The sequence below is a fragment of the Mesorhizobium sp. WSM4820 genome, assembly GCF_055811075.1.
This window is the reverse complement of sequence record NZ_JBVVQN010000026.1, coordinates 55,280-96,112: the sequence shown is the minus strand read 5'-3', so window position 1 is coordinate 96,112 and position 40,833 is coordinate 55,280. Positions and strand designations below refer to the sequence as shown.

Genomic DNA, 40,833 nt, shown 5'->3' with positions numbered 1-40,833 from the left:
GCACGGTGGACTGCTCGGCGTTTGGGTACAGCCGTGTCGCTGAGGGGCGGGCTTTCAGGGAGTTGAATGTGATCTGAGGCTGGCGGACAGAAGGGGTGCTGTCCCTCGGCACCAAAAGGTTCCGCACCGCAAGGCCAGCCGTCAGCGCTCGCGGCCAAACCAGAACGCGTCCGCCATCCGCGTCATGCCGATCCGTTCGTAGAAGCCGACGGCGTCGAGCACGGAGATCAGTGACATGGCGACGGATGGCCCGAGCTGCCGCCGCGCTTCGTCGAGCAGGCCCTTGCCGATGCCGAGCCCTTGCGCCGATTTGCAGACGGCGAGTTCGGAAATATAGCACACCCACGAGAAGTCGGTGATGCCTCGGGCGAGGCCGATCAGCGGCTTGCCAGGCACATCGAGGCGCGCCGTCAACACCAGATCTGCATTGGCAAGCATCGCCTTCAGACGGACGTCGTCATCGATGGGCCGAGTGACGCCGAGGCCGGATTCCACCAGCACGCGGCGGAACTCGGCTGCGTCGAGGTTCGGTTCGCTGGCGTAGAGTACTTTGGGACGTGTTGTCATGCCGGCCAAGGTGCACCATCGGGCGGCAACTTTGAAGCGGTCCGTGCTCTAGGACCAAAGCTTGCGAAAACAGCCGGCTTTTATTTGCCTGCAGCTTTGTGTAAACCGGGCGCCAATACATCCCCGCAGCGAAAAGAAGACGGGCAAGACCTATGGAAAAATTCACCAAGCTCACCGGCGTTGCCGCGCCGATGCCGATCGTCAATGTCGACACCGACATGATCATTCCCAAGGATTATCTCAAGACGATCAAGCGCACCGGGCTTGGCAGCGGGCTGTTTGCCGAAATGCGCTACACGGACGACGGCTCGGAAAACCCCGACTTCGTGCTCAACAAGCCGGCCTACCGCAAGGCGCAGATCTTGGTCGCCGGCGACAATTTCGGCTGCGGCTCGTCGCGCGAGCATGCGCCGTGGGCGCTGCTCGACTTCGGCATACGCTGCGTCATCTCGACCTCGTTCGCCGACATTTTCTACAACAACTGCTTCAAGAACGGCATCCTGCCGATCACCGTCAGCCCGGAGGATCTGGAGAAGCTGATGGACGACGCATCGCGCGGCTCCAACGCAACCCTGTCGATCGACCTCGAAGCCAAGGAAATCCGCGGACCGGACGGCGGCGTGGTCAAGTTCGACCTCGACGACTTCAAGCGGCACTGCCTCTTGAACGGGCTCGACGATATCGGCCTGACCATGGAGAAGGCCGACGCCATCGCCTCGTTCGAGAAGAAGAACGCCGAGCTGCGGCCCTGGGCCTGAACGGTAGGATGACCCCGGCCGGGACAGGCCGGGTTCGTGGCGGCTGCACGGAGGGACAGGCATGACACGTTCGCTGCTTGCCGGCGCCTGGGCGCTGGCGTGGATTCTGATGCCGGTGGCTGGCGCGCATGCACAGACCGACACGGTGCTCGTGCCGGCTGACGATGCGTCCGGCGGGGCCGCCGACCTGGGCGCGTCGAGCAATGCGGCCCTGGCCGAGGATGACGGCCAAGCACCGGTCCCGTTCGAGAATGGGCAGCTGACCATCACCCAGCAGGAAGACTATGGCGAGAAGGTGCTGGCCTATGACGGCAAGCAGCTGGCGCGCAATTACGATGTCTTCTTCGACAGGATTGTCGAGGTCGGCGGCGTCACGGTGGCGCTGGTCGATGTCGGCGACGGCGGCAATCAATGCGGTCCGGCCAAGGTGATCGTGTGGAAGCCGGAAGGCGGCACGATCCAGACGACCACCGTCGAGCAGGATGAATGCGGCGCACCGCCGGCCGCGCTATCCGACGGCGCCATCTATTTCGTGCCTAATCTCTTGCCGGGCGAATCGAAGCCGGCGCTGCAATGGTCGCCGACCGGCGGGTTGTCGACCTTGGGCAACCTCGCCTACATGCCGGAGCCGGGTACCGGCTGGAAAGATGTCGACCCGGCGAAATACGACAGCATCGTCGATGCCTTCCATAACGAGGCCGTCTACAGGCAAGCCGCGTCGCTGCTCGGCAAGGAGATGCCCGACATGGCGACCAGCCTGCTGGTCGGCGGCGGCACCGAGAAAACCACCTCGGGCGTCTTCCACGCCAGCGGCTGCATGCCGCATGATTGCGGCGGCGACGACGGCTTCATGGCGATCGATCCGGCCAACCACAAGCTCTATTTCGCCCGCCGCGGCGACAAGCCCGAGCCGGATGCGTGGCCGGCGGTGAACACGTGGCCGGCCGAGGTCAGGGAAGCGATGGACAAGGCGCTCGGTTCGCCGAATTAGCTTCTCTGCTTCATGCCTTCGTTCCCGAGGCGGGGCCGAGCGGCGGCAGTCGTAACCTCAGACCATCGACAAAAAAGCCCGGCGCATGGCCGGGCTTTCCGTCGAATAGAGACTTCTATCACTCGCCGTCGATCGCCGTGGCGATGCGGGCGATGGCCTGTTGATAGTTGCTCGCGTCATTCCAGCCGGCAATTGCACCGAGATTCGCCTGTGCGCTGGCACCCGCCTGCCAACCATGAGCCTTGAGGAAGTTGGCGGTGGAAGCCAACGCAGTGGCCTTGTCGCGCAGATTTCCGCTGCCGACCCCGTATTTCAAGACATTTCCGGGCAGGAACTGCGTATGGCCAATCTCGCCATGCATGGCGCCGACCGACGAGGCGCTCAACGCGCCGCGATCAACCAGTTTCAGGGCTGCAACAGCATGCGGGTAGAAGAACTCCGGGCGGCGGCAATCATAGGCGAGCGTTACAATGGCAGAGACCGTATTCTGCTTGCCCAAGAAGGAACCGAAGCCGGTCTCCATCCCCCAGATGGCGAGCAACACACCCGGCGTCACGCCGTAGGTCCGTTCGATCTTGTCGAACAGCGCCGCGTTCGACTTCTTCAGTGAACGGCCCTTGGAAATGATCGTGGACGCGCCACGGCGCTTCATGAAAGCATCCACCGAGCCACCGAAAGCCTTGTGGATAGCGCGGTCGGCGGCGATCGTCCTTTTTGCGTAGGTCGCACTAGCCAGAGCGGCCAGACCCTTCGAGCCTACACCGCTGGCCCTTGCTTCCTGCGCGAACTCCGCCTTCCACGCTTCGAAGCCCGCGCCCGTTTTGCCGCATTGGGCGGCCTGTGCCGCTGTTGCCGCCGCAAGCATCATCGATGCCGCCGCTGCGAAAATCTTTGCTTTGGCAAAAAATGCCATGTTGCTCTCCTGGTTGCCTGAATCTTGTCCCGAATACGAATTTGCCAGCGAAACGCCCGCTTGTCACCGTTGGAGCGACGTGCGTCCGCTTGGATGCAGTACGCTCCAGCACTTTACAATCTGCGCATCGTGCTTTCCGAGAATCGGAACCGACTTTCGGGGCCGATGCGCTAAGAACTCGTTTACGCATCCTCGCCGCAGCGCTGGCGAATGCCGGACAACTTGCTTACGATCAAGTAATTATTGTGGCGGGGGGCTAGAATATTCATGGAAGACGTTGACGTCGTGGTCATCGGCGCCGGCTCGGCGAGACTTTCCGCCGCCAAGACCCTGCGTGCGGCCGGCCTTTCCTTCAAGCTGGTCGAAGCGATGAACCGTATCGGCGGCCGCGCCTGGACCAGCGACCAGCATTTCGGCGTTCCTTTCGACATCGGCTGCGCCTGGCTGCACGCGGCCAACCGCAATCCCTACTTTCCCGAGGCGCAAGCCGCCCGCTGGACGCTTCACCATCACGACATGAATATCGATCATCTCTACTATCGCGACCGAAAGGCGAGCGAGGACGAAGAGGCCGCGATGAAGGCGGCCGATATCAGGCTGTTTGAGCTGCTGGCGGCGCATGAGGTCAAGGTTGGTGACGACGACCGGCTTTCGGCGTTGCTCGCCAGGGGCCATGCGCCGCGCGCCGCCGCCACCTTCGCCGGGCCGATGGACTTCGGCGCCGACGAGGACGAGATATCGATCCGCGACTTTCAGGCTGCCGCCGATCTCGATCCGAACTACTTCACCAAGGAGGGGTTCGGCGCGCTGGTCGCCCATTTCGGCGCCGACGTGCCGGTCGAGCTGTCGACGCCGGTGCGGAAAATCCTCTGGGACGTGCCCGCCGTCGCTTGCGTCACCGATCGCGGCACCATTCGCGCCAAGGCGGCCATCGTCACCGCCTCGCCGGCGGTGCTTGCCTTCGAGGAGATCGAATTCGCGCCGGCGCTGCCGGACAGGCATTTCGCTGCCTTCTTCGACCTGCCGATGGGCATGCTGACCAAGCTGCCGGTCGAAATCACAGGCACAAGGCTCGGGCTGGCGCCGTTCGACAACCTGCTGATCGAGCGGCTGGCCAGGCACGACATCTACTTCCTTTGCTTTCCCTTCGACCTCGACCTGATGGTCGGCTTCGTCGGCGGCGATTTCGCCTGGGAGATGTCGGCGGCGGGCGAGGCGGCAGGCGTCGACTTCGTCGTCGACCGGCTGTGCGCCATCTTCGGCGGCGACGTCAGAAAACATGTCGGGCGCGCCATGATGACCAATTGGGGCGGCGAGCGGTTCGTGCGCGGCGCCTATGCGGCGGCCCGACCCGGCCGTTCCCAGGCGCGCGCCACGCTGATGCAGCCAGTGGCGGAAAAAATCTTCTTCGCCGGCGAGCATCTGGCCGGTCCGTTGATGCAGACCTGCGGCGGCGCCAGGCTGTCGGGCGAGGCGGTGGCGAGAACGGTCGCCGCCCAGCTTGCGGCAAAATAGCAACGGCAGGAACGCCGGCCGCCGACAGGCGTTTGGGCGATATGCCGCTGCGCACTATATCCGGGCCTGATGATTTGAGACTTGGTGATTTGAGATCTGGTGATTCGAGATCGGTATGAAGCTCTTCGATTGCCCGCATTGCGGCCACCGCCTCTATTTCGAGAACGCCCAGTGCCTGAACTGTGCCAGCCCCGTGCTTTACGATGCCGGGCATGCGCGCTTCGTGCTGTCTGGCGCCGGCGGCGTTTTCCAGTGCACCAATGCCGACGAGTGCGCCTGCAACTGGATGGCGGAACCTGGCCATGCCTTCTGCCGCGCCTGCGCGCTGAACCAGCTGATCCCGGACCTTTCGGTCGATGGCAACCGCCGTCGCTGGATCCGCGTCGAAGCGGCAAAGAAGCGGGCCATCTATTCGCTGCTCGCCGCCGGACTGCCGGTCGCACCCAAGCAGAACGCCGGCGACGAGGCTGGCCTCGCCTTCGACTTTCTCGCCGATCCGATCGGCGGTCCGGGTGGCGCGCGCATCCTGACCGGCCATGACAACGGCCTGATCACACTCAATGTCGCCGAGGCGGATTCGGCCGAGCGCGAAAGACGGCGCGTCGAGATGGGTGAGAACTATCGCACTTTGCTCGGCCATTTCCGCCATGAGCTCGGCCACTATTACTGGGACCGCCTGATCCGCGACGACCCGCAACGGCTTGCCGCCTTCCGCACCTTGTTCGGCGACGAGCGCGCCGACTACGAGCAGGCGCTGAAGACCTACCATGCCAATGGCGCGCCGCCCGACTGGCAGCAGGACCACATTTCCGCCTATGCCGCCTCCCATCCCTGGGAGGACTGGGCCGAGACATGGGCGCACCATCTGCACATCGCCGATACGCTGGAGATGGTGCATGCGCTGAATTTCCCGCTCGGCCGGCTGGATACCGTGGAGGCCAACGACCTGTCGCGGGGCGACACCGGCGGCGAGCTCCAGCCGGCGCCGTCGGAACCTGCCGCCGTTCCCGAACCGTTCGAAAAGATCCTGGCCCGCTGGCTGGTGCTGTCGGAAGCGTCCAACTCGATCAACCGCTGCATGGGCCTGCCGGACCTCTATCCCTTCGTCATCTCGGAGCTGACGGCACAGAAGCTGGCCTTCGTCCATGAACTCCTGACCGGTGTCGTGAAAGAAACCGGAACAAAACGTGAGCCGGCCGAGGCGTTTTAGCCGGAACGCATGAGGTCCTGTTTCGTTTTCGTTCGCGAGGGACCATCAACACGGAGCGAAACCATGAAGCGCATACTGTTTCCTGCTGTCGCCGGAGCGCTCGTCGCCATGTCCGGCACAGCCTTGGCCGATACCGCCGTTTCGGCGGTCGCCGATCTCAACATTCGCGCCGGCCCCGGGCCGCAATACCCGGTGATCGGCGTGCTCGCCGCCGGCCAGTCGGCAACGCTCGATGGCTGCATCCAAAACAGCAAATGGTGCACCATAGCCGAGGCCAATGGCCAAGGCTGGATCTATTCCGACTATGTGACGGCCGATTTCGGCGGCAACGAGGTCGTTCTGACCCGGCGCCCGGCCGACGCAGACATTACCATCGTCGAAGCCCCCGCCGATGTCGACGATCCCGACATCTATACCGGAGCGATCGTCGCTGGCGAGCCGATCGAGCCGATCAGGCGGCCGCCGGCCGAAGTCCGCACCTACATCGAGACCAACCGGGTCGACCCGGTTTATCTCGAGGGCGAGGTGGTTACCGGCGCGACCTTGCCCGATACCGTCGAGTTGCGCGAGATTCCGGACTATGACTACCGCTATGTCTATGTGAACGGTCAGCCGGCACTGGTCGACCCCGGCACCCGACGCATCATGTACGTCGAGCGCTGACGGTGCCGAACAGGGCAATCGCCTTGGACGAATGACGGAACTGTCGAAGTTGGCGCCGCCCCTCATCGCCCTGCCGGGCTAGTGACGGGGAGAAGCGGTCTCTTCTGCAATGCTGGCGATTAGCGAAATCGTTGGGAGAGCAGCCCTCTCCCCGTTCACGGGGAGAGGATGCCGGCAGGCAGGTGAGGGGCGGCGCCAACGCCGATTGCCGTGATGATTGCGCGGCACGACCCGATCGAATAGATCATGCGACCCGAAGCACCAGCCTGTGAGCCCGCGTGATAGACCCTGCCGCCTTCGAGCGCTATCGGCATACTCCCAACGCCAAGACGACCCTGCCGCGGCTCCTGCTCGGAACGGCGATCGTTGTCCTGTTCTGGGTCGCGACGACCGTCGCCGTGCTGTTCGGCGGCGCCTATTTGTTCGTCGTCTGGCAAGCATCGTCCGGCGCCCCGATGGAAGGAGGGGCGGTGCAGAATTTCATGGCCTCGTCCACCGGGATCCTCGCCGCGCTCGCCTCCTTTGCCGGAATCTGGCTCGGCCTGTGGGCTGCCATGCGCTGGGTCCATCGCGAGCCGCTGGTGGCGCTGATCGGCACCAGCCGCCGCGTTTCGCGCTCGGGATTTTTTAGGGGATTGGCCGCGGTGCTGGTCACATCGCTGCTCTCCGAGATACTGCTCTATCTCTTGCAGCCCGACATTGCGCGCGGTGCGATCGCCCTGTCGTCCTGGCTGCTGTTCCTGATCCCGATCGCCGCGCTGACCCTGCTGCAGACCTCGTCCGAAGAGGTGCTGTTTCGCGGCTATCTCCTCAGGGGCCTGGCCAACCGCTTTCAAAACCCCTTCATCTGGGCGCTGCTGCCAGGACTTCTGTTCACTGCGATGCATTGGAACCCAGGCTCGACGACCGCCATCAACGCCTGCGTGCTGGCCTCGATCGCCGCTTTTGCGCTGCTCCTGACGCTTGTGGTCTATGCCACGGGCAATCTCGGCGCGGCCTTCGGCGCCCACCTCGGCAACAATCTGACCGGGTTCCTGCTGATTTCGCACCAGCAAAGCTACAATTCCTTCGCCCTGTTCAACGCCAAGCCGCTCGAAGGCCCCGGCTGGACGACGCTTGATGCCGTCCTCATCGCGGCGATCGGCATCGTCTGCAGCCTGTTGACCGTTCTGCTGCTGCTGCACCCGCGCTCGCCGCTGAAGGTCGAGCCGGATTTTTCGCACCCCGGCGGCCCAAGCTGATGCGCATCACGCTGGTGGTGCTGCCATAAACCAAACCGGCCCGGTTCAGCGTATTCGGCCCCGCACCTTGACTCCGCGGCCGATTTCCTGTCTACAGCCCGCGAATTCCGCGACGAGTATCCCTCCGAGCAAGCCGACCGGGACGCCGAAGCCTGTTTGAGGCGACGTGCTGTAAATCGATCCTGGAGGCCAACATCCGGCAGCGCTGTGCGCCCCCGGGTGCTTTTTGGCTTTGGGCTTTTGCCTGGACAGCTTGGGTTGGATACTGGGCGCGAACGCATTACCTCTCGGGCATCATCCGGGTGCCAGGGAAAAGGAAGAAGAATGTTTGAATCGCTACAGGAACGTCTTGGTTCGATCCTGAACGGCCTCACCGGCCGCGGCGCCCTGTCCGAGGCCGATGTCTCGGCGGCGCTGCGCGAGGTGCGCCGTGCGCTGCTTGAGGCCGACGTTGCGCTGGAAGTGGTGCGTTCCTTCACCGACAAGGTGCGCGAGAAGGCCGTCGGCGCCGCCGTGCTGAAGTCGATCAAGCCCGGGCAGATGGTCGTCAAGATCGTCCATGACGAGCTGGTCGGGATGCTGGGCGCCGAGAGCGTCGCCATCGACCTCAATGCACCGGCTCCAGTCGTCATCATGATGGTCGGCCTGCAGGGTTCCGGAAAGACCACGACATCGGCCAAGATCGCCAAGCGCCTCACCGAGCGTCAGAACAAGAAGGTCCTGATGGCCTCGCTCGACACGCGGCGTCCCGCCGCGCAGGAGCAGCTCCGTCAGCTCGGCGAGCAGGTCAAGGTCGCCACGCTGCCGATCGTCGAGGGCCAGACGCCGGTCGACATCGCCCGCCGCGCCGTGCAGGCGGCAAAGCTCGGCGGCCATGACGTCGTCATCCTCGACACCGCCGGCCGCACCCATATAGACGAGCCGCTGATGGTCGAGATGGCCGACATCAAGAAGGTCTCGTCGCCGCACGAAATCCTTTTGGTCGCCGATTCGCTGACGGGCCAAGATGCCGTCAATCTGGCAAAAAGCTTCGATGGGCGCGTCGGCATCACCGGCCTGGTGCTGACCCGTATGGATGGCGACGGCCGTGGTGGTGCGGCACTTTCCATGCGCGCCGTCACCGGCAAGCCGATCAAGCTGATCGGCACCGGCGAGAAAATGGACGGGCTGGAGGAATTCCATCCCAAGCGCATCGCCGACCGCATTCTCGGCATGGGCGACATCATCAGCCTCGTCGAAAAGGCTGCCGAAAACATCGACGCCGAGCAGGCGGCGGCGATGGCCAAGAAGATGCAGTCGGGCAAGTTCGACCTGAACGATCTTGCCGGCCAGCTTCAGCAGATGTCGAAAATGGGCGGCATGGGCGGCATCATGGGCATGATGCCGGGCATGGGCAAGATGAAGGATCAGATGGCTGCCGCCGGTCTCGACGACAAGATGTTCGGCCGCCAGCTCGCCATCATCTCGTCGATGACCAAGGCCGAGCGCGCCAACCCCGATATTCTGAAGCACTCGCGCAAGAAGCGCATCGCCGCAGGCTCTGGCACCGATGCGGCCGAGATCAACAAGCTCCTGAAGATGCACCGCGGCATGGCCGACATGATGAAAGCGATGGGCGGCAAGGGCAAAGGCGGTGGCCTGATGCGTGGCATGATGGGCGGTCTGGCCCAGAAGATGGGACTCGGCGGCATGATGCCAGGGGGCATGGGTGGCCCGGGCGGCATGATGGGCGGCGGCATGCCGGACCTGTCCAAGATGGACCCCAAGCAGCTCGAAGCCTTGCAGAAGCAAGCACAGGCAGCCGGTCTCGGCGGCATGAAGGGTCTTCCCGGTGGCCTCCCAGGTGGCGGTGGTCTGCCTGGGCTGCCCGGCGGCATGAAGCTTCCTGGTTTGCCAGGATCCGGCGGCGGTCTGCCAATGCTCGGCAAGAACGCCCCTGGCAAGAAGAAGTGAGGGCGCGATGAACGAAGAGAAGGACATGGCCGACGCACGCGCGGCGCTGGTCGACTACCGCGCCTCGATCGACAACATCGACGCAGCGCTCATCCACATGCTGGCCGAGCGTTTCCGCTGCACCAAGGCGGTCGGCGAGCTGAAGGCATCGCATGGCCTGCCGCCGGCCGATCCGGCGCGCGAGCAGCAGCAGATCGCCCGCCTTCGCCAACTGGCGAAGGACGCCCATCTCGACCCGGATTTCGCAGAGAAATTCCTGAACTTCGTCGTCCGCGAAGTGATCCGCCATCACGAGCATATCGCCGCATCCAACGGCGGAACGAAAACCGGCTGAGGACCAGCCGTAAACCCGAAATCAGCGTTTTAGGAGAAAAGAAATGCCATTGAAAATCCGACTGGCCCGTGCGGGCTCGAAAAAGCGTCCCTATTACCACGTCGTCGTCGCCGACGCCCGTTCGCCGCGCGACGGCCGTTTCATCGAGTCGCTCGGCTCGTGGAACCCGCTGCTGCCCAAGGACGGCGAGCGGGTCAAGGTCGACGCCGACCGCGTCAAGCATTGGCTCTCGCACGGCGCCCAGCCGACCGACCGCGTGCTGCGCTTCCTCGACGAGGCAGGCATCGCCAAGCGCGAGGCCCGCTCCAATCCCAAGAAGGCCGAACCCGGCAAGAAGGCGCAGGAACGCGCCGCACTTCTGAAGAAGGCGCAGGACGATGCAGCCGCCGCGGTTGCCGCTGCGGCAGCCGCGCCGGCCGAGGCGGAAGCCGCGACCGCCGAATAATCCGCTTTTTATCGCTTACGGAACGGCGGGCGCTTTGCCCGCCGTTTCATTTCGTCGGAGCTATGACGCGGCCCGATCAATAGCCTGCCGGGCAGCGGGCGATGTAGACGCCTCCATAGCGATCGCGATAGCGGCACCGGCCGGGTTCGGTCGCACGACCGATCAGTGCGCCGGCGACGGCGCCGACAGCACCACCAACAACAGCTCCCTCCACCGGGTCATTTGCAACGGCAGCGCCGACAGCAGCGCCTCCCAGGCCACCGACCGCGGCGCCCTGTTCTGTCCGGGAACAGGCTGCGAGCGTGGTTGCCAATATGATCAGGACCACCAATTTCTTCATCGTCGCTCCTCCCAAATGGGGTTTTCCGTCCTCGCCCCACATCGTCTAACTCGCAACCGGGCGATTTGATCCACGGACAAGGAAGAAGGGTGGCGGCGCCCTCTCTGGCGGCGCGACCGCCATCGAACGGCTTTGATGTCGCCGCTACCGGCTGAACGGGATCAGCGAGCGCACCCGGGGATTGCGCAGGAAAAGGCCGCCCCACAGAATGAGGCCGAGATAGACGCCGAACAATGTGTGCGAGAACAGCGGGCTGCCAAGCCGCGCGTGGGTCGCGATGGCGCCGCCGAGATAGGCGGTGAGCAGGACGGCGCCGAGCACCGAGGTGCGCGGCGCCGCATAGAGCGCGGTCGAGACCAGCCCGACGATGCCGAGCATGCGCGAGACATCGGGATCGGCCGGCCAGCCGAGTTGCACCATGGTCTGGGTGACGACATCGAGCGGCGGCAGCTTGATGACGCCGTCGAAGGTCATGAACAGCACGATGAGGGCGCTGAGCCCGCGGCCGGTCCACAGCGCGCTCGGCGTGACGGATGCTGTTTGAGACATGGTCATTGGTCCTCCGGTTGTTTCGAGCCCTCTTGGCGAGGGTCGAACCAAGGACGCGGCGTGAGGCGGCGATCCGACACGCTTATGATTTTTCCAGCGCACGGTGCTTCGGTGAGCGCGGGAACAAACCCTAGGAAAAATAGTATTTTTCGGCCGGGATCATTTTCGGCGGCGCCTCGCCGAGCGCCTCGAACACCGAGATTTCACAGACGCGGCACAGCCCGTCGAGGGCGAGGTCGTTGGCCTCGGTGCCGAACGGGTCCTCGAGTTCCTCCGAAAGCGCGTCGAGGCCGAAAAAGGTGTAGGCGATCAGCGCCGTGAACAGCGGCGTCGCCCAACCGGCAGTCGAGGCCAGCCCAAACGGAAGCAGCAGGCAGAAGATATAGGCGGTGCGCTGCAACAGCAGCGTGTAGGCAAACGGAAGCGGTGTTCCCATGATGCGCTCGCAGCCGGCCTGCGCTGCGGCGATTTGCGACAGGCGCTCGTCGAGAATGCGGTAGCCCATGACATCGATTGCGCCGGCCCTGTACAACGCGGCGGCTCGCTCGCCCATCCGCCGCAGCATGGCGTCCGGCGGGTTGGCCAGCTTGGCAGCACTTTCGGCCGCTTCATCGATGAACGCGCGTGCGTCGGTCGTGGCATCGACCCGCCGAAGCAGGCCGCGCAGGAAGTGACAGAAGGCGATCGCCTCCATCAGCAGCCCGCGCAGTTCGACCCGATCCTCGATCAACCCGGTGCTGGCGCGCGCCAGATTGCGAATGTCGAACACAAGCTGGCCCCACAGCTTGCGCGCCTCCCACCAGCGGTCATAGGCGGCATTGTTACGGAAGCCGAGATAGATCGACAGCGCCACACCGAGCAAGGCGAGCGGCGCGGGCCCGGCATTGCCGAGGTCAAGCTGCAGGGCCCTGACCGCCAGCACCACCAGTGCGCCATAAATGCCGAAGCCGAAGATCTGCGGCAGGATGCGCGGCACCACCGAGCCGCGCATGATGAAGAACAGATGCAAAAATCCCGGGCGCGGGCGAACGATCATCGAAACCCCTTTCACGGACCGGAAATGATCCTGATCGGTTCCATTGTGCGACGCAATACACGCACAAGCCCAGCCGCCAGCGACATGGCCGATGTCGTCTTGCCGGTTTGAGGGCAGAGCAGGGCCAGGTGATGCCGGCCCGACGCGAACTAACTGAGGCGCCGGTGCCGCCCCTCATCCGCCTGCCGGAACCCCGGCCCTTCGCTGTCGCTACGGGCGTTCGTCGTTCGGAAAGCCAAGCAATTGGCTTTCCGTCCGCTTCGCGGACCACTTCTCACCCCCGTGAACGGGGAGAAGGGAGCTAACGGCCGAAGGCCAAGCCCGCGACTGCGGGCCGCCGGTCGTCCGGCGCCCCCGCGGAGGGCCCGCCGCGGCAGCGGCGATACGGCCCGTGAGCGAGAAGTTACGCCGCCTTCTTCTTCGGTTGGATCAGCCCGCGCTCGATCAGCAATTCGGCGATCTGCACCGCGTTGAGTGCCGCGCCCTTGCGCAGATTGTCGGAGACGATCCACATCGACAGGCCGTTGTCGACGGTCGAATCCTCGCGGATGCGCGAGATGAAGGTCGCGTCCTCGCCGGCCGAGTCCAGCGGCGTGATGTAGCCGCCGTCCTCGCGCTTGTCGAGAACCTGGCAGCCCGGTGCTTCGCGCAGGATCTCACGTGCTTCCTCGGCGGTGATCGGCTTTTCGAACTCGATGTTGACCGCTTCGGAATGGCCGATGAACACCGGCACGCGCACGCAGGTCGCCGTCAGCTTGATCTTGGGATCGAGCATCTTCTTGGTCTCGGCGACCATCTTCCATTCTTCCTTGGTGAAGCCGTCGTCGAGGAAGACGTCGATGTGCGGGATGACGTTGAAGGCGATGCGCTTGGTGAACTTCTTGACGTCGACCTGGTCGGCGACGAATACCGCGCGGGTCTGCGTGAACAGTTCGTCCATGCCTTCCTTGCCGGCGCCGGACACCGATTGATAGGTGGCGACGACGACACGCTTGATGGTGGCGAGGTCATGCAGCGGCTTCAGCGCCACGACCAGCTGCGCCGTCGAGCAGTTCGGGTTGGCGATGATGTTCTTGCGCGTGAACAGCGAAATCGCGTCCGGGTTCACTTCCGGCACGATCAGCGGCACGTCCTGGTCATAGCGGAAGGCCGACGAATTATCGATGACGACGCAGCCCTGCTTGCCGATCTTCGGCGACCATTCCTTCGAAACGTTGCCGCCGGCCGACATGATGCAGATGTCGGTATCGGAAAAATCATATTGGTCGAGCGCCCTGACCTTCAGCGTGCGATCGCCGAACGACACTTCCGTGCCCTGGCTGCGCCGCGAGGCCAGCGCTACCACCTCGCTCACCGGAAAGCCGCGCTCGTCCAGTATGTTGAGCATTTCCCGACCCACATTGCCCGTGGCGCCGACGATTGCAACCTTGAAACTCATCGAAATCTCCTGTCCTCTCCGCTCGGTTTCTTTGGAGAAAACCCGCCGGCCGATGCGGGTTTCAACCCCCGGGCCGGACCCGGGAGAGGGTGGTTAGGCCAAGGGAATCAGACCGTTTTTGTGGTCGTTTTACCGGTTATTTTGGCCAAGAACGTGGTTTTGCTGGAACGAGCAGACGCGCCGAGACGCCCGGCCCAATGGTTCGCATTGCGGCCGGGAACGTCGAAGGCAAGAAGCGCCATCAAAAGGCCGCGCATCGAAACTACCCCATTCGGTGCCGGCTTTTACGCGGTTTGCGTAAAGAGTCAATCGCGACGCGGCGAGGCGCTTGCCCTGTACAATGGCGGCGGCGCGAAGTACGAACGATTGGATCGTTTGGCTCGTGGCGCTCCTGGCGCTCGCCGACGGATGACCCATTGCCGGGCATAAAAGAATCCGAATTCCGAAAGAGTGAAATGTCCAATTTCGAAGCACTTGTCCCCGCGCTGGCAAAGGCGCTGGAAAAACGCGGCTATGTCGAGCTGACGCCGGTGCAGAAGGCGGTACTTGAGCTCGGGCAGGCCGATGCGCTGGTTTCCGCCCAGACCGGCTCCGGCAAGACCGTCGCCTTCGGGCTGGCTCTGGCGCCGACCCTTCTCGACGGCGCCGAGCGCTTTTCCCATGCCGCAGCACCGCTGGCGCTGGCCGTGGCACCGACGCGGGAGCTCGCTTTGCAGGTGACGCGCGAGCTCGAATGGCTCTACGAACTGACCGGCGCAGCGATAGCGTCCTGCGTCGGCGGCATGGACATGCGCACCGAGCGCCGTATGCTGGAGCGCGGCGCCCATATCGTCGTCGGCACGCCCGGCCGGCTGCGCGACCACATCACCCGCAATTCGCTCGACATGTCCGAGCTGAAGGCAGTGGTGCTCGACGAGGCCGACGAGATGCTCGATCTCGGCTTTCGCGAGGATCTGGAATTCATCCTCGACGCCGCGCCGGCCGAGCGCCGCACCTTGATGTTTTCGGCCACCGTGCCGCGCTCCATCGCCACGCTGGCCAAGGGCTATCAGCGCGATGCGGTGCGCATCTCGGCTGCCGGCGAGGAGAAGCAGCATCTCGACATTGAATACCGGGCGCTGAGCGTGGCCCAGGCCGACCGGGAAAATGCCATCATCAACGTGCTGCGCTATTACGAGGCGAAGAACGCACTGGTGTTCTGCAACACGCGCGCCGCCGTCAATCACCTGACCGCGCGCTTCAACAACCGCAACTTTTCCGTCGTCGCGCTTTCGGGCGAGCTGAGCCAGAACGAGCGCAGCCACGCGCTGCAGGCGATGCGCGACGGCCGCGCAAAAGTCTGCATCGCCACCGACGTGGCAGCGCGCGGCATCGACCTGCCCAACCTCGAACTGGTGATCCACGCCGACCTGCCGACCAATCCGGAGACGCTTCTGCACCGAAGCGGGCGGACGGGACGGGCGGGACGCAAGGGTGTCAGCGCGCTGATCGTGCCCAACAATGCTCGCAGGCGCACCGAACGGCTGCTGCAAAGCGCTGGCCTTGCGGCGACATGGGCAAGCCCGCCTTCGGCCGACGATGTCCTGCGCCGCGACGACGAGCGCATCCTCGCCGACCCGGTTTTCAGCGAGCCTGTGACGGATGATGAACGCGGCTTCATCAATGCGCTTCTTGAGCAGCATGGCCCCGATCAGGTGGCCGCCGCCTTCGTGCGTCTGTGCCGTTCCAGCCGTTCGGCGCCCGAGGATCTTTTAGAAGTCGCTCCGTTCACGCCGTCGGGCGACAGGCCCTCTGGCGACAGATCTGCCCGTCGCGACGAGGCGCCAAGCCGCCGCGACGATTTCGGCGACAGCGTCTGGTTCTCGCTGTCGGTGGGACGCAGGCAGAATGCCGAGCCGCGCTGGCTGATCCCGATGCTGTGCCGGACCGGCGGCATCTCCAAGCGCGAGATCGGCGCCATCAAGATGCAGCCGGAGGAAACTTTCGTGCAGATCGCGGCGGATTGGGCCGATCGGTTCCTCCAGGCGATCGGCCCGGATCGCAAGCTGCAGAACAACATCGCGGTGAAGCGGCTGGACGGCACGCCCGACCTGTCGCGGGCCGGCTATCAGGAGCCACGGCCGGACAAGAAGCCGCACCGCGGCAAGCGGACGTTCGACCAGAACGCGCCCAAATTCGAGAAGCGCGCACCGTCAGCCGATCAGCGCCCCGCCGCATTCGAGGCAAAGCCCTGGGCCGGGAAGGCAGGCAAGCCGAAATTCGACAAGGCCGGACCCGCCAAGAGCAAGAAAGCGAAGAAGCGGCCGGCTTAGCGATTTGCTGGCATCGTTGGCTTGTCATGGCCTGCAAGGGCTGGCCCGCGCCAAGGCAATCGATTCAGACTTCGACGATTGGTCGTCTCCAACACGAGTGGCGCGCTATCTTTTGTCTGGAGCGATGCTCCCGCGCACGCACCCCTTGCGATCTGCCGCAACTTTGAACAGTCTGGCCAGCGGGACGAGGGGCAGGACATGCGCGGCGAAGTGCTTCACTATGACGAGGACCAGGGTTTTGGTTTCATCTCCGGGGCCGACGGCAACCGCTACACGTTCGCGCGCGAGGATCTGCGCCGAGAGGCGACGATAGGCAGGGGCACGGCCATCGAGTTCCAGCCGGCTGGCGGACGGGCACGCGAGGTTTTTTCGATCCGTGTCCAGGCTGCCAGTCCGACGGACGCAACCGTGGCCCCGTCTCAGGCCGGCAATGCGCCCGTGGTGCCGCAACATTTCGGCCGTTTCGCTGAAAATGCTCCCGCCACCGACATTTGGAGCTACTTCCGGCGGGGCCTTACTGAAAATTACTTCAATTTCTCCGGCCGTGCCCGCCGCAAGGAATATTGGGGCTATTGCCTGTTCTGGACGATCGCGCTGATCGTGGTCGTCGGCGTCGGCCTCTTCATCGACGACGCGATGGGCCATCTTGACGAATTGCCGGCAGTGACGGTCGGTCTTTGCGGCGCGTTTGTGCTGGCGACAATCCCGCCTTGGATCGGACTGAACGTGCGTCGCCTGCACGACATCGGCCTGACCGGCTGGCTTTTTCTGGCGGTGCTCATCCCGACCATCGGCTGGCTGATCATCCTGGTCTTCGCGCTGATCCCGACGCAGGCCCGTGAAAACCAGTGGGGCCCGGTGCCGGCGGGGGTCAGGGCCTAGCTGGTCGACACAGCGATTTTGAGGGGCTGGAAGCCGGGCGGACGTCGATCGCCAGCAGGCTTAGCCCAGGAACCTGGCGATGATCGCGTCGCCCATCTCAACGGTGCCGACCTCGGTCATGCCAGGGGAAAGAATATCCCTGGTGCGCAAGCCCTGGTCGAGCACGGCGGCGATGGCGCTTTCCAGGCGATCGGCCTCAGCCACCATGCCGAAGGAATAGCGCATGGACATGGCGAAGGAGGCGATCATGGCGATCGGGTTGGCGATGCCCTTGCCCGCGATGTCGGGCGCCGAACCGTGCACCGGTTCGTAGAGCGCCTTGCGCTTTTTCGTCTTGGCATCCGGCGCGCCGAGCGACGCCGACGGCAGCATGCCGATCGAGCCGGTCAGCATGGCGGCGATGTCGGACAGCATGTCGCCGAACAGGTTGTCGGTGACGATGACGTCGAATTGTTTCGGCCAGCGCACCAGCTGCATACCGCCGGCATCGGCCAGCATGTGGTCGAGCTTGACGTCGCCATATCTGGCCTTGTGCGTCTGCGTGACGACCTCGTTCCACAGCACGCCCGACTTCATCACATTGCGCTTTTCCATCGAGGTGACGTGGTTCTTGCGCGTGCGTGCCAGCTCGAAGGCGACGCCCGAGATGCGCTCGATCTCGAAGGTGTCGTAGACCTGGGTGTCGATGCCGCGCTTCTGGCCGTTGCCGAGATCGATGATCTGCTTCGGCTCGCCGAAATAGACGCCGCCGGTGAGCTCGCGAACGATCAGAATGTCGAGCCCTTCGACCACCTCCTGCTTGAGCGAGGAGGATGCCGCCAGCGCCGGATAGCAGATGGCCGGCCTGAGATTGGCGAACAGCTCCATGTCCTTGCGCAGCCGCAGCAGTCCGGCTTCCGGGCGCACCTCATAAGGCACCGCATCCCATTTCGGCCCGCCGACGGCGCCGAACAGCACCGCGTCGGCGGCCATCGCCTTGGCCATGTCGGCATCGGAAATCGCCGCGCCATGCGCGTCATAGGCGCAGCCGCCGACCAGCCCCTCATCGGTGACAAAACCGCTGTCGAGCTTGTCGTTCATGGCGGCGATCAGCTTCTTCACTTCGGCCATCGTCTCGGGGCCGATGCCGTCGCCGGCGAGCAGGAGAAGATTTTTCGAAGCCATCCGGAACCGTCCTAATTGTGGCGCATGAAATCGGAATCGATTTCGCAAAGCATCATGCGCAGAAACAAAATTCTACAGCGTCCCTTTTCGCGGCCAAAGGACGCGCGGCGCTGTCGTGAGCCGCGGCCTTGCTAAACGCCAAGAGGCTCACGCGCAAGCGTTTGGTTCAGAGCATGTTTGTCGATGAACGCGCCTCGACAAGGTCGCGCAAGCTCCTGCGCCGCCATCGAACTCAGCGCTTCAGTGCCGTCACTTCGATCTCGATCTTCATTTCCGGCTTGTTGAGCTGACAGACGATCATCGTTGCCGCCGGCCTGATGTCGCCAAACACCTCGCCCAGGAGCGGAAAGACGATGTCGACGAAAGCCGCGTCGGTGATGTAGTAATGCGCCCGCACCACATCGGCCATCTCAAAACCGCCATCCTGCAACGCCTTGGCAATCGTCGCCAGGCAATTGCGCGTCTGCGCCTCGACCGTCTCCGGCATTGTCATGGTCGCATAGTCGTAGCCGGTCGTTCCGGAAACGAAACACCAGTCGCCCTGCACCACGGCGCGCGAATAGCCGGCGGCCTTCTCGAAGGGCGAGCCGGTGGAGATCAGTTTCCGCATGGTTCCCTCGCATATTCTTCAGGCGATATTGAGCTGAAGAGGTGCCTTCCGGCTATGGGCCAGGCGGGGGGGATCGACAGTGCAAAACCGTTATAGGCAGGCATGTCGGCCCTGCGTTCGATCGCAGCGAGGTCGAGCGAGGCGGGCTCGAACTCCTCAAGGCAAAAGCTCGACCCATTCTGGATTGGTCTTCTCGATCAGTCGGTCTTCCATTGGCGCAGTGGTGGATACAAGCGCCGTTCTGAGCCGCAGCATTCTACGGCTGAAGTCACGGAATGGATCCCAGGGTCTGCGCTCCGCTTCGCGTCGCTCCGCCCTAGGATGACGAAGGCGTTGGCCTGTGGCAAATCGCCAACGTTGAGATTGGCGGCTGGGGGCAGGCCGGCCACCAATGATCACCTACTGTCCCCTGAGGTTCAGCCAAAAGAGCCAAAGCCCTCCGTGCAGAGAAAATGGTTAGCTCTTTCGGCTCCGCGCCGCCAGCGTCCTCAGCCTCAGCGCGTTGAGGCGGATAAAACCTTCGGCGTCCTTCTGGTCGTAGGCGCCGCGGTCATCCTCGAAGGTGACCAGCGCGTCGGAATAGAGCGTCTTGTTCGACTTGCGGCCAGTGACGATGACGTTGCCCTTGTAAAGTTTCAGCCGCACCGTGCCTTCGACGTCTTCCTGGCTCTTGTCGATCATCGCCTGCAGCATCAGCCGCTCGGGCGCGAACCAGAAGCCGTTGTAGATCAGCTCGGCGTAGCGCGGCATGAACTCGTCCTTGAGGTGGGCGGCGCCACGGTCGAGCGTGATCGATTCGATCGCCCGGTGGGCTGATATCAGGATGGTGCCGCCGGGGGTCTCGTAGACGCCGCGTGATTTCATGCCAACGAAACGGTTCTCGACAAGATCGAGCCGGCCGATGCCGTTGTCGCGGCCGAGATCGTTGAGCGCCGCCAGCATCGTCGCCGGCGACAGTTTTTTGCCGTCGAGCGCGATCGGATCGCCCTTCAGGAATTCGATTTCGATCTCGGTGACCTTGTCCGGCGCGTCCATCGGCGAGATGGTGCGCTGGTGGACGAATTCCGGCGGCTCGCTCCACGGGTCTTCCAGCACTTTGCCTTCGGAGGACGAATGCAGAAGATTGGCGTCGACCGAAAACGGCGCGTCGCCCTTCTTGTCCTTTGGCACCGGGATCTGGTGCTGCTCGGCGAAGTTGATCAGGTCGGTGCGCGACTTGAACGACCAGTCGCGCCATGGCGCGATGACCTTGATGTCGGGATTGAGCGCATAGGCCGAAAGCTCGAAACGGACCTGATCGTTGCCCTTGCCGGTGGCGCCATGCGCAATCGCATCGGCGCCGGTTTCTTTTGCGATCTCGACCAGGTGCTTGGAGATCAGCGGCCGGGCGATCGAGGTGCCGAGCAAATAGGTGCCTTCATAGACGGCGTTGGCGCGGAACATCGGGAAGACAAAGTCGGAGACGAACTCCTCGCGCACGTCGACGATGCGGATATCCTTAATGCCCATCATCTCGGCCTTGCGCCGCGCCGGCTCCAGCTCGCCGCCCTGGCCGAGATCGGCGGTGAAGGTGACCACCTCGGCGCCAAGCTCGGTCTGCAGCCATTTCAGGATGATGGAGGTGTCGAGGCCGCCGGAATAGGCGAGCACGACCTTCTTGACGGCTTTTGCTTTCGACATTTGGCTGTTCCGCGACAGAGGTTCTCGTCGGGCGAGGTATCACGGCCTTTCCGGGCTGCGCAAGGGACGAACAGTGTTCCGGAGGGCAATCGTTCCTTCCGGGCGTTTGCACCGCCCCTCACCTGCCTGCCGGCATCCTCTCCCTGTATAGTGACGGGGAGAGGAGGCGGCTTCATCGGTTTCGCCAAACTCTAACGCTGCAAGAATGGCGCTGAGGCTGCGGCCAGCCCTTTCTCCCCGTCACAATACGGGGAGAAATGCCCGGCAGGGCAATGAGGGGCGGCGCCGACATTTGACGATTGGCTTCACGAGTTGGGCGCGATTGTTTGTCGGAGTCTCGCTATACCAGACGCCGTGCTTGCGAGAAGCTGGCGCGGGCTTGGCACCTGCGCTATAGGCTGCGCTTTCTTTATCCAGGGGCCCGCAGATGTCCTTCATTCCCGACACCACCACGCTGATCCAGTTCGCCATCGCCACCGTGATCCTGGCGATCACGCCAGGCCCCGACATGACGCTGTTCGTGTCGCGCACGCTGAGCCATGGCCGCGCCACCGGCTTTGCCTCGATGGCCGGCGCGCTGTTCGGCACGCTGATCCACACCACGCTGGTGGTGGTCGGCATCTCGGCGCTGATCGTCGCCTCGCCGATGTCTTTCCTGGCCCTGAAGATCTTTGGCGCCGGCTATCTCGTCTTCCTGGCGTGGCAGGCGATCACCAAGGGTTCGGCGTTTTCGCCCGAGAAGCAGAGCGGGCCGGAGATTTCGCTGTTTCGTGCGTGGGCGGCAGGGCTCGGCGTCAATCTGCTCAACCCGAAGATCATCCTGTTCTTCATGACCTTCCTGCCGCAGTTCGTCTCGGCGCATGATCCGAACTCGCCCGGAAAACTGTTCTTCCTCGGCGCGATGTTCGTCGTTTTGTCGATCCCGGTAACAGCGCCGATGGTCTTTGCGGCAGAAAAGTTCTCGAGCGCGATGAAAGCCAGCCCGCGGGTAACGCGCGTCGTCGACTATCTGTTCGCCGGGGTGTTTTCGGCCTTCGCGCTCAAGATCCTGACCGCCCAGGCGAAGTAGACCTATTCTTGCTTGACCATGATCGTTTCCGAAAACCGGTCTCCACTTTTCGGGATCATGGTCCGATCTGCCGCCAGCTTCCGGCCGAGCGCCCGGCGCTCAGCCAGTAGAAAATGCCGCCGACCATGCCGCTGCCGATCACGGCAGCGACGACGCGCGGGTCGGTGATCTCGAAATTGGCGTCGGCGGTCTGGTGGGCGAAGCCGAGGAAGACCGCCGCGACCACTGCGCCCGCCAGCGCATAGAACAGCCAGTCGCGCCGTCCGAGGATTTCCGAGACGAGAATCGCCACCGTTGCCGGCATAAAGGCGAAATAGGCGACGAACAACGCAACGAAGGGGATTGAAAAATACAGCGAGGCCGTCGCCGCCGGCTGCACATGCTCCGGCGTATAGCCCAGCGACGCCAGGAACATGACGTTGAGGAAAGCGCTGGCCGCCAGCGCGGCAACGCCATAACCGATCAGGATGATGGCGAAGCGGATGAAGTAGGCGACAAGGCGGGTCACGCCTCGCCGTGCCCCGCGATCATCATTGCTTCCAGCGCGAGCCGATCGACCTTGCGCATGCGCTCGGATTCCGACTTGAGCTGGCCGCAGGCGGCGAGGATATCGCGGCCGCGCGGCGTGCGGATCGGCGAGGCATAGCCGGCATTGTTGATGTAGTCGGCGAATTTCTCGATCGTCTCCCAGTCCGAGCACTGGTAGTTGGTGCCCGGCCACGGATTGAACGGGATCAGATTGATCTTGGCCGGAATGCCTTTGAGCAGCTTGATCAGTCCCTTGGCGTCCTCGATCGAATCGTTGACGTCCTTCAGCATCACATATTCGAAGGTGATGCGGCGGGCGTTCGACAGGCCGGGATAGGCGCGGCAGGCGGCGATCAGCTCTTTCAAGGGATATTTTTTGTTGATCGGCACCAAAAGGTCGCGCAGATCGTCATTGGTGGCGTGCAGCGAGATCGCCAGCATGACACCGATCTCGTCGCCGGTGCGGAAGATCTCCGGCACGACGCCGGAAGTCGACAGCGTGATGCGTCTCTTCGACAGGGAAAGCCCGTCGCCGTCGGACGCGATCAGCAGCGCCTTCTTCACCGCCTCGAAATTGTAGAGCGGCTCGCCCATGCCCATCATGACGATGTTGGACACTTTCCGGCCCTCGGCCGGAACGACGGCGCCATCGGGCGTGTCGCGGTCGGGGAAATCGCCGAGCCGGTCGCGGGCGGTCAGAAGCTGGGCGAGGATTTCCTCCGCGGTCAGGTTGCGCACCAGCTTCTGCGTGCCGGTGTGGCAAAAGGAGCAGGTCAGCGTGCAACCGACCTGCGAGGAGATGCAGAGCGTGCCGCGGCCTTCTTCGGGAATGTAGACGGTCTCGATCTCGACCGGCCGGCCGGCGCCGCGCGGCGGAAAGCGAAACAGCCATTTGCGCGTGCCGTCGGAGGAAATCTGCTCCTCGACGATCTCGGGCCTGGCGACGGTAAAATGCTTGCCGAGCTCGGCGCGCAGATCCTTGGAGATGTTGAACATACCGGCAAAGTCGGAGACGCCGCGCACATACATCCAGTGCCAGAGCTGCTGGGCGCGCATCCTGGCCTGGCGCTCCGGCACGATGCCTGATGCAACGAGCGCAGCGCCAAGCTCGGCGCGGGTCAGGCCGATCAGCGACGGATTTTCCGCCGGCGCGGCGCGGGCGCGCAACGCGTCACGGGCGCCTTCAGTGGTAAGGTCGAATGAGAGGGTCATTGTTGCGCCAATATAAGCGATTTACGGCCGATTACAGCATCGTGCCCGAAATGAAGCGCGGCGCATAGCACAGCTTGACGGCGGAGTCATGCAGGCGGCGGTTTCCTTCTCCCCTTGTGGGAGAAGGTGGATCGGCGCGTAGCGCCGAGCCGGATGAGGGGTGCTGGAAGGAATGAGACGTTGGTGTTCCCTGGAACACCCCTCATCCGTCGCCTTCGGCGACACCTTCTCCCACAAGGGGAGAAGGGAAGACCGCACCTAATTATTGGCTATTTGCACCTGGCGATGGACGACAGCGCCGCCGAAATGCCTTTCAGCGAAAAGACGTAGGTGGTGGTGTTGCCGCGGCCGGACTTCGCCTGCACCTTCATGTCGCTGCCGGTTTTCATCGCGGCGATCAGCACCGGCTCCTCGGCGGCGTTTTCGACCCAGGCCGACTTGCCGCGGGTGAACATCGAAAAGCTCTTGCCGTCGATGGTAACGGTGGCCTTGGAGTTTTCCTGGAAATTGTAGCCGGCGATGAATTGCGGCTCGTAAGACACTTGCTGTCCCGGCCGCTGGCTGACGAAGAAGAACATGTCGCCATGGTCAAGCGTCGGCGGCTGCTTGTCGGTCGGCACGGTCAACACATAGCAAACCTTGCCGCCCGACGCCTGGTAGCTGTAGGTGCCCCAGGCATTGTGCTGGCCGATCTTGGTTGCCGACTGCGCCAGAGCCGGCGCTGTCATGGCCACCAGTGCCAGGCTCGAAATTGTAGCAATCAATCCGCGCATCGCTTTTCCCATATATGGTGCGGAGGCAGGCCGGCTCGGCGTCCTGCCCGTCGCTTCATTTTGATTTAATCTGGGTTACCAAACGGTGAAGTTCCCTCAGGAAAAGGACATCCACCCCAGGAAACCGCCGCCATCCTTGCGCCCGTCGCTCGAAAGCGGCAGTTGCAACGTCCCTTTCGCGACTTGGATGCCACGAAAGCGGCAAGAGTTTGACTTTTCTGCCTTATCGCCGGCTCAGCCGTTGTCGGCAATCGCCTGTTTGGCGGCGAGCCGATGCGCTGACGTGATGTGGGCTTTGACGGTGGTGATCGCGGCGGTCAGCACGGCGATGTCGTCGGTAAAGCCCAGTCCGAGGACGAAGTCGGGGATGACGTCAGCCGGCAGCACGAAATAGCCCAGCGCCGCCACCAGGATGCCCTTGGCGCGCAGCGGCGTGTTCTTGTCCATGGCGCAGTAGTAGGCGGCGACCAGTTCCTCCATGAACGGGATCTGCCGGGCAGCCCGCTTGGCCGTGCGCCAGAATTTCTCGCGCACTTCGCTCTCGTCGCCCGGCTTGCCGCCAAAGCCGAAGAAATCAAAACCTGATTTTTGCGCCATCAGTCTCTCCTAACGAGGCTGCGCATGGCGTTCCACGCGCGCCTGCCAGCGGAAAATGTGGTGAAAGCGCCAGTCCACTACAAGAGCTCGGCCGTTCTGCGGTCTGAAAATCAGGCTACGGCGTCGACAGTTCTCCAACGACCTGACCGAAATAGCGGCTCATCGTCCTGGCCAGTTCGAAGTCGAGCGCGGTCAGGCCGCCGGCATCATGGGTGTTCAGCGTCACGTTCACCGTGTTGTAGACGTTCGACCAGTCGGGGTGATGGTCGATCTTCTCCGCCGCCAGGGCGACGCGGGTCATGAAGGCGAAGGCTTCGGAAAAATCGCTGAATGTGAAGCTGCGCGCGATCGAGCCGCCATCCTCGGCCAGCGACCAGCCGTCGAGCCCGGCCAGCGCCTCGGCGGCCGCCTCCCTGCCCAGTTTCTCTCTCGCCATGGTCGCTTCCCGTGCTATCTGGATTTGCAGTCTTCAGCATAGTGCCGGATCGATGAGCGCCAAGCCGATAAAATCCATTCTCTTCGTCTGTCTCGGCAATATCTGCCGCTCGCCACTGGCGGAGGGCGTGTTGCGCGCCGTCCTGGCAGAGCGCGGCCTCGATCGGGATATCCTGCTCGATTCGGCCGGGACCAGCGACTGGGAAGCCGGTTCGGCACCCGACCCGCGCTCGATCTCGATCGCCAAGCGGCACGGCGTCGATATTTCCGGACAGACGGCGCGCAAGCTGGCGCCGGACGATTTTTCGCGTTTCGACCTCATTCTCGCCATGGACCGATCGAATCTCCGGGATCTTAAAGCGCTGGTGCCTGCCGCCATGCGCGACCGTGTCCATCTGTTCCTCGAGTTCGCCGAGGGAAAGGTGGGCGACGTGCCGGACCCCTATCATCAGGGGCCGGAGGCGTTTGCCTCGGTCTACCGCATGATCCGCGAAGCGTCGGAGGCGCTGGCGACGCGGCTCGATGCACGGCTGTCGGCGCCCGACAGCGGCCAGGCCTCCTCGACGATGTAGGGTCCGCCGCCGACCGAATCGCGCGACGACATCAGGACGAAGCGGCCGACACGGAAGGGCAGCGTCGAAAAATTGCCGCGCGCCGAAAGATACTGGGCGACGTCGAGCGGGCTCGAATTGCGCAACCTGGCCAGCGTCACATGCGGCATGAATTTGCGCGGGTCGGCGGGGATGCCGAGGCGCTGGCAGATGCGCTCGATCTCGGCTTGCAGCGCCGCAAGATCGGGCGAGAAGGAGACGCCGGCCCACACCGCGTGCGGTTTTTTCTGGCCGAAGGCGCCGACGCCGGACAGTGTCAGCGCGAAGGATGGGCGGTGGACACGGTCGAGCGCGTTGGCGATCTCGTCGGCGACATGGCCCTCGACATCGCCAATGAAGCGCAGCGTCATATGGTAGTTCTCGACGTCGATCCAACGGGCCCCGGGCAGGCCGCCCCGGAGCAGGGACAGCGAAAGGGCGGCATCACGCGGTATTTCGAGGGCGGTGAAAAGACGCGGCATGGCAAGCCTCCTGTCCTCGAATCGAACTCTGCCCCTAGCGAATCATCGAAAATCGAGCGGGGCAAGCGGTTTGTTGGTTGCACCTGGCCTAAAATCAAATCGTGCGGGGAATGCGTGGCATCATCGAAATCCGGTCCCTTCAAGAGTCGCCCTTAACCACGGCAATGGCTTTCTCGACATCCGGCAGTATGCGCTCGACCATGCGGTCGACGCCCTTGGCATTTGGTGCAGACCGTCCTCAAGTTGCATAGCTGGTTCGCCAGCGACGCCGTCGAGAAAGAATGGATAGAGCGTGACGCCGTGTTTTTCCGCCAGTTTCGGGAAGATCGCGTCAAAGCCGTTCTGGTAGTCGGCGCCGAGATTGGGGGCGGCGCGCATGCCGGCCAGCAGCACGGCGATGTTGCGCTGCTTCAGCTTCGCCAGCATGGCGTCGAGATTTTTTTGGGTGATATCGGGAGAAACGCCGCGCAGCATGTCGTTGGCACCGAGTTCGAGAATGACAAGCTGCGTGCCGTCCGGCACCGACCAGTCGAGCCGCGACAGGCCGCCACTCGACGTATCGCCGGATACGCCGGCATTGGCGACGGTCACATCGTGGCCCTTGGCGCGGAGTGCTGCCTCAAGTTTCCGGGTGAAGCCTTCGTCCGGTCCGAGGCCAAATCCTGCCATCAGGCTGTCGCCGAAACCGACGATCGTGAACGGCTCGGCGCGCGCCGAAGAAATGGCGCCGCAAATTCCGAGGAAAAGGACGAAGGCTGCGGCAAGTCGGTGTTTGAAAGCCATGCGGCAGGGCCCCATATGACCGAGAACATTATACTGGCGGTAGGCGGAATTCTGCCCTCCCTTTCCCATATAGGACGATTTTATTTTGACAGAAGCCGTCATCGCGCTGAAAAACGTATCGCTGACGCTCGGCGAAGGAGCGTCTTCCGTCCATGTGCTAAAGGGCGTCAGCCTCGACGTGGCAAATGGCGAGGCAACCGGCATCGTCGGTCCGTCGGGCTCGGGAAAGTCGACGCTGCTGATGGTTTTGGCAGGCTTGGAAAGGGTCGATTCGGGTACGGTACGGATTGCCGGCGAATTGCTGAACGGAAAGAGCGAAGATCAGATCGCATCGTTTCGCGGGCGAAACATCGGCATCGTCTTCCAGTCTTTCCACCTCATTCCCAACATGACGGCGCTCGAAAATGTCGCAGTGCCGCTGGAACTAGCCGGCCATGCCGATCCGTTCGGGGTGGCGGCACGGGAGCTCGAGTCGGTAGGCTTGAGCGACCGCGTCACTCACTATCCCGGCGAATTGTCCGGCGGCGAACAGCAGCGTGTGGCGATCGCCCGGGCGCTGGCGCCTTCGCCGCGCATCCTGATCGCCGACGAGCCAACCGGCAACCTGGACCAGGCGACGGGACGGCAGGTCGCCGATCTGCTGTTCGCCAAAGCGGCCGAGCGCGGCATGACGCTGGTGCTGGTCACCCACGATCCGGCGCTCGCCGCACGCTGCTCCCGGCAGGTGTCGATGCGGTCGGGCCGGATCGAGGATGCGCCAGAACCAGTTCCAAAGCCTGGCAAGGTGCCGGCCTGATGCCGCTGTCGCGCACGCTGAAGCTCGCCTTCCGCTTCTCGCTGCGCGAGATGCGCGGCGGGCTGTCCGGCTTCCTGATCTTCCTTGCCTGCATTGCGCTTGGCGTCGCGGCGATCGGCGGTGTCAATTCGGTGGCCCGGGCGATTACCGCCGGTGTCGCCAACGAAGGCCAGTCGCTGCTCGGCGGCGATCTTCGTTTCCAGCTCAATCAGCGCGCCGCGACGCAAGCCGAGCACGTCTTTCTTGACGGGCTGGGCACGGTCTCGCACAGCGCCAACATGCGCTCGATGGCGCGGCTCGAGGACGGCTCCGACCAGGCGCTGGTCGAAGCCAAGGCGGTCGACGGCGCTTATCCGCTCTATGGTGCGCTGCAGATCGAGCCGGCGCTGTCGAAGCAGGAATTGTTCGGCGAGAAACCCGGTGTTTTCGGCGCCGCCGCACCCGACCTTTTGTTCGAGCGGCTGAACCTTCGGATCGGCGACCGGCTGAAGCTGGGCAGCGCCACCTTCGAACTGCGCGCCCGGCTCGTCAACGAGCCGGACGCGGTATCCGACGGCTTCGGCTTTGCGCCGCGGCTGATGATCTCGACGGACGGGCTTGCCGCTTCCGGTTTGATCCAGCCCGGCAGCCTGGTCGAGAACGCCTACAAGGTGCGCCTGCCCGGCGGCACCGGCGAGACGCGCATAAAAGCCATTCAGGATCAGGCGGCGGAGGAGTTTCCCGAGTCCGGCTGGTCGATCCGCACGCGCAGCAATGCAGCGCCGGCGTTGTCCGCCAATATCGAACGGTTTTCGCAGTTCCTGACGCTGGTCGGGCTGACGGCGCTGGTGGTCGGCGGCGTCGGCGTGGCCAATGCGGTGCGCGCCTATCTCGACGGCAAGCGCGGCGTCATTGCCACCTTCAAGAGCCTGGGAGCTTCGGGCGGTTTCGTTTTTGCCGTCTACCTGGTGCAGATCCTGATGATCGCCGTGCTTGGCATCACGCTCGGCGTCGTGCTTGGCGCGCTGATGCCGTTCGCGGCGAGCGCGGCGCTGCAGTCGATCATTCCGGTGCCGGCGGAGGGCGGATTCTATCCCGGCGCGCTCGGCATGGCGGCGCTGTTCGGGCTGCTGGTGACGCTGGCTTTCGCCTTGCTGCCGCTCGGCCGGGCGCGCGACGTGCCGGCGACGGCGCTGTTTCGCGAAATGGGTTTTGAGGGCCGCGGCTTTCCGCGCCCGCTCTACACGGCGGCGGCGCTCGGCATCGCGCTGCTGCTGGCGGCGCTGGCCATTCTGTTTTCCGGCGACCGCTACATCGCCTCGATCTTCGTCGGCGCCACCATTTTTGCTTTTTTGGTGCTGCGCCTTGTCGGCGCGCTGGTGCAGTGGGCCGCCAAAAGGAGCCCACGCGTTGGTTCGACGGTGCTCAGGCTCGCCATCGGCAACATCCATCGGCCGGGCGCCTTGACGCCGTCGGTGGTGCTGTCGCTGGGACTGGGGCTGACGCTTCTGGTGACGCTGGCGCTGATCGACGGCAATCTCAGGCGGCAGATTTCCGGCAGCCTGCCGGAGCGGGCGCCGAACTTCTTCTTCGTCGATATCCAGAGCAGCGATGTCGATGCGTTCTCGGAGCTGGTCGGCAGGGAGGCGCCGCAAGGCACGCTGGTCAAGGTGCCGATGCTGCGCGGCCGGGTGATGGCGCTGAACGGCGTCGACGTCGACAAGGTCAAGGTCCCGGCGGAAGGGGCCTGGGTGCTGCGCGGCGATCGCGGGCTGACCTACGAGGCCAGAATTCCTGCGAATGCGACGCTGACCGAAGGCACATGGTGGCCGGACAATTATGCCGGCGAGCCGCTGGTGTCGTTTTCGGCCGAGGAAGGCAAAGAGATCGGGCTGAAACTCGGCGATACCGTCACCGTCAACGTACTCGGCCGCAACGTGACGGCGAAGATCGCCAATTTCCGCCAGGTCGAGTGGGAGACGATGGGCATCAATTTCGTCATGGTGTTCTCGCCCAGCACATTTGCCGGCGCGCCGCACAGCTGGCTGGCGACGCTGACCGAAAAGGGCGCGTCGCCGGCCGACGATGCCCGTCTTCTCAACGCCGTCACCCGTGCCTTTCCCGCGGTGACGACAGTCAGGGTCAAGGACGCGCTCGACATCGTCAACCGGCTGGTGGCGCAACTCGGCACCGCTATCAGGGCCGCGGCTGGGGTGGCGCTGATCGCCTCGGTGCTGGTGCTGGCCGGCGCGTTGGCGGCCGGCAACCGCGCCCGCATCCACGATGCGGTGGTGCTGAAGACGCTGGGCGCCACCAGGAAGACGCTGATCGCGGCCTTTTCGCTGGAATATATGCTGATCGGCCTCGCCACCGCGATCTTCGCGCTGGCGGCAGGCGGCATTGCGGCGTGGTTCGTTGTCGCGCGCGTCATGACGCTGCCGTCGCATTTCATGCCCGATGTGGCGGTGGCCACAATAGTCTTTGCCTTGCTGGTCACGGTCGGCATCGGCCTCGCCGGCACCTGGCGGGTGCTGGGCCACAAGGCGGCGCCGGTGCTGCGCAATCTCTGATCTGCAAGGGTCGGCAAGCTCAACGCGACCGGGATTTGGTTAAATCTTGTTAATGTTGGGCTTCGGACGGCCGATAAATCCAGATTTTTGCTACTTCACGAAGCATTACGCCCGGTTACGGTCTTGTTCTTGACGCCAATAACCATCATATTTCGCGGCAGGCATGCTGGAGCCCCGCCAGCGGCGCCTCGGTCCAAATCGACCGGACACCGGACGGGGCAGAAGCAATATGAGGATTTCCATGGCTGAACCCGTTCGCAATTATCAGACGCGTGCCGTGCCCGGCGTCGGCGTCGATGCTGCTATCGACCAGGGCCTGCGCGCTTATATGATCAAGGTCTACAATCTGATGGGGCTTGGCCTCCTCATCACCGGCCTCGCCGCGGTCGGAACGATCATGCTGGCCACCACCACCGATCCGGCTTCGGCGGTCGCTACGCTGCCGAACGGCGATATGCTGACATCCTTCGGCTACGCGATCTTCGGCTCGCCGCTGAAATGGCTGGTGATCTTTGCCCCCCTGGCAGCGGTGCTGTTCCTGTCGTTTCGCGTCCAGTCGATGAGCGTTTCGGCCGCGCAGACGACGTTCTGGGTCTATGCCGGCCTCGTCGGCCTGTCACTGTCGTCGATCTTCCTGGTCTACACCACCGCCAGCATCTCGCAGACCTTCTTCGCCACCGCCGCCGCCTTTGGCGGACTGTCGCTCTACGGCTACACGACCAAGCGCGATCTTTCCGCGCTCGGTTCGTTCCTGATCATGGGCCTGGTCGGTCTGATCATCGCAAGTGTGATCAACATCTTCCTGCAGTCGTCGGCGCTTTCCTTCGCCGTTTCGGCGATCGGCGTGCTGATCTTCGCAGGGCTGACCGCCTACGATACGCAGAACATCAAGGAGATGTATTTCGAGGGCGACGAGACTGATGTCGCCGGCCGCAAGGCTATCATGGGCGCTCTGAGGCTTTATCTCGACTTCATCAATCTGTTCATGTTCCTGCTGCAGTTCATGGGCGATCGCCGTTAACAACGGCCCCTTGAGTCTGTGGACCAGCGAATTTGGAAAGGGCGGCCTAACGGCCGCCCTTTCCTTCTGTGCCGGCCTTTGCTGTTATAGAAGGCAGATGAACGGCTTGCATAAATTATGAGCAGCATCACGATACGCGGCGCGACAGCGGCCGATCTCGACCGGATCACCGCCATCTATGCCGATGCGGTGATCCACGGCACGGCGAGCTACGAAGTGGAGCCGCCTGATCGTGCCGAGATGGGCGAGCGCTTCGACAGTTTGATAGCGGGCGGCTTTCCCTATCTGGTGGCGGAAAAAGCCGGCATCGTGCTCGGTTATGCCTATGCCGGCGCCTTCCGGGCGCGGCCTGCGTACCGGTTCATCGTCGAAGATTCTGTCTATGTCGCGCCCGAGGCCAAGGGCCATGGCATCGGGCTGAAGCTGATGCAAGGGCTGATCGCGGCGGCCGAGGCGGCGGGCTTCCGCCAGATCATCGCGGTGATCGGCGACGGTCGGCCGGACAGTGCCTCGGTCCGGCTGCATGAAAAGCTCGGCTTTCGCCATTCGGGCCGTCTGGAAGCCTCCGGCTACAAGCTCGGACGCTGGCTCGACACGGTGTTCATGCAACTGCCGATCAATGGCGGGTCTCAGGTTCCGCCCGATCCCAACTCACTGCCGGAACGGAGATTCCGGAAGCACAACAAGTAGTTAGGCCTCGACAAGTTTCAGCGTGCGGTCGAACACGCCAAGCACGCGGCCAAGCTCCTGGCCGCGCTTAAGGATGCGGCCGCCGGCGGCGATGACGGCGAAAGCCCCTTGCCGGCGCGCCAGCTTCGGATCCTTGACGATCTGGAACAGCGGCACCTCGCTGGTGCGACGGAAGACGGAAAAGACGGCGCGGTCGGCAAGATGGTCGATGGCGTAGTCGCGCCATTCATTGGCGGCGACCATGCGCCCGTAAAGCCTCAGGAGTTGGTCCAATTCACGCCGGTCGAACCGCACCGGCTGGTCGAGGCGTTCACGTCTTGCCTCATGCAGCGGGATCAGTATTGCGGATGCGTCCCCATCCTCCGTCCCACTGCCGTGATCAGTCATGCCTCGATCCCTTCGAATGAATCTTACATTAATCAAAGTTGGCGCTTTCGCCATGGAATTGCAAGCCCGGCTGGGGAAAGGCTGGCGGGGCAACGTTTCCGAGGTGTCCAGTCACGTTTATAAAAACGCCCGTTGAAATTGGTGATGCTTTGCCACAATCCTGCCTTCTTTTAACCGCGCTAAAGCCCCAATCTCCGACGAATTTACGGGTGTTGCCTGAGACGGTTCGGTCCGGCACTGGCTCGTAAACCCCAAGCCCCCCGCCCACGGGTCTGCGTCGGATCGAACCAACCTCGGTTTCTCCCCTGGAGAAATCGAGCGCGACGATCCCAAAACCTAAATGACCGGCGTCAGAAGCAAGCTGACGTCGGTTTTTTATTTTATTGGCCGAGTGAATGCGCGGCCTTCCCTTCTCCCCTTGTGGGAGAAGGTGGCCGAGCGACAGCTCGGTCGGATGAGGGGTGCTCCAGCGTGGCAATTTGCTTGAAATCGCCGCCGCCTCATCCCTTCGACGCTGCGCGCCGATCCACCACCCGGGGCGAGTCGTGGGCCTCGCCCGCCCTTCGGGCCCCACCAGGGAGAAGGAGAGGGCGTTCAGGGCTTGTGGATCAAGGCGGCGCCCAGGATGGGACCCGGCATGCCGTCCTTGCCCACCGATTGCAGCAGCACGGCGCAGCCGCCTTTCTTGGTAATCACGCTCATCGGCAGTTCGTAGCGCTGCGCCTTGCCGTGCCACATGCCGGCGGTCTGGATGCCGGAGACGGCGTTCCAATAGGTCATGCTGCGGCCGGTGTTCTCGCCCTTGCCGATCTTGATCGTCTGCGGCGGGTCGAAATAGACGATGACGACATGGGCATCGCTGGGGCCGCTCCCGGCATCGCCGGCGTCGATGATGACGCGGTCGCTGGTCCGGCTGACGTCGATGGGGACCTGCATGCCTTCGCCGGACGTTTCCATGCGGGCGAGCGCGCCGTCGACTTCCTCGCGGCGGGCGCCGTTGACATGGCTGCGGCCGTTGATGACGGCCTGCGGCGTATAGACCGAGCGGCTGCCAAAGGCACGCATATACTCATACTGCCGCTCGGTGTTCTCCTTGCGGCTCAGCGTGTCCTTCCAACCGAGATAATCCCAGTAGTCGACGTGATAGGCGAGCGCGACGATGTTCTCCTTGGCGGCAAGCTCGGCGAAAAACGCATCGGCCGGCAGGCAGGAGCTGCAGCCCTGGCTGGTGAAGAGCTCGACCACGCCCAAGGGCTGGCCGACCAGGGATTTATCTGTCTGAGAGCGGTCGGCCTCGCCGGCAAGCGCATTGGCGGCAAGTCCAGCTCCGGCAAGCACCGAGAGGGCCAGCGCAAACGCCGCAAGCCGCAATGGTCTTCGAGGTGTCATGGCCGTTTCGACTCCCGCCGGTGATGGCCGGCTTTGTTCTGGTTGGCGAAATATGTGGCAGAAGCGGCAGTCAACGGGAAGTCACGTTGCGGTGAAATTCTACCGTTGCGACAAACTGCAAGGGCGCAACAGGATGGGCTACACTTCAAGGTAGATACCGATTCGGGCGACAATCAGCATGTGGCAAACTCACCTGACGCCGGTCGACCTGTACTGCGAGCGGGTCGGGCCACAGTTCTGGGCCGAACCGGTCAACGCACTGACCAATATGGCTTTTCTTGTCGCCGGGCTGTGGGGTGTCCGTGAGGTGCGCCGGCGCGGCACAGGCATCTTCGCCGAAATTCTGGCCTGGTGGGTGGTGGCGATCGGCATCGGCTCGGCGCTGTTCCACACCTTTGCCAACCATGCCACAGTCTGGGCCGACGTGCTGCCGATCGCCGGGTTCACGCTGGCCTACACGCTGTTCAACCTGCGCCGTTTCCTCGCTATGAAATGGGGCAAGGCGATCGCCATCTTCCTTGCCTTCTATGCCGTCACCGGGTTGTTGACCTGGGCCGTGCCGGACTGGCTGCGCCAGGCATCGAACGGCACGACCGGCTACCTGCCGCCCTTCCTGGCGCTCGCCTTCTTCGGCGCCTGGGTGGCGGCGAGCGGCAACCGCGCCGGCTGGTACAATCTGGCGGGCTCGGCGATCTTCGTCGTGTCGGTCACCTTCAGGACGATCGATCCGCTGGTCTGCGGCAGCTTCCCGCTCGGCACGCATTTCCTGTGGCACATCCTCAACGGGCTGATGCTCGGCGTGCTGCTGGCGGCGGCGGCGCGGTTCGGGAAGGGAGGGCAGTAGGCAGTAGGCAGTAGGGGAGGTGTTTCCTGCCCCTACTCCCTACTGCCCTACTCCCTATTCCCTCACCTTATGCTGCCAGATCGCGCAGCACATATTGCAGGATGCCGCCGTTCTTGAAGTAGTCGAGCTCGTCCAGCGTATCGATGCGGCAGATGATCGGAATGTTCTTCACCGTGCCGTCGCCATAAGTGATCTTCGCGATCAACTTCTGACGCGGTTTGATGGCGCTCAGTCCGTCGATTTCGACCAGTTCGTCGCCCTTGAGGTTGAGCGAGGCCCATGAGGTGCCCTCCTCGAAGACGAACGGGATTACCCCCATGCCGACCAGGTTCGAGCGGTGGATGCGCTCGAAGGACTGAGCGATGACGGCGCGAACGCCCAACAGATTGGTGCCTTTGGCCGCCCAGTCGCGCGACGAGCCGTTGCCGTATTCGACACCGGCGAAGATGACCAGCGGCACGCCTTCCTTCTTGTACTCCATGGCGGCGTCGTAGATCGATTTCTCTTCCTTCGACGGATAGTGGATCGTGTAGCCGCCCTCGCGGCCGTTCTCACCCAGCATGTGGTTGCGGATGCGGATATTGGCGAAGGTGCCGCGCATCATCACTTCGTGATTGCCGCGCCGCGTGCCGTACTGGTTGAAGTCGGCAACGCCGACGCCATGATCGATGAGGTACTTGCCGGCCGGCGAGGCCGCCTTGATCGAGCCGGCCGGTGAGATGTGGTCGGTGGTGATCTTGTCGCCGAACAGGCCGAGCACGCGGGCGCCCTTGATGTCGCCGATCGTGCCGAAGCCCGATGTCATGCCAGCGAAGTAGGGCGGGTTCTGCACATAGGTCGAATTGTTGTCCCAGGAATAGGTCTGGCCTTCCGGCGCCTTGACGTTCTGCCAGTATTCGTCGCCCTTGAAGACGTCGGCATATTTGCGGGCGAACAGTTCGCGCGTCACGTTCTTCTCGATGAACTCCTGGATCTCGACCGAGCTCGGCCAGATGTCCCTGAGGTAGACCGGGTTGCCGTCGCGGTCCTCGCCGAGCGGTTCGGTGGTCAGATCCTTGGTCACGGTCCCGGCCAGTGCGTGGGCGACGACCAGCGGCGGCGAAGCGAGGTAGTTCGCCTGCACGTCGGGCGAGACGCGGCCTTCGAAATTGCGGTTGCCGGAAAGCACCGCGGCAGCAATCAAGCCCTTGTCGTTGATGGTTCTGGAGATCGGCGCCGGCAACGGGCCGGAATTGCCGATGCAGGTGGTGCAGCCGAAGCCGACCAGATTGAAGCCGATCTGGTCCAGTTCCTTCTGCAGGCCGGATTTCTCCAGATATTCGGCGACGACCTGGCTGCCCGGCGCCAGCGATGTCTTGACCCACGGCTTCTGCTTGAGCCCGAGCCGGTTGGCGTTGCGTGCCAGCAACCCGGCGCCGATCAGCACGCTCGGGTTCGACGTGTTGGTGCAGGAGGTGATGGCGGCAATGACGACGTCGCCATGGCCAAGGTCATAGTCGGTGCCCTCGACGGCATAGCGCTTGTCGATTTCGACCGCCTTCTTGTATTCGGTTTCCATCGCCTTGACAAAGCCGGCCGGAATGCCTTCAAGCGCGACCCGGCCCTCTGGACGCTTGGGGCCGGCCATCGACGGCACGACACTGCCGAGATCGAGCTCGAGCAGGTCGGTGAAGACCGGATCGGCCGACCCGGTATCGCGCCACATGCCTTGCGCCTTGGCGTATGCCTCGACCAGCGCGATGCGGTTTTCCTCGCGGCCGGACATGGTGAGGTAGCGGATGGTTTCGCCATCGACCGGAAAGAAGCCGCAGGTCGCGCCATATTCGGGCGCCATGTTGCCGATGGTGGCGCGGTCGGCCAGCGTCATGTTGGACAGACCCGGACCGAAGAATTCGACGAACTTGCCGACGACGCCCTTCTTGCGCAGCATCTGGGTGACGGTGAGCACGAGATCGGTGGCGGTGACGCCTTCCCTGAGCCTGCCGGTGAGCCGGAAGCCGATAACTTCGGGCAACAGCATGGAGACGGGCTGGCCAAGCATCGCGGCCTCGGCCTCGATGCCGCCGACGCCCCAGCCGAGCACGCCAAGGCCGTTGATCATGGTGGTGTGCGAATCGGTGCCGACGCAGGTGTCGGGATAGGCGGTGGTTTCGCCGCCTTCAGTGTTGGTCCACACGACCTGGCCGAGATATTCGAGATTGACCTGGTGGCAGATGCCGGTGCCGGGCGGCACGACGCGGAAGTTGCGGAAGGCCTGCTGGCCCCATTTCAGGAATTTGTAGCGTTCCTCGTTGCGCTCGTATTCAAGCTCGACATTCCTGGCGAAAGCCAGCGGCGTGCCGAACTCATCGACGATGACCGAGTGGTCGATGACCAGGTCGACCGGCACCAGCGGATTGATCTTTTGCGGGTCGCCGCCGAGCGAGGCCATGGCATCGCGCATGGCGGCCAGGTCGACCACGGCCGGAACGCCGGTGAAATCCTGCATCAGCACGCGGGCCGGGCGATAGGCGATCTCGACCCCGGCGGTGCCCCTGTCGGTCAGCCAGCCGGCAACCGCCTGGATGCTCTCCTTGGTGACGGAACGGCCGTCCTCGTTGCGCAGCAGGTTCTCCAGCAGCACCTTCATCGAATAGGGCAACTGGGCGATGCCGGTGAGGCCGTTCTTCTCGGCCTCGACGAGGTCGTAATAAACATAGTCGGAGCCGCCCGCGGTCAGCGTGCGGCGGCAATTGAAACTATCGAGGGATTTTGACACGTGCGATCCGTCCTTGTCTGTTCAGCCTGAAAGGGAACGGACGCCGATGGCATGCAATCACGCGCAAAGGTGCGGGTACGGCCATTTCCGCTGTCCGTTCCCAGCCAACCCGAGCCGTTCAAGGCGGCGCGTGCGCTGGTTCGGCGCTAATTCGCTTCCCGTGCCGACCGCTGGCACGGATGCCCCGCATATAGAGAATTTCCTGGAATAGTTCTAGACAGTCGAACGGCTATTTTGTGCGATGCGGCAGCTGCCGTGGCGCGATGTTTTCGGGACGGGCATGGAATGCGGCTGATCGCCGAAAATCTGGGCGGCGAACGCGGCGGCGAGGCGGTTTTTTCCGGCATCAACTTTGCCCTTGGCAAAGGCCAGGCGCTGATCGTCACCGGGCCGAACGGCGCGGGAAAATCGACGCTGCTCAGGGTCGTTGCCGGGTTGCTGCCGGTGGCGGCAGGCCGTTTGCTTGTCGAAGGTGGCGGTGAGGATTTTCCGTCGGTCGCCTCGGCCTGCCACTATCTCGGCCACCAGAACGCGATGAAGACGGCGCTGAGCGTGGCGGAAAATCTGCGCTTCTGGCGCGATTTTTCGGGCGCGGATTTCTTGAGCGCCGAAGAGGCGCTGGCAATGGTCGGGCTTGACGGTATCGGCCATCTGCCGTTCGGCTATCTCTCCACCGGGCAACGCCGCCGCGCGGCGATCGCAAAACTGCTGGTCAGCCGGCGGCCGCTGTGGCTGCTCGACGAGCCGACGGCCGGATTGGACAAGGCTTCGGAAGAGCGATTCGGCCGGCTGATGCGGGAGCATCTGGACGAGGGAGGGATGATTGTCGCAGCCACCCATCTGCCGTTGGGGTTGGAAGGGGCACAAGGGTTGGTTATGGGGGAAACTGGGTAATGTCGGCATTCCTTCGCACCCCCCTCTGTCCTGCCGGACATCTCCCCCGCAAGGGGGGAGATTGGATGTCACCTCGGCTTTCGCCAATCACTGACGTTGAAGAAGAGATGCCTTGCGCGGAACTGCTAATCTCCCCCCTTGCGGGGGAGATGTCCGGCAGGACAGAGGGGGGTGGGCGGGAACGCCATCGTGTGAAAAAAGGCGGCTGCTCTGCAGGAGCGGCTCGCCTATGCTAGCCCTCTTCCTGCGCGATATCCGCCTGAGTATCCGGGCCGGCGGCGGGGCGCTGACCGGCGTGATCTTCTTTCTCGCGGTGATCGCCACGATCCCCTTCGGCGTCGGGCCGGACCTCAATCTGCTTGCCCGCATCGGCCCGGCGATCCTGTGGATCGGCGCCTTGCTGGCTTGCCTGCTCGGTCTCGACCGATTGTTCCAGGCCGACCGGGAAGACGGCTCGCTCGATCTGCTGGTGCTCGGCGACGACCGGCAGATGCTGGCGCTGACCGTGCTGACGAAATGCCTGGCGCATTGGGCAGGAAGCGTGCTGCCGCTGGTCATCGCCGCACCCTTGCTCGGCCTGTTCATGAACATGGAGCCGATCGGGATCGGCGCCACGGCGCTGACCCTTCTGGTCGGCACGCCGGCGATTACCTTCATCGGCGCTGCCGGTGCGGCGGTGGCGGTGGCACTGCCGCGTGGCGGGCTGCTGATCTCGGTGCTGGTGCTGCCGCTGACCATCCCGGTGCTGATCTTCGGCGTCTCGGCAAGCTATGGCGCGGTGGCGAACCCTGATCCGTTTCTGCAGCCTTTCCTCATTCTTGCCGCGCTGACCTTGTTTCTTGCCGTGCTGGGGCCGGTTGCGGCAGCGTTGGCGCTGCGCCATGGAACCGACTGATGGGGCCGGCCATCGTTCGTGATTACGCCATCGTTGGTGATTACAGGGCGTCAAAGGCTGCGGCGCTGCTGTCGATTGCGAAGCCGATGGCGCAGGGTTAAAGGAAGGCATGTTGGAACGAAGCGAAATGGTCCGGCTGAAAGGTTTTGCACCGGAGGAGCGACCCCTATGAGCGCGCATGCGCTCTATGTGACCGCTGCCTATGCCATCACGGCCGTGGTGCTGGCCGGGCTGATCGGCTGGATCCTGCTCGACCAGCGTGCACGCAGACGAGACCTCGCCGAACTGGAAGCGTCCGGCGTGCGGCGGCGCTCCGACAAGGCGGGGAAATCATGAGCATGGAGACGGAAACGCCGGCGCGCTCACGCCGCCTGATCGTGCTGTTGCCGCTGCTGATTTTCCTCGGGCTGGCGGGGCTGTTCCTGACGCAGCTGCTGTCCGGCCGCGACACGTCGGAAGTGCCATCGGCGCTGATCGGCCTGCCGGCGCCGCAGACCAATCTGCCGGCGCTGGAGGGCATGAATTTGCCGGGGCTCGATTCCAGGCAGTTCGCCGGCAAGGTTACGCTCGTCAACGTCTTCGCGTCGTGGTGCGGGCCGTGCCGCGACGAACATCCGCTGCTGCTGGCGCTGTCGCAGGACAAGCGCTTCGTCATCGCCGCCCTCAACTACAAGGACCAGCCGGAAAACGCCCGCCGGTTCCTCGGCGATCTCGGCAACCCGTTCCAGGCGATCGGCGTCGACACGGCAGGGCGCGCGGCGATCGACTGGGGGGTCTACGGCGTGCCGGAAACCTTCGTCGTCGGCAAGGACGGCAAGATCGCCTACAAGCACGTCGGCCCGCTGACGCCGGGCTCAGCACAAGCGCTGCTGCTGCCGGAGATCGAGAAGGCGCTGGCAGCACCCGGCTGATGGCCCCGCCGTTTCGTCATTCTTGGGTCTTCACTCCGCTTTGCGTCGTTACGCCCAAGGATTACGAACGTGATAGGTCGACCGAAGATTCAGCCGTAGACCTGCTTGTGGACCTGGTAGAGCATTTCGCTGCGGTCGGCGCGCATGTCGGCCAGATCGCGGCTGGAAAACGAGTCGATTTCGGCGATGAGGCGGTTGTATTGCCGGCGCTTGGCGATGCTGGTGCGAGCGCGGCTCATGAGCCTGTCGAGAATCATAGCGAGGTTCCTTCTGTGCCGCATTGTTGCGGCAGGTTGTTCCTCCCTGATCGATACGCAGCATGACATAGTTATGGTGCATCGCAAAAAGAAGATGTTGCAATGCACCATTGCGCTGGGCGCATAGCCGGTTAACGGTGCATTGGGCTGTCATTTGGGTTTTGCCATCTGTGCAAGGGCGGCGTTGCCCGTCTCCGTCAAGATGCGGTGAGACCGGTATCAACGATCTTGCCATATCGATCGCCGGCTGGCTTGATCGCGCCGGCACCAACGATTTGCATGACCCAGGAGAAAACCATGGCCGCCGAAGACTACGAAATTCTCGATCCACGCTTTGCGCGGCTGTTCAACGGCAATGCGCAGGTGGACAAG

The 40,833-nt window shown here is 63.6% G+C and carries 42 protein-coding genes and 1 pseudogene (1 of these 43 running past the window's edge); 23 read left to right on the top strand and 20 right to left on the bottom strand.

Features of this window, described 5'->3' with window-relative positions; genetic code table 11:
* Nucleotides 1–141 precede the first annotated feature (141 nt).
* Nucleotides 142–567 (bottom strand): GNAT family N-acetyltransferase, encoded by a 426-nt coding sequence (locus tag AC0L2R_RS30260; protein ID WP_473513232.1) that lies wholly within the window; start codon nucleotides 565–567, stop codon nucleotides 142–144.
* 152 nt (nucleotides 568–719) lie between these two features.
* Between AC0L2R_RS30260 and leuD the strand changes: the two genes are divergently transcribed.
* On the top strand, nucleotides 720–1,325 hold the full coding sequence (gene leuD / locus AC0L2R_RS30255) for a 3-isopropylmalate dehydratase small subunit (RefSeq protein ID WP_287123342.1): 606 nt from the start codon (nucleotides 720–722) through the stop codon (nucleotides 1,323–1,325).
* 61 nt (nucleotides 1,326–1,386) lie between these two features.
* Complete coding sequence (locus AC0L2R_RS30250; RefSeq protein WP_473513231.1) at nucleotides 1,387–2,316, top strand: hypothetical protein; 930 nt, start codon at nucleotides 1,387–1,389, stop codon at nucleotides 2,314–2,316.
* 118 nt (nucleotides 2,317–2,434) lie between these two features.
* On the opposite strand, the gene AC0L2R_RS30245 is transcribed toward AC0L2R_RS30250, so the two are convergent.
* Nucleotides 2,435–3,229 carry a lytic murein transglycosylase gene (locus AC0L2R_RS30245; RefSeq protein ID WP_091592126.1) on the bottom strand — a complete coding sequence of 265 codons (795 nt, stop codon included), beginning with the start codon at nucleotides 3,227–3,229 and terminating at the stop codon, nucleotides 2,435–2,437.
* Between the two features lie 267 nt (nucleotides 3,230–3,496).
* Between AC0L2R_RS30245 and AC0L2R_RS30240 the strand changes: the two genes are divergently transcribed.
* From AC0L2R_RS30240 to rpsP, 7 genes are all read left to right on the top strand, one after another.
* Entirely contained in the window at nucleotides 3,497–4,744 is a 1,248-nt protein-coding gene (locus tag AC0L2R_RS30240; protein ID WP_473513230.1) for a flavin monoamine oxidase family protein, read from the top strand.
* A 115-nt stretch (nucleotides 4,745–4,859) separates the two neighbouring features.
* Entirely contained in the window at nucleotides 4,860–5,954 is a 1,095-nt protein-coding gene (locus tag AC0L2R_RS30235) for a zinc-binding metallopeptidase family protein (protein ID WP_473513229.1), read from the top strand.
* Nucleotides 5,955–6,017: 63 nt separating this feature from the next.
* On the top strand, nucleotides 6,018–6,617 hold the full coding sequence (locus AC0L2R_RS30230; protein ID WP_023803769.1) for a DUF1236 domain-containing protein: 600 nt from the start codon (nucleotides 6,018–6,020) through the stop codon (nucleotides 6,615–6,617).
* Between the two features lie 278 nt (nucleotides 6,618–6,895).
* Nucleotides 6,896–7,858 carry a lysostaphin resistance A-like protein gene (locus tag AC0L2R_RS30225; RefSeq protein WP_473513228.1) on the top strand — a complete coding sequence of 321 codons (963 nt, stop codon included), beginning with the start codon at nucleotides 6,896–6,898 and terminating at the stop codon, nucleotides 7,856–7,858.
* A gap of 324 nt (nucleotides 7,859–8,182) precedes the next feature.
* Entirely contained in the window at nucleotides 8,183–9,811 is a 1,629-nt protein-coding gene (gene ffh / locus AC0L2R_RS30220; RefSeq protein WP_473513226.1) for a signal recognition particle protein, read from the top strand.
* 7 nt (nucleotides 9,812–9,818) lie between these two features.
* On the top strand, nucleotides 9,819–10,145 hold the full coding sequence (locus AC0L2R_RS30215) for a chorismate mutase (RefSeq protein ID WP_023803766.1): 327 nt from the start codon (nucleotides 9,819–9,821) through the stop codon (nucleotides 10,143–10,145).
* Nucleotides 10,146–10,188: 43 nt separating this feature from the next.
* Nucleotides 10,189–10,590: a 30S ribosomal protein S16 gene (gene rpsP / locus AC0L2R_RS30210; RefSeq protein WP_027153676.1), complete on the top strand. Its 402-nt coding sequence runs from the start codon at nucleotides 10,189–10,191 to the stop codon at nucleotides 10,588–10,590.
* Nucleotides 10,591–10,666: 76 nt separating this feature from the next.
* Here rpsP and AC0L2R_RS30205 read toward each other — a convergent pair whose 3' ends face one another.
* The 4 genes from AC0L2R_RS30205 to AC0L2R_RS30190 form a co-directional block, all read right to left on the bottom strand.
* The gene (locus AC0L2R_RS30205) at nucleotides 10,667–10,930 is read right to left on the bottom strand and encodes a YMGG-like glycine zipper-containing protein (RefSeq protein ID WP_091592138.1); all 264 of its coding nucleotides are present in this window, start codon (nucleotides 10,928–10,930) and stop codon (nucleotides 10,667–10,669) included.
* 144 nt (nucleotides 10,931–11,074) lie between these two features.
* The gene (locus AC0L2R_RS30200) at nucleotides 11,075–11,485 is read right to left on the bottom strand and encodes a DoxX family protein (protein WP_473513225.1); all 411 of its coding nucleotides are present in this window, start codon (nucleotides 11,483–11,485) and stop codon (nucleotides 11,075–11,077) included.
* 124 nt (nucleotides 11,486–11,609) lie between these two features.
* Complete coding sequence (locus AC0L2R_RS30195) at nucleotides 11,610–12,515, bottom strand: bestrophin family protein (protein WP_473513224.1); 906 nt, start codon at nucleotides 12,513–12,515, stop codon at nucleotides 11,610–11,612.
* Between the two features lie 403 nt (nucleotides 12,516–12,918).
* Nucleotides 12,919–13,953, bottom strand: coding sequence for an aspartate-semialdehyde dehydrogenase (locus AC0L2R_RS30190; protein ID WP_473513223.1), 1,035 nt, complete (start codon nucleotides 13,951–13,953; stop codon nucleotides 12,919–12,921).
* A gap of 455 nt (nucleotides 13,954–14,408) precedes the next feature.
* Here AC0L2R_RS30190 and AC0L2R_RS30185 point away from each other — a divergent pair, with 455 nt between their 5' ends.
* A complete protein-coding gene (locus AC0L2R_RS30185) occupies nucleotides 14,409–16,265 on the top strand; it encodes a DEAD/DEAH box helicase (protein ID WP_473513222.1) in 1,857 nt (618 codons plus the stop codon).
* A gap of 198 nt (nucleotides 16,266–16,463) precedes the next feature.
* The gene (locus AC0L2R_RS30180; protein ID WP_473513220.1) at nucleotides 16,464–17,147 is read left to right on the top strand and encodes a DUF805 domain-containing protein; all 684 of its coding nucleotides are present in this window, start codon (nucleotides 16,464–16,466) and stop codon (nucleotides 17,145–17,147) included.
* 60 nt (nucleotides 17,148–17,207) lie between these two features.
* Here the strand turns inward: AC0L2R_RS30180 and leuB are convergent, their stop codons facing one another.
* From leuB to AC0L2R_RS30165, 3 genes are all read right to left on the bottom strand, one after another.
* Entirely contained in the window at nucleotides 17,208–18,311 is a 1,104-nt protein-coding gene (leuB, locus tag AC0L2R_RS30175) for a 3-isopropylmalate dehydrogenase (protein WP_473513218.1), read from the bottom strand.
* A gap of 232 nt (nucleotides 18,312–18,543) precedes the next feature.
* On the bottom strand, nucleotides 18,544–18,921 hold the full coding sequence (locus AC0L2R_RS30170) for a RidA family protein (RefSeq protein ID WP_473513217.1): 378 nt from the start codon (nucleotides 18,919–18,921) through the stop codon (nucleotides 18,544–18,546).
* Between the two features lie 456 nt (nucleotides 18,922–19,377).
* Nucleotides 19,378–20,601, bottom strand: a complete 1,224-nt coding sequence (locus AC0L2R_RS30165; protein ID WP_473513216.1) for an argininosuccinate synthase — start codon at nucleotides 20,599–20,601, stop codon at nucleotides 19,378–19,380.
* Between the two features lie 427 nt (nucleotides 20,602–21,028).
* Between AC0L2R_RS30165 and AC0L2R_RS30160 the strand changes: the two genes are divergently transcribed.
* A complete protein-coding gene (locus tag AC0L2R_RS30160; RefSeq protein ID WP_473513215.1) occupies nucleotides 21,029–21,670 on the top strand; it encodes a LysE family translocator in 642 nt (213 codons plus the stop codon).
* Nucleotides 21,671–21,725: 55 nt separating this feature from the next.
* On the opposite strand, the gene AC0L2R_RS30155 is transcribed toward AC0L2R_RS30160, so the two are convergent.
* The 5 genes from AC0L2R_RS30155 to AC0L2R_RS30135 form a co-directional block, all read right to left on the bottom strand.
* Complete coding sequence (locus AC0L2R_RS30155; RefSeq protein WP_473513213.1) at nucleotides 21,726–22,178, bottom strand: hypothetical protein; 453 nt, start codon at nucleotides 22,176–22,178, stop codon at nucleotides 21,726–21,728.
* A complete protein-coding gene (gene rlmN / locus AC0L2R_RS30150) occupies nucleotides 22,175–23,410 on the bottom strand; it encodes a dual-specificity RNA methyltransferase RlmN (protein WP_473513212.1) in 1,236 nt (411 codons plus the stop codon). The genes AC0L2R_RS30155 and rlmN overlap by 4 nt, the downstream gene beginning before the upstream one ends.
* Nucleotides 23,411–23,679: 269 nt before the next feature.
* Nucleotides 23,680–24,183, bottom strand: a complete 504-nt coding sequence (locus AC0L2R_RS30145; RefSeq protein WP_091592451.1) for an invasion associated locus B family protein — start codon at nucleotides 24,181–24,183, stop codon at nucleotides 23,680–23,682.
* Between the two features lie 234 nt (nucleotides 24,184–24,417).
* Nucleotides 24,418–24,780, bottom strand: coding sequence for a YkvA family protein (locus AC0L2R_RS30140; protein WP_023803329.1), 363 nt, complete (start codon nucleotides 24,778–24,780; stop codon nucleotides 24,418–24,420).
* A 115-nt stretch (nucleotides 24,781–24,895) separates the two neighbouring features.
* Nucleotides 24,896–25,216, bottom strand: coding sequence for a 4a-hydroxytetrahydrobiopterin dehydratase (locus AC0L2R_RS30135; protein ID WP_091592162.1), 321 nt, complete (start codon nucleotides 25,214–25,216; stop codon nucleotides 24,896–24,898).
* A gap of 52 nt (nucleotides 25,217–25,268) precedes the next feature.
* Here AC0L2R_RS30135 and AC0L2R_RS30130 point away from each other — a divergent pair, with 52 nt between their 5' ends.
* Nucleotides 25,269–25,787, top strand: a complete 519-nt coding sequence (locus AC0L2R_RS30130; RefSeq protein ID WP_091592165.1) for a low molecular weight protein-tyrosine-phosphatase — start codon at nucleotides 25,269–25,271, stop codon at nucleotides 25,785–25,787.
* Here AC0L2R_RS30130 and thpR read toward each other — a convergent pair.
* Complete coding sequence (thpR, locus tag AC0L2R_RS30125; RefSeq protein WP_027153691.1) at nucleotides 25,691–26,287, bottom strand: RNA 2',3'-cyclic phosphodiesterase; 597 nt, start codon at nucleotides 26,285–26,287, stop codon at nucleotides 25,691–25,693. The genes AC0L2R_RS30130 and thpR overlap by 97 nt on opposite strands.
* A gap of 139 nt (nucleotides 26,288–26,426) precedes the next feature.
* Nucleotides 26,427–27,070, bottom strand: a pseudogene (locus AC0L2R_RS30120) (arylesterase).
* 85 nt (nucleotides 27,071–27,155) lie between these two features.
* Here AC0L2R_RS30120 and AC0L2R_RS30115 point away from each other — a divergent pair.
* The 4 genes from AC0L2R_RS30115 to AC0L2R_RS30100 all read left to right on the top strand — a co-directional run bounded on the left by AC0L2R_RS30115 (nucleotide 27,156) and on the right by AC0L2R_RS30100 (nucleotide 32,126).
* A complete protein-coding gene (locus tag AC0L2R_RS30115) occupies nucleotides 27,156–27,866 on the top strand; it encodes an ABC transporter ATP-binding protein (protein WP_473513210.1) in 711 nt (236 codons plus the stop codon).
* Nucleotides 27,866–30,415 (top strand): ABC transporter permease, encoded by a 2,550-nt coding sequence (locus AC0L2R_RS30110; protein WP_473513208.1) that lies wholly within the window; start codon nucleotides 27,866–27,868, stop codon nucleotides 30,413–30,415. The genes AC0L2R_RS30115 and AC0L2R_RS30110 overlap by 1 nt, the downstream gene beginning before the upstream one ends.
* A gap of 241 nt (nucleotides 30,416–30,656) precedes the next feature.
* Nucleotides 30,657–31,436, top strand: a complete 780-nt coding sequence (locus tag AC0L2R_RS30105; RefSeq protein ID WP_091592171.1) for a Bax inhibitor-1/YccA family protein — start codon at nucleotides 30,657–30,659, stop codon at nucleotides 31,434–31,436.
* 117 nt (nucleotides 31,437–31,553) lie between these two features.
* Complete coding sequence (locus tag AC0L2R_RS30100) at nucleotides 31,554–32,126, top strand: GNAT family N-acetyltransferase (protein WP_473513206.1); 573 nt, start codon at nucleotides 31,554–31,556, stop codon at nucleotides 32,124–32,126.
* Here AC0L2R_RS30100 and AC0L2R_RS30095 read toward each other — a convergent pair whose 3' ends face one another.
* Complete coding sequence (locus tag AC0L2R_RS30095; protein WP_473513204.1) at nucleotides 32,127–32,513, bottom strand: DUF2794 domain-containing protein; 387 nt, start codon at nucleotides 32,511–32,513, stop codon at nucleotides 32,127–32,129. It abuts the gene before it with no gap.
* Nucleotides 32,514–33,107: 594 nt separating this feature from the next.
* Complete coding sequence (locus AC0L2R_RS30090; RefSeq protein WP_473513202.1) at nucleotides 33,108–33,902, bottom strand: DUF1223 domain-containing protein; 795 nt, start codon at nucleotides 33,900–33,902, stop codon at nucleotides 33,108–33,110.
* A gap of 178 nt (nucleotides 33,903–34,080) precedes the next feature.
* Here AC0L2R_RS30090 and AC0L2R_RS30085 point away from each other — a divergent pair, with 178 nt between their 5' ends.
* Nucleotides 34,081–34,746, top strand: a complete 666-nt coding sequence (locus AC0L2R_RS30085; RefSeq protein ID WP_473513200.1) for a ceramidase domain-containing protein — start codon at nucleotides 34,081–34,083, stop codon at nucleotides 34,744–34,746.
* A 67-nt stretch (nucleotides 34,747–34,813) separates the two neighbouring features.
* On the opposite strand, the gene acnA is transcribed toward AC0L2R_RS30085, so the two are convergent.
* Nucleotides 34,814–37,504 carry an aconitate hydratase AcnA gene (acnA, locus tag AC0L2R_RS30080; protein WP_473513198.1) on the bottom strand — a complete coding sequence of 897 codons (2,691 nt, stop codon included), beginning with the start codon at nucleotides 37,502–37,504 and terminating at the stop codon, nucleotides 34,814–34,816.
* Nucleotides 37,505–37,789: 285 nt separating this feature from the next.
* Between acnA and ccmA the strand changes: the two genes are divergently transcribed.
* From ccmA to AC0L2R_RS30060, 4 genes are all read left to right on the top strand, one after another.
* A complete protein-coding gene (ccmA, locus tag AC0L2R_RS30075; protein WP_473513196.1) occupies nucleotides 37,790–38,398 on the top strand; it encodes a heme ABC exporter ATP-binding protein CcmA in 609 nt (202 codons plus the stop codon).
* 229 nt (nucleotides 38,399–38,627) lie between these two features.
* On the top strand, nucleotides 38,628–39,293 hold the full coding sequence (ccmB, locus tag AC0L2R_RS30070; protein ID WP_023803343.1) for a heme exporter protein CcmB: 666 nt from the start codon (nucleotides 38,628–38,630) through the stop codon (nucleotides 39,291–39,293).
* A 168-nt stretch (nucleotides 39,294–39,461) separates the two neighbouring features.
* Nucleotides 39,462–39,629: a heme exporter protein CcmD gene (gene ccmD, locus AC0L2R_RS30065; protein ID WP_023803344.1), complete on the top strand. Its 168-nt coding sequence runs from the start codon at nucleotides 39,462–39,464 to the stop codon at nucleotides 39,627–39,629.
* Nucleotides 39,626–40,204: a DsbE family thiol:disulfide interchange protein gene (locus tag AC0L2R_RS30060; RefSeq protein WP_023803345.1), complete on the top strand. Its 579-nt coding sequence runs from the start codon at nucleotides 39,626–39,628 to the stop codon at nucleotides 40,202–40,204. The genes ccmD and AC0L2R_RS30060 overlap by 4 nt, the downstream gene beginning before the upstream one ends.
* 89 nt (nucleotides 40,205–40,293) lie before the next feature.
* Here AC0L2R_RS30060 and AC0L2R_RS30055 read toward each other — a convergent pair whose 3' ends face one another.
* Nucleotides 40,294–40,461, bottom strand: a complete 168-nt coding sequence (locus tag AC0L2R_RS30055) for a hypothetical protein (protein ID WP_473513195.1) — start codon at nucleotides 40,459–40,461, stop codon at nucleotides 40,294–40,296.
* A gap of 297 nt (nucleotides 40,462–40,758) precedes the next feature.
* On the opposite strand from AC0L2R_RS30055, the gene AC0L2R_RS30050 reads away from it, so the two are divergent.
* On the top strand, nucleotides 40,759–40,833 hold the start of the coding sequence (locus AC0L2R_RS30050) for an SMP-30/gluconolactonase/LRE family protein (RefSeq protein WP_473513194.1). 843 nt of this gene lie beyond the right edge of the window; 75 of the gene's 918 nt are visible here — the first part of the coding sequence; it begins with the start codon at nucleotides 40,759–40,761; its stop codon lies off the right edge, out of view.

What these genes read in the sequence shown, in the direction of transcription:
- AC0L2R_RS30130 (WP_091592165.1), top strand. Translation starts at nt 25,269, where the DNA reads ATGAGCGCCAAGCCGATAAAATCCATTCTCTTCGTCTGTCTCGGCAAT.
- AC0L2R_RS30135 (WP_091592162.1), bottom strand. Translation starts at nt 25,216, where the DNA reads ATGGCGAGAGAGAAACTGGGCAGGGAGGCGGCCGCCGAGGCGCTGGCC.
- AC0L2R_RS30170 (WP_473513217.1), bottom strand. Translation starts at nt 18,921, where the DNA reads ATGCGGAAACTGATCTCCACCGGCTCGCCCTTCGAGAAGGCCGCCGGC.
- AC0L2R_RS30145 (WP_091592451.1), bottom strand. Translation starts at nt 24,183, where the DNA reads ATGCGCGGATTGATTGCTACAATTTCGAGCCTGGCACTGGTGGCCATG.
- AC0L2R_RS30230 (WP_023803769.1), top strand. Translation starts at nt 6,018, where the DNA reads ATGAAGCGCATACTGTTTCCTGCTGTCGCCGGAGCGCTCGTCGCCATG.
- leuB (WP_473513218.1), bottom strand. Translation starts at nt 18,311, where the DNA reads ATGGCTTCGAAAAATCTTCTCCTGCTCGCCGGCGACGGCATCGGCCCC.
- AC0L2R_RS30085 (WP_473513200.1), top strand. Translation starts at nt 34,081, where the DNA reads ATGTGGCAAACTCACCTGACGCCGGTCGACCTGTACTGCGAGCGGGTC.
- ffh (WP_473513226.1), top strand. Translation starts at nt 8,183, where the DNA reads ATGTTTGAATCGCTACAGGAACGTCTTGGTTCGATCCTGAACGGCCTC.
- AC0L2R_RS30190 (WP_473513223.1), bottom strand. Translation starts at nt 13,953, where the DNA reads ATGAGTTTCAAGGTTGCAATCGTCGGCGCCACGGGCAATGTGGGTCGG.
- AC0L2R_RS30205 (WP_091592138.1), bottom strand. Translation starts at nt 10,930, where the DNA reads ATGAAGAAATTGGTGGTCCTGATCATATTGGCAACCACGCTCGCAGCC.
- thpR (WP_027153691.1), bottom strand. Translation starts at nt 26,287, where the DNA reads ATGCCGCGTCTTTTCACCGCCCTCGAAATACCGCGTGATGCCGCCCTT.
- AC0L2R_RS30235 (WP_473513229.1), top strand. Translation starts at nt 4,860, where the DNA reads ATGAAGCTCTTCGATTGCCCGCATTGCGGCCACCGCCTCTATTTCGAG.
- AC0L2R_RS30090 (WP_473513202.1), bottom strand. Translation starts at nt 33,902, where the DNA reads ATGACACCTCGAAGACCATTGCGGCTTGCGGCGTTTGCGCTGGCCCTC.
- AC0L2R_RS30200 (WP_473513225.1), bottom strand. Translation starts at nt 11,485, where the DNA reads ATGACCATGTCTCAAACAGCATCCGTCACGCCGAGCGCGCTGTGGACC.
- AC0L2R_RS30110 (WP_473513208.1), top strand. Translation starts at nt 27,866, where the DNA reads ATGCCGCTGTCGCGCACGCTGAAGCTCGCCTTCCGCTTCTCGCTGCGC.
- AC0L2R_RS30245 (WP_091592126.1), bottom strand. Translation starts at nt 3,229, where the DNA reads ATGGCATTTTTTGCCAAAGCAAAGATTTTCGCAGCGGCGGCATCGATG.
- ccmA (WP_473513196.1), top strand. Translation starts at nt 37,790, where the DNA reads ATGCGGCTGATCGCCGAAAATCTGGGCGGCGAACGCGGCGGCGAGGCG.
- AC0L2R_RS30240 (WP_473513230.1), top strand. Translation starts at nt 3,497, where the DNA reads ATGGAAGACGTTGACGTCGTGGTCATCGGCGCCGGCTCGGCGAGACTT.
- AC0L2R_RS30215 (WP_023803766.1), top strand. Translation starts at nt 9,819, where the DNA reads ATGAACGAAGAGAAGGACATGGCCGACGCACGCGCGGCGCTGGTCGAC.
- AC0L2R_RS30095 (WP_473513204.1), bottom strand. Translation starts at nt 32,513, where the DNA reads ATGACTGATCACGGCAGTGGGACGGAGGATGGGGACGCATCCGCAATA.
- AC0L2R_RS30195 (WP_473513224.1), bottom strand. Translation starts at nt 12,515, where the DNA reads ATGATCGTTCGCCCGCGCCCGGGATTTTTGCATCTGTTCTTCATCATG.
- AC0L2R_RS30140 (WP_023803329.1), bottom strand. Translation starts at nt 24,780, where the DNA reads ATGGCGCAAAAATCAGGTTTTGATTTCTTCGGCTTTGGCGGCAAGCCG.
- ccmB (WP_023803343.1), top strand. Translation starts at nt 38,628, where the DNA reads ATGCTAGCCCTCTTCCTGCGCGATATCCGCCTGAGTATCCGGGCCGGC.
- rpsP (WP_027153676.1), top strand. Translation starts at nt 10,189, where the DNA reads ATGCCATTGAAAATCCGACTGGCCCGTGCGGGCTCGAAAAAGCGTCCC.
- AC0L2R_RS30055 (WP_473513195.1), bottom strand. Translation starts at nt 40,461, where the DNA reads ATGATTCTCGACAGGCTCATGAGCCGCGCTCGCACCAGCATCGCCAAG.
- AC0L2R_RS30250 (WP_473513231.1), top strand. Translation starts at nt 1,387, where the DNA reads ATGACACGTTCGCTGCTTGCCGGCGCCTGGGCGCTGGCGTGGATTCTG.
- AC0L2R_RS30185 (WP_473513222.1), top strand. Translation starts at nt 14,409, where the DNA reads ATGTCCAATTTCGAAGCACTTGTCCCCGCGCTGGCAAAGGCGCTGGAA.
- AC0L2R_RS30160 (WP_473513215.1), top strand. Translation starts at nt 21,029, where the DNA reads ATGTCCTTCATTCCCGACACCACCACGCTGATCCAGTTCGCCATCGCC.
- AC0L2R_RS30180 (WP_473513220.1), top strand. Translation starts at nt 16,464, where the DNA reads ATGCGCGGCGAAGTGCTTCACTATGACGAGGACCAGGGTTTTGGTTTC.
- AC0L2R_RS30165 (WP_473513216.1), bottom strand. Translation starts at nt 20,601, where the DNA reads ATGTCGAAAGCAAAAGCCGTCAAGAAGGTCGTGCTCGCCTATTCCGGC.
- leuD (WP_287123342.1), top strand. Translation starts at nt 720, where the DNA reads ATGGAAAAATTCACCAAGCTCACCGGCGTTGCCGCGCCGATGCCGATC.
- AC0L2R_RS30105 (WP_091592171.1), top strand. Translation starts at nt 30,657, where the DNA reads ATGGCTGAACCCGTTCGCAATTATCAGACGCGTGCCGTGCCCGGCGTC.
- AC0L2R_RS30100 (WP_473513206.1), top strand. Translation starts at nt 31,554, where the DNA reads ATGAGCAGCATCACGATACGCGGCGCGACAGCGGCCGATCTCGACCGG.
- AC0L2R_RS30060 (WP_023803345.1), top strand. Translation starts at nt 39,626, where the DNA reads ATGAGCATGGAGACGGAAACGCCGGCGCGCTCACGCCGCCTGATCGTG.
- AC0L2R_RS30260 (WP_473513232.1), bottom strand. Translation starts at nt 567, where the DNA reads ATGACAACACGTCCCAAAGTACTCTACGCCAGCGAACCGAACCTCGAC.
- rlmN (WP_473513212.1), bottom strand. Translation starts at nt 23,410, where the DNA reads ATGACCCTCTCATTCGACCTTACCACTGAAGGCGCCCGTGACGCGTTG.
- ccmD (WP_023803344.1), top strand. Translation starts at nt 39,462, where the DNA reads ATGAGCGCGCATGCGCTCTATGTGACCGCTGCCTATGCCATCACGGCC.